Here is a 57,216-nt window from a genome sequence, read left to right on the forward strand (position 1 = left end):
CCTTTAAAAAACGGATCGGGCGGCACGCTGTCTGTATCATCCGTCCGATCCTCAAGCGCGAGCGGCCAGACGAAACATTCCTCTTCGGCCTCTTCCTCCTGTAAAGCGGAAAGAAACTCCTCTGCGATGCCTGCGGGCGCCTCCGTCCAAAAGCGGGGCGCCGCGCCGCGAAGCACCAGCCTGACACATGCCGGGCGGCCCGCCGCGCGCAAGCCGGAGAATGTATCCGATGCGGCTTTCAGAAGTGAAGTCATATGTTCAGCTCCGGAGATATCAAGATCAATTTCCTCCCATAACACATCATGCGCTTCTTTGAATTCCCAAGACATCTCACCGTTTGCCGCCCGGACGAGATAATATCCCTTAGGCCCGGTTTCTTTTAAATGCCGGGCTTGAATATTCCCGGGGTAAATAGCGGCGGGATGCTGGGCGGACAGAACCTGCCGTTTATGAATGTGTCCGAGCGCCCAGTAATCCATGCCGCTTTTTTCAAGGTCTTCTTTCGTAAACGGGCAGTACGGGTCATGCCCTTCCGCTCCTGATAACATGCCGTGGAGCATGCCGATATGATAAGGCGCGCCGGTCATTTTCCGGTAACGGGCCGCCTGATTGACCGTTACGCTTCTTTCCTGATAGCTGCATCCGTATATGCTTGCCGCAAGCTCTCCGTTTTTAAAGAAAGACTTTTCCTCCGGTGTACCCGAGGTGAATATATGTACATTTTCCGGCCATTCAATCGGCGTCCACTTACCGCCCAAATGATCATGGTTGCCGAATATGACGAACACTTGGATACCCGCTTCCTGTAATCTCGTAAACTGTTTTCTCAAAAACAGCTGGGCTTTTAAACTTCTGTTGGCTTCGTCAAACAGATCCCCCGAAAGCAGCACGAAATCTGCCTGCTCCCGGAGTGCCCCGTCCGTCAGACGGCGGACGCTGTGAAATGTGCTTTCTTTAATACGCGCATATACCGGTTCAGGCAGATTCGAAATGCCGTAAAACGGGCTGTCCAGATGCAGGTCAGCGGCATGAATAAACGTCAGATCAGCCATCTCGCCCTCCCCTTTCTGCAGATTGAATTACCCTTATTTTAGCACCGTTTTTATACGAATGCACGTTCTGCAAAATAAAAAAACAGCCCGGCTGTCCCGGGCTGTTTCACTTATTTTTTGGAGATGCGCAGCGCTTGTTTGATCGCTTTGAATCCGCTGGCGTTTCCGTAAATCAAAACGCCGCCTTTGTAAATTTTCGCGCCGACCGCCGCAAAGATCACGATAGTGACCAGTGTCAGGGCGATTCCGGCCGCAGCCTGCCAAAACGGGATATCGAGCATCCCGACGCGTAAAAACATAATCATCGGCGTGAAAAACGGAATGTAAGATGTAACGGTAATAAAACCCGCGTCAGGATTGCCAAGTCCGAACATGGCGATAAAAAAACCTGCCGCGACTAAAAAAACCATCGGCTGAATCGTCTGCTGTACGTCCTCTATCCGGCTGACAACACTGCCGAGAAACGCGGCAAGCGTCGCGTAAAGAAAATAGCCGAGCAAATAGAAAATGACGGCATAGACTATCGTCGAGACAGGAACATCCGTAAAATTGAGAAATGCACTGATCGGCGACGACGCATCATTATGAGGGTTCAGCTTCAGTGAGAGATAACCCGCTGCAATCAGCACCGCAAACTGTGTGATCCCCACGAGCGCGATACCGAACAGTTTGGCAAACATCTGCTGAATCGGCGGCATGCTTGAAATTAAAATTTCCATGACGCGGGACGATTTTTCCGTCGCCACTTCCATCGCAATCATGCTTGCGTACATGATAACTGAGAAGTAGATGACAAACAGCATGATGTATACAAGCCCCATTACCTGACCGAGCTCTTCCTCAGATTTCGCCCCTTTTTCCAGCGCGTCTTTGCTGACTTCCGGCGGAGTGTAGAGGCTGCTGACTTTTTCTGCCGAAATGCCGAGCTTGGCGGTTTCGACAGCGGTTTTTGTCTGGGTTAAAGCCTGCTTGAGCAGTTTATACGCTGATTCATCGGAAATGGTCAGCGCCTTGTATGCTCCTGTTATCGTTCCTTTTTGATCTTGTCTGATGATAAACAGTCCGTCCCATTCACCGTCTTTGACACGCTTTACGGCATCTTTTTCGGACTCCTTCGTCTCCATTGCCTGCAGATCATTGTCTGTATCCGCCGCTTTAAGCTGTTTTGCAAACGCCGGGTACAGCCCGCCCGTTTCATCAATCACCGCGATTTGCTGCTTGCCGTCATCCGATTGAAACACGGAAATAATCGATTGCAGGTTGGTCACCGCTAATACTAATAAAACGGTAATGGCGGTCGAAATAATGAATGACTTTGTCGCGATTTTGTTTTTATATGTATGAAACAGCATAATCCAAAATTTATTCATATACGGCCCCCACCTTTTCTATAAAAATATCATGCAGTGACGGCTCTTCCAATTCGAACTTCCGTATAAAACCTTTCCCTTGCAGCGCCCGGAAAATATCCTGAGAAACCGGTTCATTCGCAACCTGCAGTCTGATTCCGTCATTTGTTTCCTTCCATTTCACGACACCTTCATGCGTTTTTAAAAAGCTGAGGTCATCATCTGAATGAACGGTGACATTTTTTTTGCCGAAAGACCGCTTAATGTCTTTCAGATTGCCTTGAACGACGGGTTTTCCCTTCTGGAGAATGCACAAATTCTCGCAAAGTTCTTCCACATGCTCCATTCGGTGGCTTGAAAAAACGATGGAAACGCCGCTGTTTTTCAAAGAAATAACCGCTTCTTTCAGCAGCTCGACATTCACCGGATCAAGACCGCTGAAAGGTTCATCGAGAATCAGCAGTTCAGGCTTATGCAGGACGGCCGAAATGAACTGGATTTTCTGCTGGTTTCCTTTTGACAGCTCTTCGACTTTCTTATTCTTGTAATCTGTAATGCCGAACCGCTCGAGCCATGTCATGAGCTCTTTTTCCGCCTCTTTTTTGCTCATTCCTTTTAATCTCGCCAGATAGACAAGCTGGTCACTCACCTTCACTTTCGGATACAGCCCCCGCTCTTCCGGGAGATAGCCGATTTTTTCACTGATGGAATAATTGACCGGCTTCCCTTTCCAGGTGATATGCCCGTCAGTCAGGCTTAAAAGACCTAAAATCATCCGAAAGGTCGTCGTTTTTCCCGCGCCGTTTGCGCCGAGCAGCCCGAACATTTCCCTTTCAGGTATTTGCAGGTTCAAATTGTCAACAGCGGTAAAGCTGCCGAATGTTTTCGTTACATTTTCAATTGTAAGCACGAATCCAACTCCTTCCTTGACCCATTATATACTAATAATGGGTAAAAATTAATGGAGGATTTTAAATTCTTTATCAGAATATCATTCTATAAAGGGGGTGACATGATGGGACAATATGTATTGACCGCATTCCATGCGTCGGGAGAAACGATGCTGGATGAACGGATCGAAGCAGATAATGAGGCGGAGGCGAAGGCCGCCGGAGAGGCTTTGTTAAAGGAAAAAAAGCTTGAGAACAGTACTCACCGCTTGGTAAATGAAGCCGGAAAGCTGATTTTATTCCACAGATAACAGAAGCTTTCCGGCTTCTGTATTTTACCGGTTAAATTGCGGCGTCCGTTTTTCTAAAAAGGCGCGGATGCCCTCTTTATGATCATCCGTTTTTCTCATATTTTCCTGGGCCTTTCGTTCAAGAGACAAAACGTCTTTTAACCGGCTGATATGGAGACTTTGATAAATAGCCTTCGTTTCAATCATCGCTGACAGCGGCGCATGCAGCAATCGGTCGATATACGGTTGTGCCCCCTCCGCAGGGCCGCCGCTGAACAGCCCGTCGGCAAGCTTAAGCCGCACCGCTTTTTCAGCCGGCAATTTTTCACCGCTCCAAATCAGTTTTTTCGCTTCGATCTCACCGACGCGTCTCATTAATAAATAGTGGCCTCCACCGTCGGGAACCAATCCGATGCCGATGAAATTCATCGCGAGTCGGGCGTTTTCTTCGGCGAGCACCACATCGGCGCACAGCGCGAAACTCAGCCCGAGCCCCGCCGCGGCTCCGTGGATGGCGGCTATCACAATTTTTTTCATATCATAGAGCGTCAGCGTAATGGATTCAATCATTTTCATGAGCCGTTCATATTCTCCTGAATCATGATCAGACGTCATCATCTGGATATCACCGCCCGCGGAAAATCCCCTGCCTTCCCCCCGCAAGAGGACGATAAGCGCTTCACTGTCGGCTGCCATAACGCATGCATTTTCCAATTCCCGAAGCATTTGTTCATTCAGCGCGTTGTAATTGTCAGGCCGGTTCAGCACAATCTCTGCGATCTTTCCTTTTTCTTCATAACGAATATACTGCATGTTTACTCCCTCCTTGAATCCGCTTACATATTTTGTTCAAATGATATATTCCTTCCCCCGAAGCGAAACTCCTTTATTTTTCAAGGTCAACAGATGCCGAAAAATGCATATCATTTGAAACTGAACATACATTTTTATATAGTGAAATTGATATACAAAACAAAAGGGGGGAAAAACACCGATAATGAAATATGTGATACTCAGCTTATTACTGAGCTTTTTTATGGTGCTGTTCCCCCCTTCGGATGTCGCTCTTCCTTCCCAATTGGTGACAGAAACAGACAGCCATGTACAAATTTCGGTTTACCCGCAGGAAACGGAATCGGCAAAGACGCCGGTTCAAACCAAAACCGCTCCGCAAGGCCTGTCAAAAGGATACGGTGCGTTATCGCGGATGATCTCCCTGTTATCTGTCAAACCTCTTGATCAATTCATTGATTCCACAATGGAAAGGACATGCGTCATTCCGATACAATACCAGTCAAATTACCTCCGGCATCAGACCATTTCTCATTGCCAATCTGTATTTACGGTGTAAAAACAGTATATTCCGGAGGGATTTTTTATGAATATTAAAGAAAACGATCTGCCCGGCATCGGGAAAAAATTCGAAATCGAAACGAGAAATCATGAAAAAATGACGATCATCATTCATGATGACGGCAGGCGGGAAATTTACAGATTTGATGACCGCGACCCTGATGAGCTTCTGGCAAGCATTTCACTTGATGATGCGGAAGCAAGACAGATTGCCGCAATTATCGGCGGGATGGTGTACAAACCGCAGGCGCTTGAATCGATTGAAATGGCGTTCAGCGATCTGATTATCGAATGGTTTAAAGTTGAAAAAGGGGCAAAAGCAGCAGGGCGGACGCTCGGCGAACTGGATGTGCGCCAAAACTATGACGTGACGGTTATCGCCATCATTAAGCATGACCAGAAAAAGTTTTTAAACCCGGGCGCTGATTCGCTCCTTGAAGCAAACGATACACTCGTCCTCTCAGGTGAAAGAAAGCATCTGAAAAAACTGATCCAAGACTTCCTCTCCAGAGACGGAGTGTGATCTGTTTATGGATCATCTCGTATTTGAAGTCGGTACGGCGTTAGTTCTTGTGGCCATTGCGAGTGTCATCGCCAATAAAATTAAATTCTCGATCATCCCCTTCCTGATCATTTTAGGAATGCTTGTCGGGCCGCACGCGCCCCAAGCGGGCATCATTGACCTGACGTTTATCGAAAGCCGGGAAGTGATTGAGTTTTTCGGACGGATGGGCGTCCTGTTCCTCCTCTTTTACCTCGGGCTTGAATTCTCGGTCGGAAAATTAGTCAAATCCGGACGTTCAATCGCCGCCGGAGGAACGATTTATATTCTGATTAATTTCAGTTTAGGGCTGATCTACGGCTTTATCACGGGCTTTTCCTTTTTGGAAGTGCTTGTATTGGCGGGCGTCATCACGATATCATCAAGCGCCATTGTCGCAAAGGTGCTTGTCGACTTAAAGCGCACGGCCAATCCGGAAACGGAGCTGATTCTCGGCATCATTATGTTTGAGGATATCTTTCTGGCGGTTTACTTGTCCGTCGTTTCCGGGCTTGTTCTGGGAGACGCGACGTCTGTCGGGGGCGCGCTGATGTCAATCGTGATCGCTTTCGGATATATGCTGCTGTTTTTCATTGCCGCCCGGAAATTGCCGCCTCTGCTGAACAAGCTGCTTGATATCCGTTCAAACGAGGTATTTGTCATCGTCATTTTCGCCGCGCTCTTTTTCATTGCCGGCTTTTCCGAAACGATTCATGTCGCTGAAGCGATCGGCGCGCTCTTGCTCGGACTCGTATTTTCGGAGACGGCCCATTCTGACAGGATTGAGCATCTTGTCGTGCCGTTCCGTGACTTTTTCGGCGCCATGTTTTTCTTCAGCTTCGGCCTCAGCATTGATCCGTTTTCACTCGGAGATGCGGTATGGCTTGCCCTCGGCGCCGTTCTGCTGACGATTGCCGGAAACTTTATCGCCGGCATGATCGCCGGGCGCCGGGCGGGGCTTTCTCATAAAGCATCGTCCAATATCGGGCTGACCATTGTGTCCCGCGGCGAATTCTCCATTATCGTCGCAAATCTCGGCATCGCCGGCGGCCTGTCCGCTTCACTTAAACCTTTCGCCGCCTTATATGTTTTGATACTGGCCATCTTCGGCCCTTTGCTCACGAAAGAATCGAAGCGGATATATCTCCTGCTGAACAGCGTGTTCAAATGGAAGACGCCTGAAAAGAAGCCGCAGAAATCATAAAAAAAACTGACCTCTTCATAAGAGGTCAGTTTTTTTGAGCGGGAAGAAATTGCTGAAAAGCCGTTTTTTTATTAATGGAGAAATGCTCTTTTCCCAGAATGGTATTGATGATTTTTTGGTTTCTGTAAACAGACAGCTTCAAATTCGTAGCGCCCGTTCCGTGAGCATGATCAAGATTCGTTAATGTGAAAAAGTGATGCCGCCTGTCGTCCTTAAAGACAAGACGGGAATCGGCCGTCACTTTAAACCGTTTCTCATCCTCCCATTCGATATCGGGGGCAATTGCCGTAAACCATTCCGGAATATGAGGTTTAAAGCCGGTCGCCAATATCACTTTTTCTGAATCGGCCGTAAAAGTTTCATCCATCTGCCATTGATGAAAGCTCAGTACGCAGCGCCCGTTTTGCTTTTCAATTTTTTCAAGCTCCGCCATCGGCTGAATATACACGTCAGGCGAACCTCCGCTGATCGATCTGTGATACAGGGCATCGTAAATGGCGGCAAGTGTGTCAGAATCAATGCCGTGGCGCAGTCCGTCCAGCTCAGGGAGTGTGTTCAGCCGTTCTTTAAAAGGCAGGCGGTTAAAATATTCCACATAATCAGGTGTAAACATTTCCTGCCCGAGCTTGGCGGTTTCCAATTCTCGAAATCCGGCGGAGCGTGTCACCCATTGCAGCCGGCTGCGGCGGTATTGTTCATCATGCAATAAGTCAGAAAAGATCTCCGCGGCGCTCTGTCCGGAGCCGACCACTGTAATTGATTCGGCGCCGGCGAGCTCGTCTTTCCGAAACAAATATTCCGTGCTGACCATCGTGTCCTGACGCGCTCCGTCATCAATCTCTGCGGGAATAAGCGGTTCAGACCCCGTCCCCATGACGAAATGCTTCGTCTGATAGACACTGATGCTTCCGTCCTCAATGTTCTTGACGCTGACTTCATAATGTCCGCCGGCATTTTTCACACCGATTACCTCTGAGCCGAAACGGCATGATTTGATTTCTGAAGCCGCCCAGCTTAAATAGTCGTTAAATTCCCGTCTCGGAATATCAAATTCATTAAACGTATAAAACCGGTACAGCCGGTCATGTTCATGGAGAAAGTTTAAAAACGTGTAGCGGCTTTTCGGATCGGCGAGCGTGACCAGGTCTGCCAGAAACGCCACCTGTAAATCCGTTCCTTTAATTAATAGCCCGGGATGCCACGCAAATTCTTTCTTTTTATCGAAAAAAAGAGCGTCTGTTCCGGGTATATCCTCTAACAATGCGGCAAGCCCTAAATTAAACGGCCCGATTCCCGCTCCTATGACATCATACATATTATGCACCTCTTGCGAATAACAGTCTGATGATCTTTTCCCGTTTTTACAGACGGTTAAACATAAAAAAACGGCACGCTGATTCCGTGCCGTTTTTGATATTATAATGCAGATTTGACGAACATCTCATCTAAGTATTTGATTTTCTCTTCTGTATAATGCTCGAATCGGTCATTATATGATTTCGGGTCTTTCGGATTGGCGAAGTGCGTGATTTTTCCGGTTTCCGGATGAATGAATTTGCTTGCCGCGCCGCAGCCGATACCGATAATCGTCTGCACTTCTTCCATAATCATAATGTTGTAGATGCTCTCCTGACCCGGGAAAGAGTAGCCGACATTTTCTAGGTTTCCGAGAATGTTTTTCTGCCGGTACAAGTAGTACGGCGTATAGCCGTGCTCTTTTGTCCAGCGGACGGCGTCATCCATCATGCGGGATACTTCCTGCCTGTCGGCAACTTTATACTTATGCTTGTTTCTCGTCATTTCTGACGCCCGTTTAAAAGAAAGCGTATGAACGGTCAAAGATTCAGGCATCAGCTTTTCCGTTTCTTCAAGACTGTGCCTGAACTCAGCCGTCCCTTCTCCCGGCAGGCCGATGATCAGGTCCATGTTGATATTATTCATGCCGTGTTTGCGGGAAAGATGGTATTTTTCGATGGTTTCTTCAACTGTATGGTGTCTGCCGATGGCCTTTAGCGTTTCGTTTTCATAAGATTGCGGGTTGATGCTGATTCTGTCAATCTTATACTTATTTAAAACGGCCAGCTTTTCCTCCGTAATCGTGTCGGGACGGCCCGCTTCAACGGTAATCTCCCTAATATTCGCGACATCCGGGAAAGAGCGGACCATTTCTTCATATAAAAGATCCATTTCTTCAGCGGTAATGCTTGTCGGCGTGCCGCCGCCGAAATAAATGGTCGTCACTTTGATATCATGCCGCTTCAGCCATTCTCCGATTTTCTGCATTTCATAGTGAAGCCCCCATAAAAAGGAGCCGACTCTTCCCGCCTGTCCTTGAATGGCATAAGCCGGAAACGTGCAGTAGGCGCACTTCGTCGGGCAGAACGGAATGCCGATATAAATGCTGACTTCATCCTTGACCCGGTACAGATCGGGAACCGCAGCGAGCTGGCGGTCGACAATCTCCTGCATCAGATTGATTTTTTCATCATGGATCAGATAATCTTTTTTCAGATCGGCATGCGCCTCTTCTTTTGTCAGGCCGCTCTGCAGCTTTTTATGAAGAAGTTTAGTAGGCCTGATGCCGGTTAAGATTCCCCATTTTTGTATCATGCCCGTATGTGATTGAAGAAGATTTAAGTAGACATATGACAGCGTGTTTTTCACCTGTTTAAATACTTCTTTTTCGCTCCATCCGGCAAGAAGCGGTTTCGTGTGATGTTCCTTTTCGCCGGTTCTTTTGATTTCTCCGGATACCGACACGCTGTCTGCATCTTGAGAAATGGCAAGTGAGATGACGAGATCAGAGGATGCCTCCGTTTCGCCGTACGCAAGAACACACTCTTCAAAAAATAAATTCGCGATGTTTTGCAGCGGACGATGCAGCCTGTCATCCGTTATGCCGTCTATTTTTATTTGCAATGTGATCACCTTATTTTTCAGATTCAAAACTTTCTTTAGTGTACAGAAAGAACAGGCTAAAATCAATCCGCGAAAAAGCCGCAGACCGGCGTTTCGCGTCTGCGGCTCTTGATTACGGCCGTTTCATATGGAACTTATCGAGAAAGCCTTTGCGGTGCTGCATGCGGAAATATTCCTTAATCATATAGGCGACTCCCTGTTCATCATTTGACCTTGTCACCCAGTCCGCTTTTCTTTTTAATTCATTTGAGGCATTCCCCATCGCGACGCCGAGACCGGCCAGCTCGATCATCGGCAGATCATCTTCCTGATGGCCGATCGCTACAACCTCTTCCATTGAAAGCCCGAGATCAGCGGCGACCATCGAAAGTCCGCTTTCTTTTGAAACCCCTTTAGGCACGATGTTCAGTTTTTCTCCGTTGACGCGGATCACATCGACGGCCGGGAATGCTTTCATTATCGTATCCGTTATATCAGCCTGCAGGCCATCTTCAGCGTGCACTTCAATGACGGGCGCTGAAACCGGCTCATCAAGGAGCAGGTCACTTAATGATTCGACAAACTGCACCGGATAAAAAATCGGATCAGACGGATGAATCATCGTTTTCCCGACCAGATTGGAGTTCACTTTCTTCTTGTTTCCGATCGAATATTTTTCGTGAAGAAGCCGGATATTGCATTGATAGCTTTCCAGCACCTGAACGATATTAAACGTGTGATCTTCTGATATTTTCTTTTCAAAAAACGGCTCATCTATTTTTTCAGAAATGTATGCGCCGCTGTGGGTAATCAATTTTGCATTCAGCTTTAATATTTTCGCCACTTTTTGAGCGGAGCGAAAATGGCGGTTTGTGACCAGTGTGACGTAAATCCCTTTTTTCTTGACGTATTCGATGGCATCCTTTGTCGTCTGATGAAGTTTGCCGTTGGAGCGAAGAAGCGCTCCGTCTATATTTAACGCCAGCATTTGTTTTGACACAGAGAAGTCCCCCTCCTTGATGACTGTACTTGTCATTAGGATATGACCCTGTCTCTTTGTTTAGAACAACCTTTTCTCCGCAGCAAAAAAGCCTGCCTCAAGCAGACTTTGAACTGTCGTTTTGTTGGGATACGATCGATTTGCTGCCTTCTCCCCAATGTGCATTTCTATTTACGAAATATATCAGGAACCCCTTATTTGACCGTTGATGCGCTCGTTTCACTTACTCTCTGTTGCTACCCCTTAACATACCAGGCAGTATAGGCGACCGTATCCTTAGATCATCTGTAAGTGTAGGCGCTTTCAGAGTTATTATCTCAATAATATTGTTAAAAAACAAGGGTTTTTTTAACTAAAAAAATCAGGGGAAATATCTGTGCTGAATGTATGATAAAGTTGAAAGAGAACATATATTCGCATATAATAAAAGAAAAAAAGCGGTGACTGTCATGTCTCTATTAAAAGATATTTATAACGAAGAATTTGCAGAAGCACTTCTGAACAGAATCAAATCGGCGTACCCGGCTTTTGAGCGGGACAAGTGCCGGGCGCTGATATTTCAGGAAGATTGGCCCGGACTGACGTTAAAACAGCGGATGCGCCGGATCACAGACTCTTTATATGAAACACTGCCGAAGGATTACATACGGGCGCTTGACGTCTTATATGAGACAGCTCCCCATTTCACAGGGCTCGCCGGGATTATTTTTCCCGATTATGTCCAACAGTACGGAACGGATCACTGGGAAGAATCAATGAAGGCGCTTCAGTTTTTCACTCGTTTTTCCACTTCCGAATTTGCGGTCCGCCCGTATATCAGGCTTGACCGGGAGCGGATGTTCAAAGAGTTCCTTTCCTGGACGGAGCATCCGGACGAACATGTCAGAAGGCTTGCCAGCGAAGGCTCAAGACCGCGACTGCCGTGGGGAAGCTCCATTCCGGCTCTTCTTGAAGATCCTTCTCCGATTCTCCCTGTTCTGGACCGCTTGATGCAGGATGACTCGTTATATGTCAGAAAAAGCGTGGCGAATAACCTGAATGACATCTCCAAAACACATCCGGATGTTCTGGCACAGATCGCAGCCGAGCGGTTCGGAAGCTGTCCGCACACGGATTGGGTTTTGAAGCACGCCTGCAGGACACTGTTAAAAAGAGGAGACAAACAGGCGCTTGCGATTTTCGGGTTTGAAGACGCCTCCCGGATTTCATTGGAACGTTTTACACTGAATCCGGAAACGGCCGCCATCGGAACAAGCATACATTTTTCTTTTCAGATCCGCTCATCCGCCCGGCAAAAAGTCAGGGTTGAATACGCGATTGATTTTGTAAAGAAAAGGGGGCACCGCAGCCGCAAGGTGTTTAAGATGTCGGAGTCCGCCATGGATAACGGAGACGTAAAAGCCTTCAGCAAACATCATTCCCTTAAAGATTTAACCACCCGCAAGCATTATCGGGGAATTCACACTCTGTCTGTCATCATTAACGGAACGGTAAAAAGTTCTCTTGATTTTTCTGTTGAATAAAAAAACCCCTCCATTTCATAGATGGAGGGGTGTGGAGCTTATTGCGGGCTGCCGTAAAGCTCTTCAAGAGGTTTCATAATGATTTTGTTTAACTCGCCGATCAGCATGCTCATGCGCTGTTCCGCTTCCATCAGCTGAGAAATCAATTCATGCTGCTGTACGAGAGCAACGGTTTTTTGTGCCTGCTCTACCTCTTCCTGAGTGATTTCTTCACCTGACATCTGCTTCTGCTGCAGCTGCAGCTGTACATTGCGGAAGTTATCAAACATGCGTTTTGCGGATTCATCTGCGTTTACTTGATCATAAAGCCCTCTCAGACGGCTGTATTCATCACTGTTTCGCAAAGCTTTTTCAAGATCATATGCTGCATCATAAAAATGAACTGCCATAGTAACCGCTCCTTTCTTCCTTTCGGACATACCACTCCACTATAACAGACTGCGGAGCGACTTTCATCATCGGCGTATGTTTTCCTTAGAAAAGAATGACAAACAAAGCCTGAATTGCTCCGATTATCCCGCCGAGCAGACCGCCTAAATACGTTATCATCTTAAATTCTCTCTTGGAAATCGACAGCACCATTTCTTCCAGCCGTTCAACGGGAAACTGATCAACCTGCTCTTTGACCACTTCCTCAAGACGCAGCCGTTTCAGCACATCCTCCAAATGAGCGGCAATACTGCCGAGTGCCGCATCAAGCAGCTTCGGCGCGTACGTCCCCGTAATCTCCCCTTCATAACGGGAGATGATGTCACCGAGCCGGCATTCGAAAAAGGGCGCGGTTTGAAGTGCGGCCAAAGCCCGCTTTTTCATGCTGAACAGCAGATCTTTCGCATTCCACTTTTCATCGGCCTCATAAAGTGTATAAGATTTGAGCTTGCCCCATTCTTGAGAAAGCAGATCAGCCAGAAGCTTTTTCGTTTCCTCATTGCGCAAAAACTTTAACAGCTCAGGCAGCACACGGTCTGCCAATCTTGAATTGCCGAGGAACATCTGCACCATGCCGCCGAGCATCCCCCGGGAATTCAAAAAGTCGTCAATCATATTTCCGAGCCTGTCTTTCCCTTCTTCGCTCTCAAAATAATCAATGCTCCGCTTCAGGATATAATCTGCGGCCAGCGGGATTTTTTCATCCAGCTTTTCCTGCAGCTCATCAGGAAGCCAGTCTTTTATGGCGCGGTGCTCATATTTCCGGTACAGGTCCGAAAGCTTTTCATCGGTAAAACGATCAATCCAGGCATCCGTAATTTCCTGCGGATTCCGGATGCCCGCGGCGGCCAAAGCTTCGTGCACCGTCATCTCGGAAGCGGCCATTTTTTGCGTGAATTGTTCGGCGAAAAGAAGCGCCTGGTTTTTAACGGTATCTGATAAAAGCCGCTTTTTTATTCCTTCCGGGGTTAAAAGATGGTTCGTCACCATGAGCCCCATTTGTTTTGCCAATTCATCCCGTCTTTTCGGGATCAGCCCCGGCGTAAACGGAACCCGTTTTCCGAACAGGTAATACGGCCGGTACGGACGAAATAACATCTGAATGGCAAGATGATTCGTCACCGCGCCGATCGCGGCTCCGATCACAATCATAAATAGAAACGTTCCTGCTATGCCCATTCCTTTTCTTCTGCCTCCATCTTATGTTCTATTTTCTTGATGATATATCTATTCGTATTATAGAGGCTGGCGGGCATGCGGGCAAATGAAGAACCTGAATTGTTGTTTGTGAGGAATAAGGCAAGATGCTGTTTCGTACTCTTTACAGTAGATCATCTTTTATGATGCGCTTAGCATATTTATTGGATGGAAGGGCCGTTCCATCAGCGGCTTTTTGAATAAAGGGGGAGTAATAATATGACAACACTCGGTTTTATGTCTGTATCCCGCCGGCACGAAGAAGATTACGCCGGGGAATTGGCTGAAAGAGCGCCTCAATATAATGTGCGCTTAGCCCGCTTTACACCGTTTGATATATTTCCGGATTCTTTGCGCGTGAAAGCGCTTGTCTATCACCCGCAAAGCAGAAAGTGGAACGAAACGGAAATCGATATTCCCGAATATATTTACGACCGCTGTTTTTACGGAAAATCCGCTGAAGCGCAAAAAGCCAAACCGATCGTCGAATGGCTGAAAAAATATCCGAAAACGGAATTTATCGGGCGGGGGCTTCCTGATAAATGGACGGTCACGGATGCGCTCCAAAAGCATCACCTGATCAGTCCCTATATTCCTGAAACGGCCGAAGTCAGCCGCTATGAACAGGTGCAATCATACTTAGCCAAGGAAAAAGCATGTATACTTAAGCCCGCTTTCGGCGCGGGAGGCAGAGGCATCATCCTGCTTGAAACAGGCAAAAAATCAATTACGGCCACTTACTATATCGGAAAAAACAAACAAACAAAATCATTTTCCAATCACGTGTCTTTTAAGTCTTGGTGCAAAAAAGTGCTGCAGCACCGCTATTTGCTTCAATCCTACTTAAATATCCAGGATAAAGAACGGCATCCGTGCGACATCCGCATTTTCATGCGCAAAACGGAGTCAGGCGTTTGGGAAACGGTCGGAAAAGCGGTCAGAAGGGGTTATCAGAACGGTCTTTTATCTCATTTGCCCGGAGGATCAGAACCGATTAAGTTTGACACATGGTTTGAGGAAATTCCGAGAAAGCAGCAGGCCGTTTTATTGGATGATGTCTTTTCGATCACCCAATCCGTCCCTTATTTCCTTGATGAACGGTTCGGACCGCTGTTTGAGCTGGGGCTCGATATTTGTTATGCCAAAGACGGACGCATCTGGCTTTTGGATGTCAATTCAAAGCCGGGACGGAAAGCTATTTTAAGCGTGGCTCCGGAGGCGAAAGAGGATTTGTATACGGGTCCGCTGAGACGCTTCCGCGAACTTCAGTCACAGGAAAGCAGGAAAGGAGTATTACCGCGTGAATCATAAAGGGATGATTGTCGGCATCGATAAAAAAAGCAAAAATACGCTGTTTCTCCCCTCCTCCATGAAACGGGAAGGGCTTTTATCCGCTGCCTTCGGGACCAAGGTTGTCAAATGCCGTGTAGCCTTTTCTCAATCACTTGAAAAAAGCGCGCTCCTTTCTGAAGATTTGTTTGAGGAGCTGTTGATACCGTATAAAAGCCGGGCTGACTTTCTCATACACGGCCAGACGGTGCACATCGGACCGCTGATCGGCGTTTTCACAGCCGGGTTCACATCATCGCCGTCCCGCCCGTTAAGAGACCGTACAGCCTTCTTTTCCAAGATGCTCTCACTTCATGAACAGGCGAACGGATATTGTTTCGTTTTCGGGGCTCATCAGATCAACTGGGAAGAAGGCACCGTCCAAGCGCTGATTTATAAAGAAAACAGCTGGAAACGGACGGCCGTCCCGCTTCCGAATGTCGTATATGACAGGCTCCCGAGCCGAAAAACGGAAGGAGTTCCGCTTTTACAGCAGACAAAACAGAGGCTGATGAATGACTATCAGATTCCGTGGTTTAATCCGCAATTCTTTAATAAATGGGACATTCATAAGCTTCTGGAAAAAAACAGCCTCACCGCTTCACTTCTGCCAAAATCTGTCCTGCACCCGAATGCAGAAGCGTTAGAGACGTTATGCAACACATTTGACACCGTCTATATCAAACCTGCAGACGGCGCACTCGGAACGGGGATTTACAGGGTGGAAAAAACAGATGCCGGCTTATCTGTCAAACACACGAATGAGGAAAAAACGGTGGTGACGGCAGAGTATTCAGATGCGGCATCCTTCATGAAATCATTTAAAGAAAACAATGACCCGTCCGCATTTTTAATTCAGCAAGGCATTGACCTGATCCGGCTGGATGGACGCCCCGTCGATTTCAGGGTGCACACGAATAAAAACGCCGAGGGGAAATGGACAGTGACGGCCATCGCGGCAAAAATTTCCGGTGAAAACAGCATCACGACGCATCTGGCAACCGGCGGAGAAGTCAGGACGTTAGCTGAATTATACGGCGATCCGCGAGAGAGAGTCGGCATGATGCGGAAACTTTCAAAAGCCGCCTTGGCGGTCAGCCGCGTGTTAAATGAGCACATTGAAGGTTTTATCGGCGAAATCGGTTTTGACCTCGGCGTCGATCATTCAGGGAAAGTTTGGATGTTTGAAGCCAATTCCCGCCCCGGGCGCAGCATTTTTTCCCATCCGAAGCTGAGATCGGTCGATTACCTGACAAAACGGAGAAATTTTGAATACGCGTCCTATTTATCAGAACGGTCCATCACCGCCCCGGAAAAACTTTGGCGGTGAGGCTGTCTTTTTTTGGTTTTACCCGGGACAGGCACAGAATGATGAGCTACAATGAACAAGATCAACATTTCCTACAAGGAGCGTGAACGTCATGATTTCGCACTTCAGCTGGAAACCGTTATTCAAAAAAGAGAAACTGCCCGGATGGCGGATTTCATTTTACTGGCAGGGTACGCATTACGAAGGGATTTACCATAAGTCCGGTGACATTGAATGGGGACACACACATCCGGGAAAAGAAGAGCCGGCTCTCGTAAAAGAGCTGCATGAATTAATGCTTTATCACATATATGACTGAAAGCTAAAAGCTCAGCCGCATCAGGCTGGGCTTTTCTTTTCCCTTCCGCTATTTACCACCCGGTTTTCCGAATGAGATGCCGTTTGATTCACCATAATACGTAGTACAAAGCGGCAAACAGCATTGGGTGAAGCCGAGCTGGCAATGGTTTTCATTCCGAAAATCATCGGCTGGTGCAATTCCAGCAAACCCAACCATACTACTTAATAAAGGAGATCATACAAATGGCAAACAACAACTCTTCAAACCAACTATTAGTACCCGGCGCTGCTCAAGCAATCGACCAAATGAAATACGAAATTGCTTCTGAGTTCGGCGTAAACCTTGGCGGAGAAACAACTTCTCGTGCAAACGGTTCTGTCGGAGGAGAAATCACGAAACGTTTAGTATCTTTCGCACAGCAGAACATGGGCGGCCAAGGCGTACAATAACTCAATAAATGGCTTACAGAAGGCGCGGGATACCGCGTCTTCTTTTATGCCGTCACCCTTTTTTCCTATTTCACATACCCTAGGAAAAAAGGAGGGAAAACATGTCATTCATTGCCTCAGTCAATTGGGAGCTGTTTCAGTTCGTAAGTGTTTCTTTGGTCAATGAATATGTTGCCCACCATTTCCCGTTTATTCACAGGCATTCTTTTCCCCGCTGCTTTGAATGATATAATGAGCGGCGAGGAGGTTTTTTACATGAACATCGCTTTACTCGGAGCAACGGGAAGAGTCGGACAGGCTTTTATAAAAGAAGCGCAGAAACATGGACACATGGAGATCTTCGCTCTTGTCAGATCAGCCGGAACAGTCCTTCCCATTCCTGAAAAACAGATCATAACAGGGAATGCGAGGCGGCGGGAAGATGTAAGCCGATTGATTTCCAAAGCGGACACAGTCGTGAGCTGTCTCGGCACGGACGGTGACGATACCCTTTCAGCCGCTATGACCCATATAATAGACGGCATGAAACGGCATCATGTTCAGCGTCTGATTACGATCGGCACCGCGGGTATCCTTCAATCACGGCTTATGCCTGATCAATACCGTTTTGAATCGGCAGAATCAAAACGAAAATCAACAAGAGCCGCAAAGGAACACGCCCGCGTATACGAGATGCTGCTGGCAGAGGATCTTGACTGGACGATCATCTGCCCTACCTACCTTCCTGACGGAGACGCTGCCGGAGTTTACCGGTTCGAACAGGATCGCCTTCCTGAAGACGGCGCCGAAATCACAGTCGGAGACACTGCGCATTTTCTGTACCGCGAGCTGATCAGCCCGCAGTTTGTCAGAAAACGGGTAGGACTGGCTTACTGAATGAAAAAAGGGCGAATCTCTTTAGATTCACCCTTTCCGATTACACCGCGGACTTCGCCGATCCTTTCTGCAATTCATACATTTGATGGTACTGCCCCTTTTGCGCCATTAATTCGTCATGGCTTCCCTTTTCAATGATGCGGCCCTTTTCCAGCACGAGAATCTGGTCTGCGTGTCTGATCGTGGAAAGCCGATGGGCGATAATAAATGTCGTGCGCCCTTCTTGAACGACTTGCAGCGCTTTTTGAATGACTGCTTCTGTTTCGGTGTCAATGTGCGCCGTCGCCTCATCCAAAATTAAAATGGCCGGATCGAACACAAGCGCTCTTGCAAAAGAAATCAGCTGACGCTGGCCTGAGGACAGTGTGCCGCCTTTTTCAGTGACGGGCTCTCTGATGCCCTTCGGCAAAGATTGCAGAAGACTTGCGGCGCCGACTTGGCGAAGCGCTTCTTCCGCCTGCTCCAAAGAAATACGCTGATCATCGAGGGTCACATTGGAGCCGATCGTTCCAGAGAAAAGATACGGATCTTGAAGCACGATCCCCATATGGGATCTCAGCTCCTGTCTTGACATGCTGTATATGCTTTTATCGTCCAGCAGGATATCCCCTTTTTGGGCATCATAAAAACGGAACAGAAGATTCAGGATGGAGCTTTTGCCGGACCCCGTATGGCCGACGAGGGCGACCGTCTCCCCTTTTTCAGCTGTAAAGCTGATGTGTTTCAGCACCTCTTCTCCCTTTCGATATCCAAAAGAAACATCGCGGAATTCCACTGTCCCTTCCGCCTTTCTGTCTGCGGGAGCGCCTTCTTCTTCCGTTTCCTCCTCCTGTAAAAGCTCGAATACTCTGGCGGCAGAGACACGGGCCAATTCAAGCTTCGAAAATTGGTTGACAATTCCCGTAACCGGCTGGAACAAACGGTTTAAATAATCAACAAATGCATATAAAACACCGATCGAAACAATTCCGGCCGCACTCAGACTCGCGCCTCCGAAATACCAGATCAGCCCGACAAACGCCAGATTGCGCAACACATTGACAAGACTGTGGGACATGAGGGAATTTAAGGACAGCATTTTGTTTTTGTAGCGGAAATGAGCTTCATTCAATTCTTCAAATTCCTTCATCGTTTCCTTCTCGCGGCGGAACGCCTGAATAATCGGCATTCCTTGAATGGACTCGTTCATTTTCGCATTGATGTCACTGTTAATGGAACGGATTTTTTGGTTGAAGACGGATGCGTATTTGCGGTACACAACCGACCAGATCATTAAAATCGGAATAATCAGAAGACAAACGGCGGCCAGCCTGACGTCAAGCATAAACAGCGCCGTAAAAATGCCGAGCATATAAACGCCGCTTGTGATAAATGTCGACAGCACCGTTACATATAAATCCCTGACCGCTTCTGTGTCATTCGTAATACGGGCCACGACTTTTCCGGCAGGCAGATTATCAAAGTAGCGGATCGGCATTTTCTGAATGTGTGAAAATACATCCTGCCTCATGCGCTGTATGATCCGGTTCGCTCCCATCTGCAGCAGATAATGCTGACCGTAATGAAAACATACGGAAAACATGAGCAGTCCCGCGTAAATGGCGGTCAACGTCAGCAATCCTTTTATTTCCGGACGGTAAAATTCAAAAATCTCCTGTCTTGATAACGTAATGGCGGGATATGACCTGCTTTCTTTACCGTTTGATATTGTCAGCCGGCCGTCAGCCACCGAACGGTTTCCGTCAAAACTGACGGGACGGTCAACAAAATAGTAGCCCGCACCGACTTGATAAATGTGCGCCTCTCCGGTTTTATCCGCCTCCGGTTTGAGCCGGTCCTCCCTGACATAATCATGCCCCCGGAACCTGACGGCGCCCGGATCGTCCGCAGAGGCTTTAACCCATGTTTTTTCAATGCCGAGAATGTGGTCGTCAATCATTTTTTTTCCGATAAACGGGCCGGTCAGCTCAGTGCCGACCGCAATAATGAGCAGGACGACCGCCCATATCAGCAGCTTCTTATATTGAAGCGCGTAATTCCATAATCTTCTCCCGGTCTTCATGCGCCCGTCCCCCCTTCTTCAAGAGAGGACAGCTGCTGCCTCTCATATTGTTTTCGATACCAGCCGTTCTGCTCCAATAGCTCCCGGTGCGTGCCTCTTTCAGACACCCGGCCTTCATCCATGACGAGAATGAGATCTGCGTGTTCAACTGCCGAGAGCCGGTGGGTGGTGATAATCGTTGTTTTATGCCGCCGTTTTTTACGGATGCTGTCAATGATGGCGGCTTCCGTTTTCGCGTCTACGGCAGAAAGCGAATCATCTAATATGAGAATGTCAGGATCGGTCAAAAGCGCTCTCGCAATTGAAATGCGCTGCTTTTGTCCGCCCGAGAGCGCTACGCCCTTCTCGCCGACAAGCGTCTCAAGCCCGTCGGAAAGCATGCCGATATCGTTTTCAAAATGCGCATCTTTCAGCGCGCCGCCGATTTCCTCTTCGTTTGCATCCTGCCGTCCGTAAAGCAGATTCTCCTTTACAGTCTTAGAAAATAAAATATGATCCTGCGGCACATAGCCGATCCACCCGCGGAGCTCCTCAAGCGGGATCTCCTGAATCGGAACGCCTGTAAACGTGATTGCTCCCGCCCCGGGCGGATATTCACGCAACAGCTGCTTAATGATCGTCGTCTTTCCGCTTCCCGTCTTCCCGACAATGCCGAGTGTCTGCCCTTTTTCTACGGAAAAAGATACATCGGAAACCGCCGGTCCCGCTCCGCTCGGATACGTGAAAGTCACTTGTTCAAAAACAAGACGCCCGGGCTCCTTGATGCCGGCGGGGCGCTTGGGCCCGATCACGTCAGGCTCATAGGAAAGCGTCTCATTGACACGATCCAAGGAGGCATTGCCGCGCTGCATGATATTGATTAATTCTCCGATCGCAAACATCGGCCAGATCATCATTCCAAGGTACACGTTAAACGATACCAGCTCTCCCAGCGTCAGCCGGTTTTGAAAAACGAGATAAGCGCCGTAGCCGAGACCGATGAGATAGCTGAGGCCGACGAGAAGTTTCACAGTCGGTTCAAAAAGTGAATCGATAAACGCCACCTTCATATTTTTCTCATATACATCCGCCGTCATATCACCGAACCGGCTGACATCATTTTTTTCCTGTACGAAAGCCCGGATGACCCGGACGCCGGCTACCGACTCCAGCACCTTGTCATTTAATGATCCGAAAGCATCCTGCGCTTCCGTAAACCGCTCATGGATCTTTTTTCCGTACAGGCTGACCGCAGCCGCCATTATCGGCAGCGGAATAATCGCGGCAAATGTCAGCTTCCAGCTGATGAGAAGCCCCATTGTCAAAAATATCGTCAGCATATACATCGTCGAATCAACGAGCGTTAAGACCCCGAAGCCCGTCGTCATACTGACGGCCTGCAGGTCATTTGTCCCCCGCGCCATTAAATCGCCCGTTCTGTATTTCTCGTAAAACGGCGGTGACATTTGAAGAAGCCTTCCCATCAGTTTTGATCGGAGAATCTTCTCCATGACATTCGCCCCGCCGAAAAGCTGATACATCCAAAAATAAGACAGTAAATAGACGGCTGCCGTTAATGCGAGAAAAACACATATGTAAAACAGCATCCCGCTTTTCGTAAACACGCCCGCCTTCATATCGTCTATCGCGTTACCGAGAAGTTTAGGCGGAAACATCTCAATGACATTCACAATTAATAACAGAACAATCGCTGTCGTATAGCGCAGCCAATAGGCTTTAAAAAACCACGCGAGCTTTTTTAATACAGTAAACAAATACCGTCATCCCCTTTCATCAATCAGCCGCCCTCAAGCTTTTCCGGATTGTTTTTCATTGTTTTCGCTAATGCCGCCACATGCATCACACCTGTCTTTCTTTCATTTTTTTGTATAAAAAAAGACATGAAGCCTCAGCTCCATGCCTCTTATTATTATAAATAAGGTACAGACCCGCCGTTTATACGCGACTGCCCCGTTTTTAAGCAAATGTTCAGAAAACGGAAGCTGTATGGGAGTCACGCCGGTATTCAGCTGAAGATGAGTTGACAAGCTTTAGTTTTGACATGATCCATACCTCCTTTTTCCCTATATTGTTCCTTCATCATATAAACAAATCCTTTTTCTGTCAATGCAGGTTTTACATTTCTGCTGCACGGGTATTGTAAAACAAACCTTTTTTACTGAAAGGATGAGGCTGATGTTTCACGCAGACCGGTTGATAGCAGCTTTTGACGGAAGTGATGATAGTAAAAAAGCGCTTCAAAAAGCCATAGACCTTTCAAAAACGTTTCACGCAGATTTAACGGTCGTACATTCCCACAATGCAAAAGATACCCAGACGATTGTTGATCCCCCGAGGCCGGGAGCCGGGGCAACGTATATCGGCGGCGGGATTGCAAGCGTTCCTGACCCGCTCCAGGCGGAAAGAATCTCCCCTGATCCGATGATTTATGAAGACCGTACGGAAGAAATCGTTGCGGAAGCGAGAATGCTGATGAACGACAGCCAGATTGACGGGGATATCGACATTTTAGAAGGTGATCCCGCTGATGCCATTATCGAGCATGCCGACCGTATATCGGCGGATTTGATCGTCATGGGGAGCCGGGACCAGAACAGGCTGAAAAAACTTTTATTCGGAAGCGTCAGTGAAAAACTGTCATCGAAATCCGATATTCCCGTGCTGATCGTAAAATAATTCTTTCTGTAAAGCAGCTTAATCAAAAGCTGCTTTTTTTTACAGCTCCCGGCTGTTTTTTCTTTTTTTCGGCATCACAAAAAAACTCGCCATGATCAAAAAATCGATGCACAATACGACAGACCAGCCCTTTAACAGTCCGCTGAGCGCTTCGGTGCGGGAAGCGTCCTGAATGAGAAATACCGTTCCGGCTAAAAGAACGCCGCCGATGACAAATGCTAATACATGTCTTCCCCATCCTTTTGCATAATGTTTGGCATAATCCAGTCCGTACCGCTTGACCGGTTTTGCCCCTTCCTTTACCACATAATAGCGGAACCGCTCATCCGCCCATTGAATCATGCTTTTTCCGAAGGCGACAGACACTCCGATATAAACGGCCGCCACTGCATGCGCCATAGTCGCCGCCGCCCCTCTGTATAAATCAGCTGCGGCCGCCAGAAACAGTACAGCATCCAATATAGGAATGAGAGCGAAAAAAAACATTCCGAGCTTTTGCCGCCTGAATATATAGCGCGCCGCCAATCCGAAGATGACAGCCGCCCAAAAAGCAGCCTCACAAATGACAATCAACCAAGCAATCGCGTTCAATCCGGTTCCCCCTTATCGTTTTCTAAAATGCATTGTATCACTGCTTTTTATTTAATACAACTGTATTACAAAATTGCAAGAAAAAATATTTCCTGTTACACTGGAACCATGCCTAAAATAATCGATCATGAAAAAAGAAGAAAACAAATAGCCGAAGCCACTTGGCGGACGATTTTGGAGCGGGGAATGGAAGGAGCGACAGTGAGAAACATCGCCCAAGAAGCGGGTCTTTCTTTAGGCGCGCTGAGGCACTATTTCACCACCCAGGATGAGCTTTTAGGGTATGCGATGACACTCGTAAAAGAAAAAGCGGCCGCCAGAATTAACGAAGTTGCCATGAAAGATCTGCCGCCGAAAGAAAAAGCGGTGCGTCTGATGCTTGAAATTATCCCGACAGATGAAGAAACGATGGCTGAAATGGAGGTATGGTTCGCTTTCACAGCTTATGCCAGACATAAGGGAGAAGAGTTTCAACCCCAGCAGGACGGGATCTTGGCATATATCCGCGGCCTGATTGACTGGCTGGATGAAAATAAGCTTCTGAAACCAAATCTTGATAAAGAAACCGAAGCGGAGAAAATGTACGCTATCGCCGACGGATTGGCGCTGCATGCCATGCTTGAACCTGATCGTCTTTCAAAAGAGAAGATCTCCCGTGTGCTCGTTCAGCATATCGAATCTCTTTTTATCTGACTGAAGCAAAAAGGCCGGATGTGTTCCGGCCTTTTTTTCAGCTTATGACTGAACGCCGAGCTCCTGCTGAATGTGCGACTGAAATGCCTCCTGAATCGTTTTGGCTACAGGTCCCGGCGCGCCGCTTCCGACCGGTTTTCCGTCAAGGGTTACGATCGGGATTAATTCAGACGTCGTTGACGAGATGAAAATTTCATCCGCATCTCTGAGTTCGTCTTCGGTAAGAGCCTTCTCCCGCACCTCAATCCCGTTTTCTTTCATCAGCTCTAACAGTTTCATCCGCGTAATGCCGTTTAAAATCAGCTCATTTGCAGGATGCGTCCGGACGGTGCCGTTTATGACGGCGTATACATTGGATGAGGTTCCTTCCGTGACCGCCCCGTCCCTTATCAGCACCGCTTCATAAGCGCCTGCTTCATAGGCTTTTTGTTTTACCATCACATTATACAGTAAATTCAGACTCTTAATGTCACACCTCAGCCAGCGTTTGTCTTCCGCCGTGATGGCCTGCGCTCCGGCTTTTTGTTCATTTTCCGGTTTTTTCACTGAAAAGGTGTATGCCGTCGTCTGCGGCTCCAAACCTTCGTCATACTGGTGCTTCCGCGGCGCCTTCCCTCTCGTCGTCTGTATATAGACCCCGCCGTCAATGAGTTTGTTTTCCTGTACGAGCTTTTGCAGATCCCATTCTATGTCCTCTGCGGAGAACGGCAGGGTGATGCCGATTTCTGCGGCGCTTCTGAAAAGACGGACGATATGCTCACGCAGACCGAATAAGGCGCCGTTATACACTCTGATGACCTCATACACACCGTCACCGAATTGATATCCGCGGTCCTCAATATCAACTGCCGCTTCTTCACGATCAATCAACTGGCCGTTTACTAATGTCTTCATGTAAACCCTCCTAATCGTTATCTGCCGTGATGTGCATTCTCAGCTGTTATTGTCAACTATTCTATCATACTGAACGAGCCGGCTGCGGAGTTTATTTTTTTCTTAAAATCTTATTATTCGACATCTTTTCTATGTCTTTTCCAGTTTTGTTCCTGTATACTTGATTCGACATACATATGCTGTTAACTTATGGCACTTCGCAAGCCTCCGCTGTTATCGGCATTATGCAGAAACTTATGCTACTGGAGAGATTGTTATGCGCAACACAAAAGAAGGTGCTTCCCCTTCTCTGTTTTCATTAGCTTTTAAACTTACGAGTTTAGCAGTTTTGTGCGGACTGCTTCTGGTAATCGTCATAATGGGATATTCCGCTTCCGCCGCAAAAAACAAACAGGTCACCGTGACCGCAAACGGGCAGCTTCGGGATGAAGCAGAAAGCCTGCGGCTGAAAAATGATTCTCCCGACGTCTTAATGAAACATTTGCAGAAAGAGCGTGACCCAGGGAAAAAAACGGTATATTTAACCTTCGACGACGGGCCGTCTCCATATACTGAACAGCTGTTGAATGTATTGAAGGCAAATGGCGCAAAGGCCACTTTTTTTATGCTTGAACCGCGGATGAAAGCCTATAAGCATTCCGTGCAAAGAGCGAAGCAGGAAGGAATCGCGCTCGGCCTGCACGGCGTGACGCACGATAATCACCTGTTTTATCAAACACCGACATCGCCGCTGAACGAAATGCAGCAGGGACGCGATACGCTCGAGGCAATCACTGGAGTAAAAACGGATCTTGTCCGCACGCCTTACGGCAGTAAACCGTCATTGACGGATGCCCAGATTAAGAATCTCGAAAAAGGCGGATTCGTGTACTGGGACTGGACGATAGACAGTGAAGACTGGAAGTACAAAAACGCACGGTACGTGCCGGAAGTATTGAATCAGCTCGCATATTTGGAAAGCGTTCATACGAGCAGGCCGCATGTCATTTTAATGCATGATCTGCCTGCGACGGTGCACGCTTTACCGAGCCTGATTCAAAAACTGAAAGCCCAGGGCTACTCCTTTGAAGTTCTGACGGATCAAATGATTCCCGTCCATGAATAAAAAAAGCCGGATCTGTATATGATCCGGCTTTTTTTATGTCGAAGCGCTGATCCGTTTTGCAAATTCACCGATCTTCTCATGGATGACAAGATCAAATAAATGGTCGCAATATGTCGGCTCAAGGTTAATGATCACCTGCTTCAAACCGGGAATCCGGCCCGCATCCTCAGGGACAAACCTTGCCGGCGCCACTTCAAGCGAAGTGCCGATCACAAGAAGAAGATCGGCTTTATCAAGCTTTTCATAAAGGGTTTCAAAATGCTGAACGAGATCGCCGAACAGCACGACATCCGTTTTTAATACGGTGCCGCATACCGCATGATCACCGATTTCGGCCGTACATTCCGGCACTTCGTCCTTCAGCAGATGAGAAAGCCCGTAGCGCGCTCCGCAGCGGGGGCATGCGGCGGTCTGAATTGAACCGTGAAGCTCATAGACACTACTGCTTCCCGCTTTCTTATGCAGCCCGTCAATATTCTGCGTGAAAATGTCTACCTGCTTTCCCCGCTTTTCAAGATCCGCCAAATACGTATGGCCGGCATTCGGCTCATAGCTTCCGCTCATTTTCATCTGAAAGAGCTGTTTGAATTTAGGCCAGAATTCACGCGGACGGCGTTCAAAGTATTCCCTGCTCATCGCTTCCATTCTGGAGGTGTCTTCGGTCCATATACCGCCCGCCGAACGAAAATCGGGAATGCCGGATTCCGTGCTCATTCCCGCTCCCGTCAGCACCAGGATACGTTCAGCCTGATTGATCAATGTTATAAACGCTTCCACTCTTCCACCGCCTTTTCTTTTTATCATATCATGAAAAAAGAACGGCGCCTGTTATGCCCGTTCTTTTTCTCCGGAATGATCCTTCACATGAACCGGATCATCGTGGCTCTTCTGTTTTACGAATACATTCTGGCCCGGATAGGCGAACTCCACGCCTTCCTCAGCAAAAATATCAATAATCCGGCGGTTGATATCCTGCCGCACGTCCAGGCTTTCCGCCCAGACGATGGTCTTTGTGTAAAAGTTGAAAAACAGATTGTAATAGCTGTCCGCAAACACGTCAAAGTTAACCATAATCGTATCATCATGCACGCCTTCATGTTCACGAAGCATTTCTCTGAGCCTTGTGATACACCGCTCTAAACGATCAATCGGCGTCGCATAAGAAACACGAACGGAAAACGTGACCTGGCGCTTCGTCATCCTCGTCCAGTTTGTGATGGCTTCCATGGACAGCGTTGAATTGGGTACGGTAACAAGCGCCCCCTGCGCCGTCCGGAACCTTGTGCTTCGGAATGTGATATCTTCAACGCCCCCCGTCACAGATGACGTCTCGACCCAGTCGCCGATCGTAAACGGCTTTTCCGTAATGATGATAATGCCGCCGAAAAAATTGCTGATCGTATCTTTAGCCGCAAGCGCGAAGGCCAAGCCGCCAAGTCCGAGTCCGGCCACGAACCCGTTTACATCATAATTGAATTCCTGCGCGATCACACTGACGCTGAGCGCGAGAATGACAAAGCGCAGCACCTTGGATAAAAACGGCGCCAAAATGTCATCCATATCCAGCTCAAAGCGCTGATTGACTTTATGAAATAAAAACGAAGACGCCGATGTCAGGTTGCAAAGCCCCCAGGCGATCAGCGCTATGATCAAAGAGCGGTACATTTTTTTGACAATATCCATCTGTCCGTCTAAAAACGGCGAATACTCAATCGCCAAAAACAGACCCAGCGCCACGAAAAACCATCTGGCCGGCTTGTCAAACGCTACGGCAATCTGTTTGAATATGTCGGTTTTCGGCTTGTTCGCCAATTTGTAAATGAGCTGAAAAAAGTATTTGACAAACAGTTTTCTCAAAACGAGAAAAGCCGCTAAAATTCCGATGCTGATACTGATCTGCAAAATATGGTCAAGAGTAAAAAAGCTCTGAAATTGTGTCATCATGGCATATGCTCCTTTGTCTTGTCGAAAATCTATTATACTAAAACATTCGGACATCAGCCTGTTTTAATGTCTTTAGGCAGCCTGAAAAACCCCGGCATCAGAGCACAGCCGGGGTTTTCACACATTCGTTCATCTTTCAGCCAGATACAACAGGGTCAGGCACTATTTCTTCTTTGATTGTGTCTGTTTCAGGAGAGTCGCTTTTTGGATTTCAGCATCGGTTTCGGCCTTAATTCTTTCTTCCACTTTCAATCTCCCTTTTCCCATGATCTCGCCTCCTTTTTGCCATTATAAAACATCACTGCGGATTGTAAACCGAAAAAAGCACTATCTTTATTCCAAAAAAATACTGTTTTGCACATTCACCAGTTTGAATCGCTGTGCATATACGAATCTGATATAATAACAGAAATGCCCATGAGGGGAGCTGACAAGCTTGTATACCATCGCTCATCGCGGCGCATCCGGTTACGCGCCCGAAAATACATTTGCGGCATTTGATATCGCTGCCGAAATGAACGCTGATTTCATTGAGCTTGACGTCCAGCTCACAAAAGACGGCCAGATTGTCGTCATCCATGATGACAAAGTCGACCGGACGACGGACGGCTCCGGTTTTGTAAAAGATTTTACGCTGAAGAAGCTGCAGTCTCTGGACGCCGGCAGCTGGTATGGGGCTGAGTTTAAAGGGGAGCGGATTCCCCTGCTCGAAGAGGTTCTGAAGCGTTATCATTCTGAAATCGGTTTTTTAATTGAACTGAAAGGGCACATTTCTCAAGTCGGTCTTGAAAAAGCAGTCGGCCAGCTGTTAAGCAGGTTTACCTTTTCCATCCACCCTATCGTTCAATCATTCAGTCTCAAATCGATTCAGACCTTTCACGACATGTATCCGTCCGTTCCGACTGCAATTATCGCAAGACCCAGCTTCGGGATGTTTTCCAAAAGCCAGCTGGCCGCTTACAAATCAGCCGCAAATTATGTCAATATTAAATATACCCGCCTGAATCGGTTCTTGATTTCCACCGCTCACAAACACGGCCTGAAAGTATTTGCCTGGACGGTCAGAAATCACAAGACGGCCGAAAAGCTGCAAATGATGGCAGTTGACGGCATTGTAACTGATTTTCCGGATATTATTTCTAAGGATGGCTGATATGAAACAATACATCGCAATTTTTATCGGAGGCGCGCTTGGCGCATTGCTCCGCTTTGAAATGAGCGCGCACATTCACAGCGGATCTTTCCCGGGTGCCACTTTCCTCGAAAACGCGGCGGGAAGCCTTTTACTCGGTCTTATTACGGGTTATTTCATCATTCGGGCTAAACGCCCTCTTTTTACCGCCTTTTTAGGAACCGGTTTTTGCGGAGGTTTCACGACGATGTCAACCTTCGCAAAAGAAACCGTTTTTCTGCTGCAATCGTCTCCCGCAGCGGCTTTTTGTTATGCTGCCGCGACTTTATTCGCTGGTCTTGCCCTTGCATACGCCGGCATTTTTTGGGGACGGCGGATTGCCCTTCACGCAGCGGGAAGGGGGCATGATACGCCATGACGATTGTCCTGATGCTTATCGCGGCGGGTATCGGAGCGGTATTACGGTCTCTGCTGGGTAAAACAATTTCAGAAAGAACAAAAGGTTTTCCGATTCCGCTTGGAATGGCTGCGGTCAACCTGCTCGGCTCCTTCGGCCTCGGCATATTCACCGGATTGGGTCTGGATAATCCTTCTGCCGGCATCATCATCGCGACGGGCTTTTTCGGTGCGTTTACGACCTTTTCCACATTCAGTATTGAAGCCGTGCAGCTGATGATGAACAACCGCATAAAGGAAAGTCTGCTCTACATCGCTGTTTCAGCAGCCGGAAGCCTTTTGGCGTTCTGGTGCGGCTTTGTTATGATAACCATTTAAAAAAACCTTGAGCTTATTTTTCGCTCAAGGTTGCGTTATGAAGCATGACCGTTTCAGGCACGGGCAGCGGGCGGTTTATTGTCCCCTGACCGCCCGGGCGGCCCTGTTCTTCTTTGAGTTCAAGCTGTTTAATAAACCGGCCGTCCATTTCTAATATGAGGGCAGTGTATCCCCCGATTTGTATCGACTCACCCGCACAAATGTCAATATTCCGTTTCAGCACAAGACCGCCGATCGTATCGACTTCCTCTTCAATCTCTGCGCCGAGAAGATGATTCACCTGATCGATCCGAACCTTTCCGTCCAGCACATAATGGCGTTCGGACAGCTTTTGAATCTGCGGCTGTTCGTCCTCATCAAATTCGTCTCTGATATCGCCGACGATTTCTTCAAGTATGTCTTCGGTCGTCACAAGACCGGACGTTCCGCCGTATTCATCAGACAATATCGCCAAATGAATCCGTTCTCTCTGCATTTTTATCAGCAGGTCGTGTATCGGGATCGTCTCGATGACTTCAATCACCGGGCGGACGTAAGACATGATGGATACTTCCGCTTTTTCATCTTCTGTCATAAACAGCAGATCTGAAAAGAGATGCTTCGTATTGATCATGCCGATGACACTGTCTTTGTCCCCGTCCGTTACGGGCCAGCGCGTATATTTGTCTTTCAGCATCATATCAAGCATTTCCGGCACGTCCATATCAGTGGAAACAGCCGCGATTTCTTTTCTCGGGATCATGATTTCCTTGGCGATCCGATTATCAAAATCAAAAATTTTATTCACAAATGTATATTCAGACGGATTGATTTCTCCGTTTTTTAAACTTTCTGACAGCAGGATCCGCAGCTCTTCTTCAGAGTGGGAGCCTTCATGCTCAGATGCCGGCTTTAATCCGGCCAAACCGGTCAGAATTCTCGCGGAGCCGTTCAGCACCCAAATAAACGGGAACATGAACACGTAAAATAACCGAAGCGGTCCGGCAATCCATAACGTCAGCTTTTCCGCTTTTTGAATCGCAACCGTTTTAGGCGCAAGCTCACCGACGACGACATGTAAAAACGTAATCAGCCCGTACGCCGCAGCAAAAGCAATCACATGCTCGGCTGAATCCGGCAGCCCCATGCCCTGAAACACAGGATGAAGCATCCGCTCAAATGCAGGCTCTCCCAGTACGCCGAGCCCGATGGATGTGAGTGTAATGCCAAGCTGCGAGGCGGATAAATACTCATCAAGATCCGTAATGATACGCTTTGCGAGCACCGCCCGTCTGTTCCCTTCTGAGATGAGCTGATCGATTCTGGATCTCCTCACTCTGACGATCGCAAATTCACTCGCCACGAAAAACGCCGTTAACGCAATGAGCACACCGATTAAAATCAAACTGTCAATATCGTCCATTTCACCTTATCCCGAATTGAAGGATAAGGACGTCACCTCCTGATTTCATCGTTTTTTCTTAAGCGAGAGGAACGAAATGGGTGATTGACTACACAGAGGGCCCCATCCTGCCACCTCCTAAGTCAAAGCATGATTGTCATTTGTATAGTTTATTGTATCACAACTCCATTCTTTCATCATTTTCAGATTTTTCATCATATAAAAACAGCCTTCAAAAAGAAGGCTGCCGTTATCTGCTTCGGAAATGATTTTCTAAACAAAGCGCCGTATTAATCCCCCCGAATCCCATGCTTAAGCTTAACGCATGGTGTACGGTATGGGCGCTCGGCCCGTCGGTCACCCACTGAAATGAATCGTCAATCGGCTCCGTTAAGTTTCGGATCGGATGAAGCTTGTTTTCCCGCATTTGCAAGAGAACAGCAATGATTTCCACCGTTCCGGCCGCACTCAGACCGTGTCCGGTAATCGATTTTGTCGCATTAATCCGCGCGTGCGACAGGCCGCTTTCAGAAAGCGCCCGGCATTCAGTCTTATCTCCGATCGGCGAACCAGTGCCGTGCGGGTTGATGTAATCAATCTCTTTCGCTGAAAGACCGGCCCGCTCCAGCGCCTGGCGGATCACCGTCATTTCGCCCTCTGCTGAAGGATTCGGGTTGCGGTTGGCATCGGAAGCCATCCCCCAGCCCTTTAAGCCGGCCCACGATCGTGCGCCCCTCTCTTCGGCAGATTCAGCGCGTTCCAGCACAATCGCCCCGCACGCCTCTCCGAATATAAACCCGTCCGTATGCCGGTCAAACGGGCGGCAGGCGGCTTCAGGCCGTTCAGCGTATGTATCAGTGCCCATCGCTCCCAAAGAACGGAGAGCGTGACACTCCATGTACGACAGATCGGCCAGCGCCCCGATCACGATGCACCGGTCAAACAGGCCTCCTATGATTCCTTGAGCAGCCTGGATAACCGCTGCCTGGCCGCTTGCCGACGCGCCGCCGACCGTAAAGGCCGGCCCTTTTATCCCGAATTGCTCCGTGCAAAGCCCCGACAAATCACTATCCATAAAAGAAAGCCCGTATGTCGGATTTACAAATTGCGGCGTTTCACCGTTTTTCTCAAAGGCCTGCAGCAATTCGCGCTGCGTCATATTCGACCCGCCGATGATCAGACCGGTGCGGCTGTGATCAGCGCCGTCTAATTGAGCGTCATGCCACGCTTCATATAAAGCGATAAGCGCCGTCTTTCCTGATAATGCGGCCCTTCGGTACAAGCGCTTCGACAGCGCGTCCGGCGGCGTTAATTCGCTAAGCTCCGCGCCGATAAACGAACTGCCTTTCTGCCGGCCGGGGCGTTTCATCACATCAAAGGCGTGCCGCCCCTCCATGAGCGCAGCGAGAAACGCCTCCTTGCCTTGTCCGACCGCGGTTAAGACTCCGATTCCTGTAATGCTGATGTCTGACGTGCCATTATTTCTCCTCGACATGTGTCCGTTCTCCCATCTTTATGTATTGGAAGCTATGAAGAAAAATCTTGATACAGTGCTTTGAAAATATCGCGCGACTGTCTGATCTGTTCCGAAGGCACGCTGAAAGATAATCGGAAATAGCCGCTTTTTCCAAATCCGCTGCCAGGTACGATCAATAGTTTGTATTTCTGTGCGGCATGCATGCAGAACGCCACTTCGTCTTCAATCGGTGATTTCGGAAAGACGAAAAAGCCTCCTTTCGGCATTTCAAATTCGAAGCCGGCTTCTGTGAGGATGTCCACCATAAGGTCTCTCCGCTTTCTGTAAGGTTCAGCGTCAATCGAAAGATCATCCATTTTCGCCACGGCGCGCTGCATCATGACCGGAGCGTTCACAAAGCCGAGCGTCCGGTTGCAGAAAACGAATGCATCCGTCAGAAGATCGCCCTCAGGCATTTGGGCGTCCGCCGCGATATACCCGAGCCTTTCCCCCGCAATGCCGAGATCTTTACTGAACGAACTGACTAAAATCACGCGGTGATACGCCTGAAACGGATTCGCCTGCTCTTCTCCGTAGATCAGCTGGCTGTACGGTTCATCAAATAAAATAAATATGCTTTGGCCGTTCCGCTCTTCGGCTTCTTTTAATAAGGCGCCCAATTCGTTAAGGTTTTTCTGGCTGAGCACAGTCCCCGTCGGATTATGCGGCGTATTAACGATCAGTCCTTTCGTACGGGGGGTGATCGCACCTTTAACCGCTTCAATATCAATCTCAAATGAGTCAGTCAGCGGGCAGATGACGGGTCTGCCGCGGTAATTTTCAACATACGCTTTATATTCCGCAAAATAAGGCGAAAGAAGGATGACTTCTTCCTCCGGGTTTAAAATGCTCTTCAGCGCGACATTCAGCGCCCCGCCGGCTCCGACCGTCATAACTGTATGCCTGGCGGAAATTTCTGTCTGAAACCGCTCTGACAAAAAGCGGGCAACCTTTTCTCTCGCCTCCGGAAGCCCTTGGTTTTGTATGTATCCGTGCCGTCCTGTTTCAGCCGCTTCGCATAGCGCCTTTTTAAATGTTTCAGGCGGCTCCGCAACCGGATTTCCTATCGAAAAGTCAAACACCTTATCGGCGCCGAACTCTTTTTTCAGCCGAGCGCCTTCATCAAATAGTTTGCGTATCCATGAACCTTTCTCCAGATTCTGTGTCACTTCCCTTGATAAACCGGCCACTGTCATCTGTCCCTTCTGTCTTTTTCTGCCGTTTCTATTTACAATGATTATGAAAGATTTACATGGCGCAGTCAACGCTTTTTCAGACAGCCTGCCGCCCCGTTTCAGGAGAAAGACGGAAAACAATAAACTTGTGCAAACTCCCCTTCATATATTAAACTATTCTCATAACTATAACGTGATGGTTGGGGAGGGATTTAGATGGGGCTGAGACTTATCGCATCAGTGAATTAGCAGAGCTTGCCGGTGTAACGAAACGCACGGTGGATTACTACACAAACCTCGGGCTTTTAAAGCCTGACAGGTCTTGTTCGAACTATCGTTACTACGATACACTTGCACTTAATCGGTTAAAGTTTATAGTCGCTTGTAAAAAGCAGCGATTGGCCCTGTCTGATATAAAAGATCGACTGGAGAACCAGTTTCCCTCTTCAGCCCTGCCTGACGATGTTGGAAATCTGGCATCGGAAATTGATCACATGAATCAAAACATCTCCGGGATCTTGAATCGGTTTGAAAAGCTTGAACCAGAGGAGCGCGCCCAGCTGAAAAAAAGGCTGGCTCCTGAAAAGCTTGCAGTGCTTCAATCATTTATGCTGCTGTTAAGTTAAACCATTATCTTACTAACAGGAGGTGTTACCTTCATCTTCCCAAAAGAAGTGAAGGTTCTAATTGGACATTGTGAATTTGATTTTAGTCGCGGTTTTAATCGCGCTGACGGCATTTTTCGTAGCATCTGAGTTTGCGATAATCAGAATCAGAGGCTCACGGGTTGACCAGCTTATAGCAGAAGGAAATAAAGCCGCAATCGGTGTCAAAAAAGTGACCACGCATTTAGATGAGTATTTATCGGCGTGCCAGCTCGGCATAACATTGACTTCCATCGGTCTTGGTGTCTTAGGCGAATCAACGATTGAACGCTTGCTTCATCCGCTTTTCACAAAGATAAACGTACCAAGCTCATTATCGCATATTATTTCATTTATTCTCGCCTACGCGATCATTACATTCTTACACGTGGTCGTGGGAGAATTGGCGCCGAAAACAGTCGCCATCCAGAAAGCGGAAGCCGTTTCAATGCTGTTTTCGAAACCGCTCATTTGGTTTTACCGCATCATGTTCCCGTTTATCTGGCTTCTGAACAACTCCGCCCGTCTTTTAACGAAGATGTTCGGTCTGGAGACGGTGTCTGAAAATGAGCTTGCCCACTCTGAAGAAGAGCTGCGCATCATTTTATCGGAAAGCTATAAAAGCGGTGAAATCAACCAGTCTGAATTTAAATATGTGAACAAAATCTTTGAATTTGACGACAGACTTGCAAAAGAAATCATGATTCCGCGTACGGAAATCGTCAGTCTGCCGCATGATATTAAAATTTCTGAAATGATGGATATCATTCAGATTGAAAAATATACCCGGTACCCTGTCGAAGAGGGTGACAAAGATAATATTATCGGCGTTATTAACATTAAAGAAGTGCTGACCGCCTGCATCAGCGGCGAAGTATCAGTCGACTCGCCGATTACGGATTTTGTCAATCCGATCATCCATGTGATTGAGTCGGCACCGATTCATGATCTGCTTGTAAAAATGCAGAAGGAACGGGTTCATATGGCGATTCTGTCGGATGAATACGGCGGAACCGCGGGGCTTGTCACCGTTGAAGACATTATTGAAGAAATCGTCGGAGAAATCCGTGATGAATTTGATATCGATGAAATCAATGAAATCCGCAAACTCGGCGACGGCCATTACATGCTTGACGGCAAGGTCCTGATTGATCAAGTGAACGAACTCCTCGGCATCCATTTAGAAAATGACGAGGTCGACACCATCGGCGGCTGGTTCCTTACCCAGAAATACGACGTCGAACAATACGACTCGATTATCGAAGAAGGCTGCGAATTTATCATTAATGAAATTGACGGCCACCACGTCGCATATATCGAAGTGAAAAAACTGGCGTTTGATGAACTGCTGGAAACCGCCGAACAAAAAGAAGCATAACAAAAAAGCTTGCGCGTCTGATACAGACGGCAAGCTTTTTTTCATTTACAGTTGTTCAAGTTTTTTCTCAAGCTCTTTAATTCTGGCATTCAGCTCTTCTGTCATGGCCGCAAGCCTCTCCTTCGGCGCAAGATCGGAAAAGTCCTCCAAAAAAATCGGCTCGCCGATGATAAGCCGCATTTTTCCCTTTTTAAACAGCGCTTTTCCCGTAGACGGCCCTTTATATGCGGCCGGAACGAGCGGCGCTTTCCCCATTTGGGCGATGGTCACGGCCCCTCTTTTCAGCGGGACGTCTTCAGAAGTTCTCGTGCCGCTCGGAAAAATCCCGACAATCTTCCCTTCCTTCAGTAGCTTAATCGGCGTTTTAATGCTGCTCGGACCCGGATTTTCACGATCAACCGGAAACGCGTGAATCTTCTTTAAAAAACTTCCGATCCACTTTTTCTGAAACAGCTCTTTTTTCGCCATATAATGAATCTGATGGGGCAATATCCCGACACCGAGCGTGAGGACGTCCACCCAGCCCGCATGCGTGCACGCGATAACGAATCCTTTATCAGACGGAAGATTCTCTTTATTGTATACTTTGACTCCTCCGCGCAGAGAAAGAATGAATTTGATGGCATTTGCACAAAACTTATACATAACGCACTTCCTTTGTTGTAATGATCAAAAGTGTTCTCTCTCTATTATAACAATATTTTTTATTACCTGGTACTAATAAATATATTTTTCCTCCGCCGATCTCTATCTTTTATGACGGATTTTGGGTACTATAGAGAAATGGTGTTTGATGAGGTGAAAATGAATTTAAGCCGTTTGCATGGAACGTGCAACTTTAAACCTTTCTTATGCGTGTATAACATAGAGGGGAGAAAAGGCAGTGACGATCGATGAAATTTACCAAATGTATATGAATGATGTTTACCGGTTCCTGCTCTCCATGACAAAAGACAAGCATCTCGCTGAAGATTTGCTGCAGGAAACCTTTATGAGGGCATACATACACATTCACTCCTACGACCACAGCAAAGTAAAGCCATGGCTTTTTCAAGTGGCGAGAAATGCGTTTATAGATTATGTCAGAAAACATAAAAAGGAAGTGACCATTTCCGATGACTTAATTGGGAGCCTTTTTCAGACGGCTGTTCAAAGCCCGGCTCATCAGATTGAAATCAAGGAAGTGCTGACAGGGTATATGTCCGAACTTCCCGACAATTATCGGGAGGCCTTAACACTGTATTATTTAAAAGAACTGAATTACAAAGAAGCATCCCATATTATGAATATTTCAGAGGCTAATTTTAAAAGTGTTTTATTTCGTGCCAGACAGCGGCTGAAAGCACTTTATAATAGAGGTGTTAATGATGAATGAAGAATTTAAAAAGCGTTTTTACCAATACAAAAATGGAGAAATGAGCGACCGGGAAATGGCCGCCTTTGAAGAAGAGCTGGAAAAGCTGGAAGTCTATCAGGAGTTGATTGAAAGCGAAATGCAGGACGACCGGGAATGGGACGTCGGCATCAGCCCGGAAAAACAGAAGGCCATTTTGTCATACGGAAAACGCAAATCGTATTTGCGGATTTCAGTTCTCGCCGTCATCTCCACTTTGATGATTTTGCCGCTTTGCACTTTGGGAAGCTACCTCTATTACGGTCTGGGAGGAAAGGAAAGCACCGGCAATCAATTAATGGAAACCGCGGCCGTGACGGTCGCGACCACCATGCCGAACGTCCTCGTCGATACCTCCGGACTGAAAAGCCAGGTGAAGCTGTTTGGAATGAATACAGAGTTTCCGCTGCAAAAGCAGATCGGCACAAAAACGAAATCCGTCGGCGGAGAACGGATTGAAATGTTTTTAGATAAGGTCAAATCGCCTGCCGTTAACTACTATGATCTAGACGCGGCACAGTCAAAACATTATTTCGCCCATCCTTCCGGCTTAAAGGAACGCACGATTGACAAAGCCGGACAGACATTAAAAAAATTGCCTGAAGGAAGCGTGGCGGAGGTCTATCTTTCTTATGACCGGGCCTACCCTTCTTCCCAAGTATATTCAACTTTTAAAAAATACGATGTGAAGTTTTTATGGAACGCGGTCGAAACGGAGAAAAATCTGAAAGACAGTCCTTATGCCGAGCCGTTAGGATTTCCCGGGAAAGATTCCAAGATGGTGTCCTCTTTCGAAACGCAAGGACAGACAGACCGTGAACAATTTATCAATGCCCTTGAATTTATGTCCCGCCATAAAAAATGGGCTCATGCAATATCGAAACGCAAAGACATGAATCTTGGCAGCCGAATCGACTATGTTGAACATCACGGAATGAACGTATACGGCTCTGTCGTGACGGGGCCGACAAAAGAAATCGAACGTCTGCTGAAAAACAAAACAGTAAAAGCAGCAAACATCGGTGAGGTGGAATTATGGAATTGGTAAGAATTTTTAAAGAGCATAATGTTTTCGGCTGGATATCAGTCGGTACCGCGATTTTGTCGCTGCTGCTTTTGAACGTGGCAATCATCAGCAATGTGACTTTCTATTCTTATCAGATGCTGCCGTTTGCGATGGCCGCCGTGCCGTTCGGCATCATTGAGCTGTTTATTAAAAAAGGACGGACGGGCCCGGGACTGCTCGGTGTCATCCTCAACCTTTTCGTCATTGTCTGTGTATATACGATCGTTGCCGTTGATACGAATCTGCAATTCGGTTTTTAAACATAAAAACAGGCCCTTTTACGGGGGCCTGTTTTTTTAAAATGGAAGAACGCCGATTAAATGCAGCAATACGACGATGATAGCCAGCGGCACGAGATATTTCAGAAGGAAATACCACACCTGAAAGAAACGATAGCCGATGGCGGAACCGCTTTTCATCTCGGCGAACAGCTCCCGCTTCGGTATTTTCAGCGGGATGAAGATTGATATTAATAAAGCGCCGAGCGGAATCAGCACATTGCTCACTGTGAAATCCGCTAGATCAAAAAACGTTTTTCCGAACAAATGAACATCACCGAGCACACCGTATGATAAACACGACGGAATTCCGACTAAGAAAATGAGCAGACCGCTTGTCCACGACAGCTTCTTCCTTTTCGTTTCATCACCTTTCCCGACAGTCGCTACGATAATTTCCACCATCGAAAAGGCCGAAGTCAGCGCGGCAAAGAAAAAGACCGCCAGAAAGCTGATAAAAAACAGCGAGCCGAACGGCAGCCGGTCAAACACAGCCGGCAGTACGGTAAACAGCAGTGTAGGCCCTTCATCCGGTTTAAATCCGAACGAAAAAACCGCCGGAAAAATGGCCAGTCCCGCAAACAGCGTGACGAGCACATTCATCACAACAATGGAACCCGCCGATCCCGGAAGGTTTTGGGTTTTCGGCAGATACGAACTGTATGTCACCATGACCGAAACGCCGAGCGTTAATGTAAAGAACGCCTGTCCTAAAGCATATAGGATGGATTCCGGCGTCAAATCTTCAAAGTGCGGAACCAATAAAAATCTAATCCCCTCAACGGCATGATCGAGCGTGACTGATCGCAGCACAAGCAATAGAAACAGCACGAATAAAACCGGCATCAGCACCGCACTGACACGTTCAATCCCTTTCTGCACGCCTTTTGCGACGACCGCCACGGTCAAGATCATAAATACAAGCTGCGCGGCGAGAGTCTGGATCGGATTTTCAATGACCGTCCCGAACACCGTTCCGTACTGCTCCTGAGTGAGCCCGGATAAAGAACCCGTAACAGCTTTTAACACATAAAGCAAAATCCACCCGCCGACAACACTGTAAAAAGACAAAACTAAAAAACAGGCCGCCACACCCACATAACCCGTGAGGTGCCATACCGACTTCGGCGCGGCTTGTTTGTAGGCATCAATCGCATTTGTCTGGCTCCGTCTTCCGAAAATAAATTCACCGAGCAAAAGCGGATAGCCTAAAAGCACGGTAAAGAGGACGAATACAAGAAAAAAAGCGCCTCCTCCGTTCGTACCCGCTACGTAAGGGAACTTCCAAATGGCTCCCAGGCCGATCGCCGAACCGGCAGCGGCCATAATAAATCCTATTTTTGAGGCCCATTGAACCCTTTTTTGGTCAGACACGACTTTCCACTTCCCTTCCGCCCTATATTATCCCTTATTCACTGCGATAACTTAAGCCCATTTCAATATGTTTCATTATTCCGAAAAATAAAAAGGAGCGGCGGGTGCCGCTCCTTACAAATCCCCGTTTAATTTCGAATGCTTTCTCGAATATAAGAAATAAATCACCAGACCGATGATCAGCCAGATAAAGAAACGGAATATGGTGGTGGCGCCAAGGTTAATAATTAAAAATACGCAGAACAGAATGGATAATATCGGAATAAAGGGAACCCCCGGACATTTAAAAGCTCTTGGCAGATCAGGCTGTTTCTTTCTCAATACGATAACCGCTACTGAAATCAGGACAAATGCGGCAAGCGTGCCGATGTTCACCAGCTTCGCCAGCTCATCAAGCGGGACGAGTGAGCCGAGTAATGCCGACAGGATGCCGAACACCCATGTCACCACGTGCGGCGTTTTATGCTTCGGATGGACTTTTGAAAGCGCCCCCGGCACCAAACCGTCACGAGACATGGCAAACATCACCCTCGTCTGGCCGTACAGCATGACGAGCATCACCGTTGTCATTCCCAACACTGCACCGATATCAATAATCCCGGCCACCCAATTCTGTCCGGCCATCTGCAGGACGAGAGACACGGGATGGTCAACGCCTTCAAAGCGGGCAAACGGAACGACGCCCGTCATAATCGCCGATACGGTCACATACAGCACAGTGCAGACGATTAATGAAAAGATAATTCCTTTCGGCAGATCCTTCGCCGGATTTTTCGTTTCTTCAGCGGCAGAAGAGACGGCGTCAAAACCGATAAAAGAGAAGAAAACGAGCGCCGCGGCACTGAAAACACCGCCGAACCCCATCGGTATAAACGGCTGCCAGTTGTGAGGTTTGACATATACGGCCGCAACGGCGATAAACAATAGAACAACCAGAACCTTCAAAATGACCATAATATTATTGACCCGCTTCGATTCCTTAATGCCTAAGTAGAGGAGGAATGTAATCGCAAGCACGATAACAAATGCGGGGAGATTAAAGAATGTGACCGTGCCTTTAATAGATCCCGGCGCGGCCGTTAATGCGGTCGGAAGATGAATGCCGAAGCCCGCCAAGAATGATTGAAAATAGCCGGACCAGCCGACCGAAACCGCGCTGACGGCGAGCATATATTCTAAGATTAAATCCCATCCGATGATAAATGCGAGAAGTTCACCCAGTGTCGCATAAGTAAACGTGTAGACGGAACCGGAAACCGGGACGCTTGAAGCAAATTCGGCATATGATAAAGCCGCAAATAAACACGCAAGAGCGGCGATGACAAATGAAACGGTCAGCCCCGGTCCCGCCGTGACAGCGCCTGTTCCGGTTAATACAAAAATTCCCGTTCCGATGATGGCCCCTATCCCCAGAAGGGTCAAATCAAAGGCCCCTAACTCTCTTTTCAGCGACTTTTCCCCGCCCGTTGCGGCAAGCAGGTCCTGAATGCTTTTCTTTCTGAATATGCTCCCCTTCATCTGCTTCACTCCTTGTAAATCAATATATGTTAGAATATTCAGATAACAATAGCAATAATGACTAAATTCTTATTTTTCGCATGAAATGTTTCAGCACATCATTCCTTTCTCCTACATCATATTATAGCGAAAAATATAAAAATGAAAATAACTTTTTGAAAATTCTATATATTATTTCAGTTTTCATAAAACAGAACTCAGCGGATTCTCTGCTGTGAAATATTAACATTGGTGATTCGGCTGGAGACTTCCATTTTTTAAAAATCGTATTCATATGTAATCAAATAAAAATCCCGCACTTTTTAAAAGCGCGGGATAAGACTTGCGTATTATGTTGAAATAAACCTGCCGCCATTTACGTGAATGGTCTGCCCAGTCATATAGGAAGATTCGTCTGAAGCCAGAAGCACGTAAGCTCCGGCGTGTTCCACAGGCTGTCCCGGTCTTCCCATCGGAGTGTCCAGACCGTGCTTTTCCACCTTTTCTTCAGTAAACGTTGCCGGAATCAGGGCGGTCCAGATCGGCCCGGGTGCCACCGCATTTACTCTGATCCCCTGATCGGCCAATGACATCGCCATTGAACGCGTAAAGGAAACGATGCCGCCTTTCGTGCACGAATAGTCGATCAATGATGTGTCTCCCTGATAAGCGGTAATCGACGTTGTATTAATGATGGCGCTCCCTCTTTTGAGATGAGGCAGCACAGCTTTAGTCATATGAAACATAGAAAACATGTTTGTACGGAATGTCTTCTCCAGCTGTTCAGCCGTAATATCAAGAATCCCGTTTTGCGGATGCTGCTCAGCCGCATTATTAACGAGAATTTCTATTTTTCCGTAGTGATCTAAGACTTGCCGGACCGCCTTCTGACAATGCGCCTCATCACCGACGTCTCCCGGAATTAACAGGCATTCGGCCTGGTATTCTTCCGCACGCTTTTTCGTTCTCTCGGCATCGGCATGTTCGTCTAGGTACAGGATGGCAAGATCCGCCCCTTCCTTCGCGTAAGCGATCGCAGCCGCTGCGCCGATGCCGCTGTCTCCGCCCGTAATAACGGCGACTTTTCCTTTTAATCTGCCCGACCCTTTTACATCCGGGTCCTCCAAGAGCGGCTTCGGCTCCATGTCTGACTCCATTCCGGGCTGGCGGTTTTGCACCTGCGGCTTTTGTCCTTCCGTCTGTCTGTCTATCGGATTCATATTCTCACACTCCTGCAATTGGTATTACTGAGACGATACCACGCAGTGCGGGGAGTTAAACGGACAAATATGCCGGTAATTAAAGCTGCTGAGCCGTTTCGGGAAAAGCGCCGGTGTATTTCGCAGACGGTCTGTAAATCATGTTGTCAGCGGACTGTTCAAGCACATGTGCGCACCAGCCTGCCATTCTGCTTGCTGAAAAGGTCGGCGTAAATAAATCATTGTCGACATCAATGGCCTGCATCACAGCCGCTGCGTAAAACTCCACATTCGTATACAGCTTCCGTCCGGGCTTATATTGCTCTAACAAGCGGATGGCTTCCTTCTCCACATAAAGCGCCAAGTCAAGCGACGGATCATTTCCCGCCACTTCTTCAGCCTTTATGCGCAGCGCTTCCGCCCGCGGGTCTTTTGTTTTGTACACCCTGTGCCCGAAGCCCATCAGGCGTTCTCCCCTCATAAGCTTCGCTGTCAAATACGCTTCTGCATTTTCTTTTTCCCCGATGTCTTCAAGCATTTTCGTGACGCCTGAAGGCGCGCCTCCGTGCAGCGGCCCTTTCATCGTACCCAGTGCGGCAGTGACGGCAGACACTAAGTCCGATTCAGTCGAAACCGTGACTCTCGCTGAAAAAGTCGATGCATTCATCCCGTGTTCCATCGCCAGAATCATATACGTCTCAAGCGCTTTCTTTTGGGCTGCGGACGGCTGCCTGCCTGTCAGCATATACAAATAGTTTTCAACGTGTCCGTATCGCGCCTCAGGTGACAGCGCTTCCTGCCCTTGTTTACGGCGATATCTGTACGCAATAATCGTCGGTGTGACGGCAATCAGTTTAATCGCTTCTTCCGGCTTGGGCGGATATGTAAATGAATCTGTGCCCAAACCCGAAACAGCCGTTCTCAGCACCGCCATGTCGTCCATTTCATCCGGAAGCGTTTCCAGTAAGCCGATCAAATGTTTCGGAAGCCCGCGCTCGGCTGCAAGTTCTTCCTGAAACGCAAGCAATTGCCGCTCATCAGGAAGCGCCCCGTTCAAAATGAGATACGCCGCTTCTTCAAAACTGAATTGCAATGCGATATCCTTCGCGTCATAGCCGCGATATATTAAATGCCCCTTTTCTCCGTCAATGTGGCTGATCGCCGTTTCTGCACAAGTAATCCCTTTCAATCCACGATAAATCAATTTCATTCCCCCTTATCCTCTTTCTGTTATTATAGTAAATATAATATTTAAAAAATAATGAATATTTTTAAGGGAATTAATTAAAACTTTTAATCAGAGGAGTGCATCTATGGATTTTAAATGGCTTCACACCTTCGTCACCGCGGCAAAATACGAGAATTTCAGAAAAACGGCGGAAACGCTTTTTTTATCTCAGCCGACCGTCACCGTTCATATAAAATTATTAGAGAAAGAAATCAGCTGCAAGCTGTTTCAGCGGAGCGGCCGGAAAATACAATTGACGGAAGAAGGAAAAGCATACGTGCCGTTTGCCATGAGACTTTTGGAAGACTATGAAAACAGCATGGCGGAGCTGCACAGGGTGCGCCAGGGCTACTCGCACACGCTGACACTCGCTGTTTCGCCGCTTATCGCCGACACCGTTCTCCCGTCTGTCATGAAGCGTTATACAGAGGACAATAAAGAAACCGAAATGACGGTCACCATTTTCGAATCGGAAGAAATCGCCTCTCAAATCAGAAACGGCTCAGCCGATATCGGACTGAGCTGTTTAAAGGTGCAATCATCTTCCCTCACTTGCCGCCCCCTGTACAATGACCCCGTTGTCCTCGTCGCGCCACCCGGCCGAAAACCCGGGACAGGGAAGGCGGATGAAGTGAAAGACCTGTTCGGACAATATCTGCTTTTGACCCATAACCATCCTGACTATTGGGATGATTTGCTCCGCCAGGTCAGAATACAGTTCCCTTTCGTCAGAACAATGAAGGTGACACAGACGCATATTACGAAACGATTTATTAAAGAGGGGCTGGGCGTCTCATTTCTGCCGCTGTCAGCGGTACGGTCCGAACTCGCCGCAGGCAGCATGATTGAAATTCCGTGCGAATTCGCCCAGATGCCGAGCGCGGGCGCGTACGCCATCGCCCTCTATGAAAATGAAAAAAAGAAAACCTTTTTAGATTTTTTATCACATTTTCATTTTTAGGTGAAACAAATGGAGCTCTGCCCCGTCTAAATAAAAAACCCGTTCGGATGAACGGGTTCTCTCACTGCTAGAATCTTTTCGCGCCCAGGTAGCGCGGCTTCCAGTAGCTGTTATTCAGATCACTTGTTGTGACGCCGTCAGAACCGGCATGGATGAACTTGTTGTTTCCGATGTACACACCCATGTGTGAAGGGCCGGCCTGATATGTTGTAAAGAAGACGAAGTCTCCTCTTGACGGGCTGGACACGCTCTTCATTGAGCTCCAGTATCCCGCAGTGCTTGTTCTGCCGACACTCGTCTGTTTGTTTAACAGGTACCAGATAAATCCGCTGCAGTCAAAGCCGGAAGTCGTTGTTCCGCCCCATACATACGGCGTGCCGATTAAAGATTGCGCATCAGAAATCAGCTTGTTTACATTCAGGCTCGTCTGTGCAATATTATGGCTGGATGAAGGCTTCTTTGATGACGAAGATCCTGAAGACGCTGAACCGGAAGTTGATCCTTTTACTTTAAGCACTTGCCCGATGCGGATCAGGTCCGTTTTTAAACCGTTTAAACTTTTTAATTGGTTTACCGTCATTTTATATTTATTCGCAATTTTCCAAAGGCTGTCGCCTTTTACGACTTTATATGTAGACGATGATGACTTGCTGCCCGAATTTGAACCTGAAGATGATTTACCGTTGATCGAAAGCGTCTGACCGATGTAAATGATATCCGATTTTAATTTGTTCTCAGATTTAATGGAATTAATTGACGTTCCATACCGATTTGAAAGTCCCCATAATGTATCGCCTTTTTTTACCTTAATCGTTTGCGCAGATGCCGCGCCCGCAAACAAAGTCGTCCCCAAAACCACTGCCGTTGTTGCTGTAACAAGTTGCTTTTTCATATTTTCCTCCCTGAATGATTCTATCTATTTTATGTGTCTCTTTTTTAATGTTTTTATCTGTTTCCTATTATAAGGTTCAATTTCCACTAGAAATAGACTTGACTTCCCGTGACAAATTTCTTACTAATTCGTTTTTGAAAAAAGTTTTTAAGGGTATTAAATATTTCAATTTGATTTCAAACGTGACGAAAAACGAGTCAATTTGTCATGTTTTTTTCCTGTGATCCTCGTATTTTGGAAAAACAAAGAAGTTTACTTTCCAAATAACTCCTTGTTAAAAAAATCCTCGTCTTTTTCAAAAAAGTGAATGGTTTTCACCCTTTCTTGAAAACATAAGTTACACCGGAATTTACATTTCTAACAATGTTTCACCTGAAATTTACAGGAGAAACAGGCGCTCTTTACAAACACCCCCTACCATTAGACATGCAGACACGATTAAAGGAGGACGAGTGAGAATGAGTCTATTTAAACAGGTTCGATCAAAACTTCTGCCGGCGGCAGCCGTATCCGTGCTGACAGCCGGTCTGATTGCGGGCGCGGGGTTTCAGCACTCTGAACAGGCTGCGGCAAAAAAACAGCCTGACAAAAACGAGATCAGAAACGTCATCTTCATGGTCGGCGACGGAATGGGCGCTCCCTATATGAACGCCTACCGTTCGGTCATTAACAAAGGAAAGCCTTCGGATGGTATGAAACTGACGGCATTCGACCCCAATCTCGCCGGTATGATGATGACTTATCCTGACGATCCTGATTCCAATATTACCGATTCCGCGGCGGCTGGCACGGCAATGGCTACGGGCGTGAAAACGTATAACGCGGCGATCGGAGTCGATAAAAAAGGAAAGCGGGTCAAATCCGTCCTCGAAGAAGCGAAACAAAGAGGGAAATCCACCGGACTTGTCGCAACTTCGGAGATTGCCCACGCCACCCCTGCGGCATTCGGAGCCCATAACAAATCCCGAAAGAATATGGATGACATCGCAAGCAGCTACTTTGATGACCGCATCAACGGAAAACAAAAAGTCGATGTGCTCCTCGGAGGCGGCAAATCAAACTTTATCCGTAAAGACCGCAATGTAACAAAGGATTTCAAAAAAGCGGGATACAGCTATGTGACATCAAAACAGGAGCTGAAAAAAGATCGTAACAAGAAGATTCTCGGCCTGTTTGCCGATGGCGGACTCGATAAAGCAATCGATCGGTCAAACGCCGTCCCTTCATTAGAAGACATGACAACGGCGGCGATCGACAGGCTGAACAAGAATAAAAAAGGGTTCTTCTTAATGGTCGAAGGCAGCCAAATAGACTGGGCGGGACATGACAATGATATAGTCGGCGCAATGAGTGAAATGAAGGATTTTGAAAAAGCATATAAAGCAGCGATCGCATTTGCCAAAAAGGACAAACATACGCTTGTCGTTGCCACGGCTGATCATACCACCGGCGGATTGACGATCGGCGCAAATGACGATAAAAACTGGCATGTTGAACCGATTCTTGCCGCCAAGAAAACCCCGGCATTTATGGCTGACCAAATCAAAGCGGGCAAATCCGTATCTTCCGTGCTTGCGCGTTATACAGACCTGAAATGGTCAAAAGCTGAAATTAAACAGATCGAAACGGCCGCAAAACAGGATGCTGACAAGAGCGTCTACAAATCGATCATTAAGCTTTTTAATGCGAAAACCAACAGCGGCTGGACAACCGGCGATCATACGGGCGAAGAAGTTCCCGTTTACGCATACGGTCCGGGAAGAGAGTCATTTACGGGGCTTTTAAACAACACGGACCAGGCCAAAAAGATTTTTCACATCCTGAAACACGGAAAATAAAAAAGGATGCGGGGGTTTCCCCGCATCCTTTCTTCTTTTACAGATATCTCCGGTGCACTCCTTTGCCGTCATACGAGAACATCACTTCTCTGTCTTCAAGAACAGATTCGATGTGCACGCTCCTGCCCCACAGCTGGTACAGATACGGCAGCACTTTCTCCAAGTATTTCAGATCAAGCTCAATTCCCTCATACCAATGTTTAATATAAAGCTCATTATTCTTCAGGTAATCCCCGTCATTGACGGTCAGATAAGGAAATCCCCCGTTGACCCGCATGTTCACGAGCTGGTCGCGCACGGCCTTCCATTCTTTGTCGATCACTTTATAGTCCCTGCCCTGCTTTTGGAATAAATACAAATCCTCACGCATGACGAGATCTTTCGTCAAATAATTGCGGATAAATGAGATATCCGATTCAATTTCCCTGACCTCAAACATTTTCTCGCGGCCGGAACCGGGCTTTACCCCTGTTTTTTTCATTTCATCTGTCGGGTTGTCATAACGCTCTTCGATGTCTTCAAAAATTTTCAGCCCTAAATAATACGGGTTGATTCCCGTTTTTGACGGCTGAACGACGCCTGCGTTCAGCTTCGCAAATTCGATGGCTTCATCTGAAGTCAGGTCAAGCTCGCGGATAATCCGCTGATGCCAATAGGATGCCCAGCCTTCGTTCATGATTTTCGTTTCCAGCTGAGGCCAGAAATACAGCATTTCTTCTCTCATCATGGTTAAAATGTCACGCTGCCACGGTTCAAGCTCCCGCGAATGTTCTTCGATAAACAGCAGAATATCTTTTTCCGGCCGGGGCGGAAACGGTTTTTTCCCTTTTTTCTTTTTCACCTGCTTCGGCTTATCCATTCCCCATAAATCATCGTAAGGCGATGGCGCGGTTTCTTCTTCGTCCTCCTCTTCGTCATCGACGCTCCACAGCAGCTTCGGCCTGACAAGCGACGGATCGATATGCTCCTGAATCGCCAGAATGGCATCTAAAAAGGACTCCACCTCTTTTATCCCATGAATTCTTTCATAATGCTTAATCCGCTCCGCCGCAGCCGCCATACTCTCAACCATGTCCCGGTTCGTATTTTGAAAGCGGCAGTTATTTTTGAAAAAATCACAATGGGCAAGAACATGAGCTACAATTAATTTATTTTGGATCAGCGAATTGCTGTCCAGCAAAAAAGCGTAGCAAGGGTTGGAATTAATGACAAGTTCATAAATTTTGCTCAAACCGAGATCATAATGGAGTTTCATCTTATGAAATTGTTTGCCGAAACTCCAGTGGCTGAATCTCGTCGGCATGCCGTACGCGCCGAATGTATAAATAATTTCAGCCGGGCAAATTTCATATCTCATCGGGTAGAAATCAAGGCCGAAACCCTTCGCAATGTCGGTTATTTCCTCAATTGCCCGCTGTAAACCTTTTGTCTCCTCCGCGTTCAAGCGAATCCCCCCTACTTGGACTTATTTATAATGTATGACCCCTCCTCTCAAAAGATGAAATAACAGGCCGGTTTCCGACTGAAAACTTTCGGCACATCCGCCCCGTTTGCTTTATATGTAAGTGGGTAAAACACACACCATACCCCAAAAAGAAAAGGAGCGATTCTACTTGAATACAGCAGACATGCTTACGACGTATCTCAACAAACTCCCGAATCTGATCATTGCACTGCTCGTCCTGCTTATCGGCTGGGGCATTGCCAAAATCATTGAAAAAGCCGTATACAAAGGCCTGCAAAAAACAAAAATCGACGACAGGCTCTTCGCCGAAAAAAAGCCGGCGCGCTATTCCTCAGAAAAAGTCATCAGTAAAGTCATTTATTTTATCGCATTAATCATCGTTTTTATTCTATTCTTTAACATTCTGCATCTGACAACCGTGGCTTCGCCTTTTGTCAGCATGCTGTCGGCGATAACGGCGGCTGTGCCGAGCGTCTTAAAAGCCGGCTTGATTCTGCTCGTGGGCTGGGCGGCCGCTTCGCTTTTCAGCTATCTCGTCAAAAAAGCGGGCATGAAACTCGCTGAAAACGCCCGGCTCAGAAAATGGACAATGGTGTCTGAAGAAGCGGAGATGAGCAGATCCGTTACGGCCGCTTCACGAATCGTTTTTTACTTCGTCTTGCTCTTGTTCCTGCCCGGCGTCTTGTCCGCTCTCCAAATCAGCGGAGTATCAGGGCCGTTTACAAATATGATCCAAAGCGTTTTGTCCTTTATACCGAAATTATTCGCCGCGGCGCTGATTGTTTTAATCGGCTGGCTTGTTGCCCGTCTCGTCCGTGATATCGTCACAAACTTTCTGGCGAGTATCGGCACGGAAAGGCTCGCCGCACGTATGGGGCTTTCAATTTATCTGAAGGATACGAGCCTGTCGGCAATCATCGGAACGATTGTCTACGTGCTGATTTTCATTCCGGTGATCATCTCTGCGCTTGACCGGCTTGATGTGGCGGGTATTTCTGAACCGGCGTCAGCCATGCTGCACACGGTCTTCACAATGCTACCTAATATCATCATCGGTATTGTGCTGATCATCGCCGGCATCTGGGTCGGAAAATGGGTCAACAGCATTGTATCCGGGCTCCTGCACCGGGCCGGTTTCGACTCTCTTCTCGGTAAAATGGGCTTTGAACAGGCGGGCACCCCGAAGCTGACGCTTTCTCAGACGGTCGGCATGATTGTTCAGATCATCATCGTCCTGCTCTTTACGGCAGAGGCGCTGCAGCTTGTTCATCTCGAATTTCTCGTCGTTATCGCAACCGGTATTATCGCTTACCTGCCTAATGTTCTGGCCGCTGTATTTATTCTCGGAATCGGACTTTTGGCCGGACAGCTCGTCAGCAGGCTGCTTGCCGGCATGCTGAGCGGAAAGGAATTCAGATTCCTGGCCCCGCTTGCCAAATATACCATTATCACTCTCTCAATCTTTATGGCGCTGGATCAGCTCGGTGTCGCCGACACGATCGTAAATGCCGCGTTTATTCTGATTCTGGGCGGTTTCGCGCTTGCCTTCGGACTTTCATTCGGGCTTGGCGGAAAAGAATTTGCCTCCCGTTATCTCGCAAAATTGGATCGCAAAATTGAAAAACATCAATCGGCTGACGATCGTAAGCCGCCGATGTCTTAACGAAAAAAACGTGTGCTCAGAAGGAGCGCACGTTTTTTTTTAAAAGTTAAGGGAGCAAATTCCTTTTTTTTCATTTTAGATTCATATATGATAGACTGTAACAGAAGCAAAATCTCTTTTTTCGAGGTCATTCTATGAAATTAACGAACTATACCGATTACTCTTTACGCGTTTTGATTTTTTTGGCTTCCAGACATTCCGACGAACTTTCCAACATAAAAGAAATCGCAGATACTTATTCCATCTCTAAAAACCACCTCATGAAAGTCATTTACCGTCTCGGCCAGCTCGGGTATGTCGAAACGATCCGGGGCCGGGGAGGCGGAATTCGATTAGGAATGACACCGGAAGACATAAACATTGGAGAAGTCGTTCGAAATACAGAAGACGACTTTAACATCGTAGAATGCTTTGACTCCAAAAAAAATCTCTGTATCATATCTCCCGCCTGCAACTTAAAGAACCTTCTGAATGAAGCCCTGCAAGCTTACCTGGCCGTTTTAGACAAATATACGTTAAGGGATCTGGTCAAAAACAAAGAGGAGATTATGAGACTGCTCAGAAGCTGAAGGAATGTCCGCATTCCTTCTTTTTTTTATGCCGGCATAAGAAAAAAGGACTATTTCTATTAATATGATAAACGATTGCAGACAAGTGCCGATATAAAGATTATCATTACTGATATCCTCACCTTGCGGCTGCAACGAATGGGGATAGAAAAATTATCGCAGGAAAAGGGAGATTCACTATGAAAAAAAAGGTAGCGGTCGGTTTGACTGCATCTGCGATCGTCGGGTCTGCGTTAGCTGTAACACCGGCAGAAGCACAAACGATTAAGGTTAAAAGCGGAGATTCATTATGGAAGCTTGCCCAAAACTACAATACAAGCGTGGATGCCATTACATCAGCGAATCATCTAAAATCCACCGTTATTTCTATCGGGCAGACGCTCACCATCCCTAACGGCAAATCAGATTCCGGCAGCAAAAAGCCATCTTCAAAGAACAGCGGCACGACTAAAAGCGTTTATACAGTGAAAAACGGCGATTCGCTGTGGCTGATCGCATCTGATTTTAAAATGTCCGTACAGGAACTGAAAAAATTGAACGGTCTGACAAGCGACTTAATCCGCGCCGGACAGAAGCTGCAAGTGACGGGGAAAGTTTCCTCAAGCACCGATCAGAAAAAAACCGCGCCGGGCAGCAGCTCAAACAGCAGCAAAAATCAGTCATCATCTTCCGGGACCTATAAAGTAAAACTCGGCGATTCCCTATGGAAGATCGCAAACAGCGTCAATATGACCATTGCGGAACTCAAAGTATTAAACAACTTAAAAACGGATACGATCTACGTAAACCAAGTCCTGAAAACAAAAGGAACGTCTTCTTCGGGAAACACGCCGTCAAAAGACAATTCAAACCAAAATAAAAACCAGACGCAAACGTCCTCCTATACAGTAAAAAGCGGAGACTCACTCTGGAAAATCGCAAACGCATACAATATGACGGTTCAGCAAATCAGAAGCATCAACAAACTGACGTCAGACATGCTGCGGGTCGGACAAGTGCTGAAGCTGACCAAAACGTCTTCTTCCGGCTCTTCGTCTTCACCGTCAGCTCCGAACCAGTCCGGAAATACAGGGAAAACCACTACATATACCGTGAAAAGCGGGGATTCTTTATGGGTGATCGCCCAAAAGTTCAATGTAACCGCCCAGCAGATCCGCGAGAAAAACAATCTGAAAACAGACGTTCTACAAATCGGACAGAAGCTGACGATTACCGGGCAGCAGACAAACACGACACCGAATCAGTCCGGCGGCACAGGTTCAACAAGCGCGAAGATTAATGTAATGATCGATGCCGCAAAAGCTCAGCTGGGCGTACCGTATGTATGGGGCGGGACGACGCCGAGAGGCTTTGACTGCAGCGGTTTCATTTATTACGTTCTCAATAAGGTCACTTCTGTATCCAGACTTTCAGCCGCAGGCTACTGGAATACGATGACATCAGTCAGCCAGCCGGCGGTCGGTGACTTTGTCTTTTTCTCAACTTATAAAGCCGGACCTTCCCACGTCGGTATTTATCTCGGGAACGGCCAGTTTATTAATGCCAACGATTCGGGTGTCGTTATTTCCAGCATGAACAATTCCTATTGGAAACAGCGCTACCTCGGCGCAAAACGTTTCTTCTGATATCTGATAAGCTGTACGGCCGCATAAGGCTGTGCAGCTTTTTTACAGTCTGAAAATATTGATGCTGATCACGTGTTTTGTTACGGGATGGAAATACACTTCAGCACGGGATGAAAACGTTTCTTTTGCGGTTTGCACCGTTACGCGAAACACGTCTTTCGTCTGTTCCCGGTTCACTTTTGTACGGCCCATGTACGAATAATCGGTAAGCTCGGCCCCCTTGTATTCACGTTCAAGCTGGTTCCATGCGAGCTGTTCCCATTTTTCAACTGACGGATCGAGGTGTTCTGTATGCCCTTTTTCAGCGATAGAGGCAATGAGAATGCCGCAAAACAAGAGGGCAAGCGCAAATGGAAGGGATTTCATCTTTATGTTCTCCTGAGTCGTTTTTTGTCAATCTTAGCGTGTCCAAAGAAGAGACGGATATGCGGTTTTATTTTATGTCTCCCTCATATTGCTATGCCGCAATGATAAGGACACCAAGTTTTCCCCCGTTGCATCCGGGCTTCGGCGGCATAAACTAACGGAGAACTTCTCATTGAAAGGAGAAGCGTAAGATGGATCATGCCGATTATGATAAAGCCTTGTATTACACACACCGGTCTCAATGGGACAATTTATTAATTTTGATGGTTCGTACAAAAGATGATTTATTATCAAAGCGTATTGAGCACTTTCTGCACGCGTATCATTTCGAATACGATCATGCGGTGCTTGAAAAAGAGCTGTATTCCCTACTCGGGTATATTGATCATGCGACAGAACTCGCTTATGAAGATCAATTAGCCATGCTGACATAAAACAATCCCGGCGTCAGACGCCGGGATTTCTTGTGTTTGTGAACATATTCAGCTCTTCGATCATGTCTTTCAGGCTGACCGCCATATCCTCAGATACGGTCCGGCGCTCCATGTCGATGTGAATCGGGTCTAAGACCAGCTGTTTCGGGATGACATTTGCATAGACGCCCCGCATGACCGTCCGCATATTCGCCAGCGCGTTCATGCCTCCTTTTCCTCCGCCCGCCGCGGCAATGATGGCCACCGGTTTGTATGCCCAGTGATCGCTGCTTAAAAAATCGATGGCGTTTTTTAAAGCGCCGCTCATGCCGCTGTGATACTCGGGAGATAATAAGACGACGGCCGCCGACTTTTTCACCTGCCGCCTTAACTTTTGCACTGAAGACAGCTCGTTCTGTTCTTCTTCACCGTTATAAAGCGGCAGTTCACTTTCGCTCAAATCAATAAAATCGGTATGAAACCGATCTCTGATATAAGAAGCGGCAATTCTAGTCCGCCCGTTTTTTCTCGGTGTGCCGCTGATCACTAATATGCTCATGATTTTACCGCCTTTCCAAAAACATTATATTTTACCGCATACAATGCCGCCTGCGTCCGGTCGGAAAGATTCAGCTTTGACAGCAGGTTGGACACGTGGGTCTTCACTGTTTTTTCTGAAATAAACAGGGCCGCCGCAATTTCCTTATTGCTTTTTCCTTTGGCTATTTCTTGAAGAACATCTTTTTCACGGGGGGTCAGCTGATAATATTTTTCCTTATCCTGATCATCCTGAACCATATGGGTCAGCACGTGAGGCACAATATCCGCCGACAGCCGGTAACGTCCGGAATACACTTCCCGGAGCGTTTTCACTAAATCATCGGGCTGAGCGTCTTTCAGCTGATACGCTTTTGCGCCGGCTTTAAGGGCGGGAATGACGTGCTCCTGATCAGAATAGCTCGTCAAAACGACGATACTGATGTCCGGAAATCGTTCAGCCGCGATTTTTGCCGCTTCTATGCCGTCCATATCAGGCATTGATAAATCCATCAGAATGATGTCCGGCTCCGTCTTTTCAGCTTGCTGAAGCGCTTCAGCACCGGTGGACGCCTCACCGACAACTTCAATGTCTTCCTGAGTGGCGAAGAAATAGCGCAGTCCTTTGCGGACAACATGATGATCATCAGCAATCACAATTTTCATCAATCAGACCTCCTGTCCCGAAACGGAAGCCGAACGGAGACAATCGTTCCGGCGCCAAGCTCGGATTGCAGTGTAAAGCGGCCTCCGATCGCTTCAGCCCGCGCTTTCATGCCGGCCACGCCGAGCGATGGGAGCACAGCATGCGCATCAGCGCTGAAGCCCGCTCCACGGTCGCTAATGTGAAGCTCAGCGCAACCCGGCTTTTTAACGGCGGAAATGATAACCCGGTCCGTTCCCGCATGCTTTTTACAGTTATTCAAGGCTTCCTGGGCGATCCGCCAAAGCGCGTGTTCCTGTTCATCCGTAAGCTCCAGCTCATCCTCCGTTTCACAAACGGCTTCCAGGCCGATAAGAGCGGCATAGCTTTTGATAGACGCATACAGCCCTTTCGTTAAACTTTCCGGCTTCAGCTGCCAAATGAGCGCCCTCATTTCTGTTAGCGCATCCTGAGACAGCTCTTGAATAAACGTAATCATCTGCCGGAGCCGATCATCATCTGTAAAGCTCTTTGCGGCTTTTGCCGTTAAGCTGACAGAAAACAGCATCTGATTGACGGAATCATGCAGCTCTTGCGCAAGTCTGCTTCTTTCCATCAACAGGGCGTTCTGCTGCTCAAATTCGGCCAATTTCATCCGCTGAATCGCCGTTCCGATTTGAAATGCAACCGCTTCAAGCAGATGCAGTTCTTCTTCGTTGAAAAATGTCTTTTCACTTGCGGCGACGTTTAATAAACCGAACTTCCGGCCGCCGTCCTCAAGCGGTACGGTCGCATGATGGGTAATGCCCTCCGTATCGCGGCAGTTCGTCGTCTGTTCCGCAAATTCAATCCGTTTACAATTCATTATGTTTACGGCCTTTGTCAATCCGCCATTGCTGAATTTGGTCAGACAATAGCATTCTCCGCTGCACATGAGTGCATTTTCCCGCTGACCGAGAGCCGGCGGTAAATAAGCGGATGCGGCGAGCGTATAAGACCCGTCCGGCTCAATCAGAAAAATCCACCCTGTCTGCAGTCCGGTCAGGCTGAGCAGTTCGCGGAGCACTTTATCAAGCGCTTCCTTTAAATCGTGGTTTTGGTTTAAGGTTTCCGCAATCGCTTTTAACGTTTTTAACGTTTCTACCGTCGTTTTCGTCAATTTCCCTCACTCCGGCCAATCAGAATTATCCATATTATATCAATTCTTTTCTGTATATTCCTTTGTTTTCAGCATGAATTTTCCTCATACTTTCGGATGAGGCGTATAAAAAAACCGCCGGATGTCGCTTCCGGCGGTTTGTTGTTTATTTCGTTTTTTCCACTATGTCATCCACCGTTTTCATGACGGCTTCAGATAATGCGGCAAGACGCTGTTCGCTGTCTTGTAAAGAAGTTCCCTTCACGGCGAAATAGAACTTCACTTTCGGCTCCGTTCCTGATGGACGAAGGCAGAACCAAGAGCCGTCTTCAAGGAAATATTTCAGGACATTTGACTTCGGCAGATCAATATCTTCTTCATGATGATCGGCAAATACAGTCCGTTTTCCCGTTGAATAGTCTTCAGCCTGCGTGATTTGTTTTCCGGCCATCTGCTTCGGCGGATCGTTTCGGAATGAAGTCAGGATAGCGGAAATCTGCTCTGCTCCCTGTTTTCCTTTTAACGTCAATGACTTCAAGCCTTCACGGTAATATCCGTATTCTTTAAAAATGGACAGCAGCGCGTCATAAAGCGACATGCCCTGCTTTTTATAAAAGGCGCATACCTCGACGGCTAACAGCGCAGCCTGGATCGCGTCTTTGTCACGCGCGAAATCGCCGATTAAGTAGCCGTAGCTTTCTTCATACCCGAACTGGAACGTGTATTGGCCTGATTTTTCATATTCTTTGATCTTTTCACCGATAAATTTGAAGCCTGTCAGCGTGTCAACCGTATCTAATCCGAACGATGAAGCGACGGCGCGGCCCAATTCGCTCGTGACAATCGTTTTCATGACGACACCGTTTTCAGGAAGGGTGCCCTGTTTTTTCTTCTCGGAAAGCAGGTAATGCAATAAAAGCGCGCCTGTCTGGTTTCCCGTCAGCACTGTGTACTTGCCTTCGCTGTTTTTTACGGCAATGCCGAGACGGTCGGCATCCGGGTCCGTAGCGACGAGAATATCGGCATTTTGTTCTTCTCCGAGCTTAATGGCATATTCGAATGCCGCGTGCTCTTCCGGATTCGGCGATTTGACGGTTGAAAAATCCGGGTCCGGCA

The 57,216-nt window shown here is 47.5% G+C and carries 59 protein-coding genes (2 of these 59 only partly in view); 28 read left to right on the forward strand and 31 right to left on the reverse strand.

The genetic code is table 11. The annotated features are described in order from the left end of the window. From OWN49_RS04265 to OWN49_RS04275, 3 genes are all read right to left on the reverse strand, one after another. Positions 1–1,052 carry the 5' portion of a metallophosphoesterase family protein gene (locus tag OWN49_RS04265; protein WP_077722010.1) on the reverse strand. It extends 172 nt beyond the left edge of the window, so the window shows 1,052 of its 1,224 coding nt (coding positions 1–1,052); the start codon lies at positions 1,050–1,052; its stop codon lies beyond the left edge, outside the window. A gap of 110 nt (positions 1,053–1,162) precedes the next feature. Further along, entirely contained in the window at positions 1,163–2,422 is a 1,260-nt protein-coding gene (locus OWN49_RS04270) for an ABC transporter permease (protein ID WP_077722009.1), read from the reverse strand. Next, a complete protein-coding gene (locus OWN49_RS04275; RefSeq protein WP_003155257.1) occupies positions 2,415–3,311 on the reverse strand; it encodes an ABC transporter ATP-binding protein in 897 nt (298 codons plus the stop codon). Before OWN49_RS04275 ends, OWN49_RS04270 begins: the two co-directional genes overlap by 8 nt. Positions 3,312–3,416: 105 nt before the next feature. Here OWN49_RS04275 and OWN49_RS04280 point away from each other — a divergent pair, with 105 nt between their 5' ends. After that, entirely contained in the window at positions 3,417–3,602 is a 186-nt protein-coding gene (locus OWN49_RS04280; protein WP_071392043.1) for a YhzD family protein, read from the forward strand. A gap of 24 nt (positions 3,603–3,626) precedes the next feature. Here the strand turns inward: OWN49_RS04280 and OWN49_RS04285 are convergent, their stop codons facing one another. Next, positions 3,627–4,394, reverse strand: a complete 768-nt coding sequence (locus OWN49_RS04285) for an enoyl-CoA hydratase (protein ID WP_077722008.1) — start codon at positions 4,392–4,394, stop codon at positions 3,627–3,629. 184 nt (positions 4,395–4,578) lie between these two features. Here OWN49_RS04285 and OWN49_RS04290 point away from each other — a divergent pair, with 184 nt between their 5' ends. Genes OWN49_RS04290 through OWN49_RS04300 form a run of 3 tightly spaced genes read left to right on the forward strand, consistent with a single transcriptional unit; the run spans position 4,579 to position 6,679 of the window. Next, positions 4,579–4,932 carry a hypothetical protein gene (locus tag OWN49_RS04290; protein ID WP_176283225.1) on the forward strand — a complete coding sequence of 118 codons (354 nt, stop codon included), beginning with the start codon at positions 4,579–4,581 and terminating at the stop codon, positions 4,930–4,932. Between the two features lie 27 nt (positions 4,933–4,959). Then, on the forward strand, positions 4,960–5,457 hold the full coding sequence (locus OWN49_RS04295; protein WP_003155265.1) for a cation:proton antiporter regulatory subunit: 498 nt from the start codon (positions 4,960–4,962) through the stop codon (positions 5,455–5,457). Between the two features lie 7 nt (positions 5,458–5,464). After that, the gene (locus tag OWN49_RS04300) at positions 5,465–6,679 is read left to right on the forward strand and encodes a cation:proton antiporter (RefSeq protein ID WP_003155266.1); all 1,215 of its coding nucleotides are present in this window, start codon (positions 5,465–5,467) and stop codon (positions 6,677–6,679) included. A 25-nt stretch (positions 6,680–6,704) separates the two neighbouring features. Here the strand turns inward: OWN49_RS04300 and OWN49_RS04305 are convergent, their stop codons facing one another. From OWN49_RS04305 to OWN49_RS04315, 3 genes are all read right to left on the reverse strand, one after another. Beyond that, positions 6,705–7,994 carry a lysine N(6)-hydroxylase/L-ornithine N(5)-oxygenase family protein gene (locus tag OWN49_RS04305; protein WP_003155267.1) on the reverse strand — a complete coding sequence of 430 codons (1,290 nt, stop codon included), beginning with the start codon at positions 7,992–7,994 and terminating at the stop codon, positions 6,705–6,707. 101 nt (positions 7,995–8,095) lie between these two features. Continuing rightward, entirely contained in the window at positions 8,096–9,598 is a 1,503-nt protein-coding gene (locus OWN49_RS04310) for a coproporphyrinogen III oxidase (RefSeq protein ID WP_176283224.1), read from the reverse strand. Positions 9,599–9,710: 112 nt separating this feature from the next. Then, on the reverse strand, positions 9,711–10,577 hold the full coding sequence (locus tag OWN49_RS04315; RefSeq protein WP_003155269.1) for a Cof-type HAD-IIB family hydrolase: 867 nt from the start codon (positions 10,575–10,577) through the stop codon (positions 9,711–9,713). Between the two features lie 383 nt (positions 10,578–10,960). Here OWN49_RS04315 and OWN49_RS04320 point away from each other — a divergent pair, with 383 nt between their 5' ends. Next, complete coding sequence (locus tag OWN49_RS04320) at positions 10,961–12,100, forward strand: DNA alkylation repair protein (RefSeq protein ID WP_176283223.1); 1,140 nt, start codon at positions 10,961–10,963, stop codon at positions 12,098–12,100. 38 nt (positions 12,101–12,138) lie between these two features. Here the strand turns inward: OWN49_RS04320 and OWN49_RS04325 are convergent, their stop codons facing one another. Together OWN49_RS04325 and OWN49_RS04330 are read right to left on the reverse strand one after the other, a co-directional pair. Continuing rightward, positions 12,139–12,489 (reverse strand): YlbF family regulator, encoded by a 351-nt coding sequence (locus tag OWN49_RS04325; protein ID WP_007409239.1) that lies wholly within the window; start codon positions 12,487–12,489, stop codon positions 12,139–12,141. 85 nt (positions 12,490–12,574) lie between these two features. After that, positions 12,575–13,708, reverse strand: a complete 1,134-nt coding sequence (locus OWN49_RS04330) for a DUF445 domain-containing protein (RefSeq protein WP_176283222.1) — start codon at positions 13,706–13,708, stop codon at positions 12,575–12,577. 237 nt (positions 13,709–13,945) lie between these two features. Between OWN49_RS04330 and OWN49_RS04335 the strand changes: the two genes are divergently transcribed. The 6 genes from OWN49_RS04335 to OWN49_RS04360 all read left to right on the forward strand — a co-directional run bounded on the left by OWN49_RS04335 (position 13,946) and on the right by OWN49_RS04360 (position 17,990). Further along, the gene (locus OWN49_RS04335; RefSeq protein WP_033574471.1) at positions 13,946–15,037 is read left to right on the forward strand and encodes a YheC/YheD family endospore coat-associated protein; all 1,092 of its coding nucleotides are present in this window, start codon (positions 13,946–13,948) and stop codon (positions 15,035–15,037) included. Next, a complete protein-coding gene (locus OWN49_RS04340) occupies positions 15,027–16,385 on the forward strand; it encodes a YheC/YheD family endospore coat-associated protein (protein ID WP_053573527.1) in 1,359 nt (452 codons plus the stop codon). The genes OWN49_RS04335 and OWN49_RS04340 overlap by 11 nt, the downstream gene beginning before the upstream one ends. A gap of 82 nt (positions 16,386–16,467) precedes the next feature. Continuing rightward, positions 16,468–16,683, forward strand: coding sequence for a YheE family protein (locus OWN49_RS04345; RefSeq protein WP_012117190.1), 216 nt, complete (start codon positions 16,468–16,470; stop codon positions 16,681–16,683). Between the two features lie 224 nt (positions 16,684–16,907). Further along, on the forward strand, positions 16,908–17,114 hold the full coding sequence (locus tag OWN49_RS04350; RefSeq protein WP_003155280.1) for an alpha/beta-type small acid-soluble spore protein: 207 nt from the start codon (positions 16,908–16,910) through the stop codon (positions 17,112–17,114). A 101-nt stretch (positions 17,115–17,215) separates the two neighbouring features. Continuing rightward, complete coding sequence (locus OWN49_RS04355) at positions 17,216–17,341, forward strand: hypothetical protein (protein ID WP_003155283.1); 126 nt, start codon at positions 17,216–17,218, stop codon at positions 17,339–17,341. Positions 17,342–17,369: 28 nt separating this feature from the next. Beyond that, complete coding sequence (locus OWN49_RS04360) at positions 17,370–17,990, forward strand: NAD(P)-dependent oxidoreductase (RefSeq protein ID WP_003155285.1); 621 nt, start codon at positions 17,370–17,372, stop codon at positions 17,988–17,990. A gap of 40 nt (positions 17,991–18,030) precedes the next feature. Here the strand turns inward: OWN49_RS04360 and OWN49_RS04365 are convergent, their stop codons facing one another. Both OWN49_RS04365 and OWN49_RS04370 read right to left on the reverse strand, forming a co-directional pair. Beyond that, positions 18,031–20,052, reverse strand: a complete 2,022-nt coding sequence (locus tag OWN49_RS04365; RefSeq protein ID WP_176283221.1) for an ABC transporter ATP-binding protein — start codon at positions 20,050–20,052, stop codon at positions 18,031–18,033. Continuing rightward, positions 20,049–21,806, reverse strand: coding sequence for an ABC transporter ATP-binding protein (locus OWN49_RS04370; RefSeq protein WP_176283220.1), 1,758 nt, complete (start codon positions 21,804–21,806; stop codon positions 20,049–20,051). The genes OWN49_RS04365 and OWN49_RS04370 overlap by 4 nt, the downstream gene beginning before the upstream one ends. Before the next feature lie 421 nt (positions 21,807–22,227). On the opposite strand from OWN49_RS04370, the gene OWN49_RS04375 reads away from it, so the two are divergent. Next, positions 22,228–22,728, forward strand: coding sequence for a universal stress protein (locus tag OWN49_RS04375; RefSeq protein ID WP_003155289.1), 501 nt, complete (start codon positions 22,228–22,230; stop codon positions 22,726–22,728). A gap of 39 nt (positions 22,729–22,767) precedes the next feature. On the opposite strand, the gene OWN49_RS04380 is transcribed toward OWN49_RS04375, so the two are convergent. Continuing rightward, positions 22,768–23,319, reverse strand: a complete 552-nt coding sequence (locus OWN49_RS04380; protein ID WP_060657740.1) for a hypothetical protein — start codon at positions 23,317–23,319, stop codon at positions 22,768–22,770. A 108-nt stretch (positions 23,320–23,427) separates the two neighbouring features. On the opposite strand from OWN49_RS04380, the gene OWN49_RS04385 reads away from it, so the two are divergent. Then, positions 23,428–24,012 (forward strand): TetR/AcrR family transcriptional regulator, encoded by a 585-nt coding sequence (locus OWN49_RS04385; RefSeq protein ID WP_015388489.1) that lies wholly within the window; start codon positions 23,428–23,430, stop codon positions 24,010–24,012. Between the two features lie 42 nt (positions 24,013–24,054). Here the strand turns inward: OWN49_RS04385 and dat are convergent, their stop codons facing one another. Further along, on the reverse strand, positions 24,055–24,906 hold the full coding sequence (gene dat / locus OWN49_RS04390; protein WP_077722003.1) for a D-amino-acid transaminase: 852 nt from the start codon (positions 24,904–24,906) through the stop codon (positions 24,055–24,057). Between the two features lie 256 nt (positions 24,907–25,162). Here dat and OWN49_RS04395 point away from each other — a divergent pair, with 256 nt between their 5' ends. Beyond that, entirely contained in the window at positions 25,163–26,011 is an 849-nt protein-coding gene (locus OWN49_RS04395) for a polysaccharide deacetylase family protein (RefSeq protein WP_077722002.1), read from the forward strand. Positions 26,012–26,044: 33 nt separating this feature from the next. Here OWN49_RS04395 and OWN49_RS04400 read toward each other — a convergent pair whose 3' ends face one another. From OWN49_RS04400 to OWN49_RS04410, 3 genes are all read right to left on the reverse strand, one after another. Continuing rightward, on the reverse strand, positions 26,045–26,815 hold the full coding sequence (locus OWN49_RS04400) for an NAD-dependent protein deacylase (protein ID WP_217904172.1): 771 nt from the start codon (positions 26,813–26,815) through the stop codon (positions 26,045–26,047). A 24-nt stretch (positions 26,816–26,839) separates the two neighbouring features. After that, complete coding sequence (locus OWN49_RS04405) at positions 26,840–27,955, reverse strand: mechanosensitive ion channel family protein (protein ID WP_003155296.1); 1,116 nt, start codon at positions 27,953–27,955, stop codon at positions 26,840–26,842. A 162-nt stretch (positions 27,956–28,117) separates the two neighbouring features. Continuing rightward, complete coding sequence (locus tag OWN49_RS04410) at positions 28,118–28,222, reverse strand: YhdX family protein (protein WP_003155299.1); 105 nt, start codon at positions 28,220–28,222, stop codon at positions 28,118–28,120. A gap of 169 nt (positions 28,223–28,391) precedes the next feature. Here OWN49_RS04410 and OWN49_RS04415 point away from each other — a divergent pair, with 169 nt between their 5' ends. Genes OWN49_RS04415 through crcB form a run of 3 tightly spaced genes read left to right on the forward strand, consistent with a single transcriptional unit; the run spans position 28,392 to position 29,861 of the window. Then, positions 28,392–29,108, forward strand: a complete 717-nt coding sequence (locus tag OWN49_RS04415) for a glycerophosphodiester phosphodiesterase (protein WP_077722000.1) — start codon at positions 28,392–28,394, stop codon at positions 29,106–29,108. 1 nt (position 29,109) lies between these two features. Beyond that, a complete protein-coding gene (locus tag OWN49_RS04420; protein ID WP_077721999.1) occupies positions 29,110–29,505 on the forward strand; it encodes a fluoride efflux transporter FluC in 396 nt (131 codons plus the stop codon). Further along, on the forward strand, positions 29,502–29,861 hold the full coding sequence (gene crcB / locus OWN49_RS04425; protein ID WP_077721998.1) for a fluoride efflux transporter CrcB: 360 nt from the start codon (positions 29,502–29,504) through the stop codon (positions 29,859–29,861). Before OWN49_RS04420 ends, crcB begins: the two co-directional genes overlap by 4 nt. 13 nt (positions 29,862–29,874) lie before the next feature. Here crcB and OWN49_RS04430 read toward each other — a convergent pair whose 3' ends face one another. The 3 genes from OWN49_RS04430 to OWN49_RS04440 form a co-directional block, all read right to left on the reverse strand. Then, complete coding sequence (locus tag OWN49_RS04430; RefSeq protein ID WP_003155303.1) at positions 29,875–31,263, reverse strand: hemolysin family protein; 1,389 nt, start codon at positions 31,261–31,263, stop codon at positions 29,875–29,877. 229 nt (positions 31,264–31,492) lie between these two features. Then, positions 31,493–32,737, reverse strand: coding sequence for a beta-ketoacyl synthase N-terminal-like domain-containing protein (locus OWN49_RS04435; RefSeq protein WP_070081567.1), 1,245 nt, complete (start codon positions 32,735–32,737; stop codon positions 31,493–31,495). Between the two features lie 32 nt (positions 32,738–32,769). After that, positions 32,770–33,954 carry a pyridoxal phosphate-dependent aminotransferase gene (locus OWN49_RS04440; protein ID WP_015417125.1) on the reverse strand — a complete coding sequence of 395 codons (1,185 nt, stop codon included), beginning with the start codon at positions 33,952–33,954 and terminating at the stop codon, positions 32,770–32,772. 179 nt (positions 33,955–34,133) lie between these two features. Between OWN49_RS04440 and OWN49_RS04445 the strand changes: the two genes are divergently transcribed. Then, positions 34,134–34,559 (forward strand): MerR family transcriptional regulator, encoded by a 426-nt coding sequence (locus OWN49_RS04445; RefSeq protein ID WP_014304704.1) that lies wholly within the window; start codon positions 34,134–34,136, stop codon positions 34,557–34,559. A 61-nt stretch (positions 34,560–34,620) separates the two neighbouring features. Continuing rightward, positions 34,621–35,955 carry a hemolysin family protein gene (locus OWN49_RS04450; RefSeq protein ID WP_017417354.1) on the forward strand — a complete coding sequence of 445 codons (1,335 nt, stop codon included), beginning with the start codon at positions 34,621–34,623 and terminating at the stop codon, positions 35,953–35,955. A gap of 45 nt (positions 35,956–36,000) precedes the next feature. Here OWN49_RS04450 and OWN49_RS04455 read toward each other — a convergent pair whose 3' ends face one another. Then, positions 36,001–36,600: a lysophospholipid acyltransferase family protein gene (locus OWN49_RS04455; RefSeq protein ID WP_003155309.1), complete on the reverse strand. Its 600-nt coding sequence runs from the start codon at positions 36,598–36,600 to the stop codon at positions 36,001–36,003. A gap of 238 nt (positions 36,601–36,838) precedes the next feature. Between OWN49_RS04455 and sigM the strand changes: the two genes are divergently transcribed. Genes sigM through OWN49_RS04470 form a run of 3 tightly spaced genes read left to right on the forward strand, consistent with a single transcriptional unit; the run spans position 36,839 to position 38,674 of the window. Beyond that, positions 36,839–37,330, forward strand: a complete 492-nt coding sequence (gene sigM / locus OWN49_RS04460; protein ID WP_003155312.1) for an RNA polymerase sigma factor SigM — start codon at positions 36,839–36,841, stop codon at positions 37,328–37,330. After that, positions 37,320–38,396 carry an anti-sigma factor gene (locus OWN49_RS04465; protein WP_109955173.1) on the forward strand — a complete coding sequence of 359 codons (1,077 nt, stop codon included), beginning with the start codon at positions 37,320–37,322 and terminating at the stop codon, positions 38,394–38,396. Before sigM ends, OWN49_RS04465 begins: the two co-directional genes overlap by 11 nt. Continuing rightward, positions 38,384–38,674 (forward strand): anti-sigma-M factor, encoded by a 291-nt coding sequence (locus OWN49_RS04470; protein ID WP_003155315.1) that lies wholly within the window; start codon positions 38,384–38,386, stop codon positions 38,672–38,674. The genes OWN49_RS04465 and OWN49_RS04470 overlap by 13 nt, the downstream gene beginning before the upstream one ends. 36 nt (positions 38,675–38,710) lie before the next feature. Here OWN49_RS04470 and OWN49_RS04475 read toward each other — a convergent pair whose 3' ends face one another. The 4 genes from OWN49_RS04475 to OWN49_RS04490 all read right to left on the reverse strand — a co-directional run bounded on the left by OWN49_RS04475 (position 38,711) and on the right by OWN49_RS04490 (position 43,966). Next, a complete protein-coding gene (locus OWN49_RS04475) occupies positions 38,711–40,066 on the reverse strand; it encodes a sodium-dependent transporter (RefSeq protein ID WP_070081565.1) in 1,356 nt (451 codons plus the stop codon). A gap of 114 nt (positions 40,067–40,180) precedes the next feature. Next, on the reverse strand, positions 40,181–41,584 hold the full coding sequence (locus OWN49_RS04480) for an amino acid permease (RefSeq protein WP_014304702.1): 1,404 nt from the start codon (positions 41,582–41,584) through the stop codon (positions 40,181–40,183). Between the two features lie 329 nt (positions 41,585–41,913). Next, positions 41,914–42,783, reverse strand: a complete 870-nt coding sequence (locus tag OWN49_RS04485; RefSeq protein WP_176283219.1) for an SDR family oxidoreductase — start codon at positions 42,781–42,783, stop codon at positions 41,914–41,916. Between the two features lie 79 nt (positions 42,784–42,862). Continuing rightward, entirely contained in the window at positions 42,863–43,966 is a 1,104-nt protein-coding gene (locus tag OWN49_RS04490; protein ID WP_024085068.1) for a citrate synthase/methylcitrate synthase, read from the reverse strand. A gap of 109 nt (positions 43,967–44,075) precedes the next feature. On the opposite strand from OWN49_RS04490, the gene OWN49_RS04495 reads away from it, so the two are divergent. Further along, positions 44,076–44,951: a LysR family transcriptional regulator gene (locus OWN49_RS04495; RefSeq protein WP_015239479.1), complete on the forward strand. Its 876-nt coding sequence runs from the start codon at positions 44,076–44,078 to the stop codon at positions 44,949–44,951. Positions 44,952–45,018: 67 nt separating this feature from the next. Here OWN49_RS04495 and OWN49_RS04500 read toward each other — a convergent pair whose 3' ends face one another. Next, a complete protein-coding gene (locus OWN49_RS04500) occupies positions 45,019–45,843 on the reverse strand; it encodes a C40 family peptidase (protein WP_024085067.1) in 825 nt (274 codons plus the stop codon). A gap of 458 nt (positions 45,844–46,301) precedes the next feature. Between OWN49_RS04500 and OWN49_RS04505 the strand changes: the two genes are divergently transcribed. Continuing rightward, positions 46,302–47,681 (forward strand): alkaline phosphatase, encoded by a 1,380-nt coding sequence (locus OWN49_RS04505; RefSeq protein ID WP_077721994.1) that lies wholly within the window; start codon positions 46,302–46,304, stop codon positions 47,679–47,681. A 37-nt stretch (positions 47,682–47,718) separates the two neighbouring features. Here OWN49_RS04505 and OWN49_RS04510 read toward each other — a convergent pair whose 3' ends face one another. Beyond that, a complete protein-coding gene (locus tag OWN49_RS04510; protein ID WP_043866955.1) occupies positions 47,719–49,125 on the reverse strand; it encodes a SpoVR family protein in 1,407 nt (468 codons plus the stop codon). Positions 49,126–49,294: 169 nt separating this feature from the next. Between OWN49_RS04510 and OWN49_RS04515 the strand changes: the two genes are divergently transcribed. The 3 genes from OWN49_RS04515 (at position 49,295) to OWN49_RS04525 (ending at position 53,003) form a co-directional block, all read left to right on the forward strand. Continuing rightward, complete coding sequence (locus OWN49_RS04515) at positions 49,295–50,809, forward strand: mechanosensitive ion channel (RefSeq protein WP_176283218.1); 1,515 nt, start codon at positions 49,295–49,297, stop codon at positions 50,807–50,809. Between the two features lie 134 nt (positions 50,810–50,943). Continuing rightward, the gene (gene nsrR, locus OWN49_RS04520) at positions 50,944–51,378 is read left to right on the forward strand and encodes a nitric oxide-sensing transcriptional repressor NsrR (RefSeq protein WP_007610306.1); all 435 of its coding nucleotides are present in this window, start codon (positions 50,944–50,946) and stop codon (positions 51,376–51,378) included. A 179-nt stretch (positions 51,379–51,557) separates the two neighbouring features. Further along, a complete protein-coding gene (locus tag OWN49_RS04525; protein WP_077721993.1) occupies positions 51,558–53,003 on the forward strand; it encodes a C40 family peptidase in 1,446 nt (481 codons plus the stop codon). Positions 53,004–53,045: 42 nt separating this feature from the next. Here the strand turns inward: OWN49_RS04525 and OWN49_RS04530 are convergent, their stop codons facing one another. Next, positions 53,046–53,369, reverse strand: coding sequence for a DUF3889 domain-containing protein (locus OWN49_RS04530; protein WP_003155332.1), 324 nt, complete (start codon positions 53,367–53,369; stop codon positions 53,046–53,048). A gap of 191 nt (positions 53,370–53,560) precedes the next feature. On the opposite strand from OWN49_RS04530, the gene OWN49_RS04535 reads away from it, so the two are divergent. Next, positions 53,561–53,803: a YhdB family protein gene (locus OWN49_RS04535; RefSeq protein ID WP_003155335.1), complete on the forward strand. Its 243-nt coding sequence runs from the start codon at positions 53,561–53,563 to the stop codon at positions 53,801–53,803. A gap of 13 nt (positions 53,804–53,816) precedes the next feature. On the opposite strand, the gene OWN49_RS04540 is transcribed toward OWN49_RS04535, so the two are convergent. The 4 genes from OWN49_RS04540 to OWN49_RS04555 all read right to left on the reverse strand — a co-directional run. Next, a complete protein-coding gene (locus OWN49_RS04540; RefSeq protein WP_128574732.1) occupies positions 53,817–54,341 on the reverse strand; it encodes an NADPH-dependent FMN reductase in 525 nt (174 codons plus the stop codon). Next, positions 54,338–54,985, reverse strand: coding sequence for a response regulator (locus OWN49_RS04545; RefSeq protein ID WP_176283217.1), 648 nt, complete (start codon positions 54,983–54,985; stop codon positions 54,338–54,340). Before OWN49_RS04545 ends, OWN49_RS04540 begins: the two co-directional genes overlap by 4 nt. After that, positions 54,985–56,121, reverse strand: coding sequence for a GAF domain-containing sensor histidine kinase (locus OWN49_RS04550; RefSeq protein ID WP_077721991.1), 1,137 nt, complete (start codon positions 56,119–56,121; stop codon positions 54,985–54,987). Before OWN49_RS04550 ends, OWN49_RS04545 begins: the two co-directional genes overlap by 1 nt. 145 nt (positions 56,122–56,266) lie before the next feature. Then, a protein-coding gene (locus OWN49_RS04555; protein WP_071392057.1) for a phospho-sugar mutase crosses the window boundary here: on the reverse strand, positions 56,267–57,216 show its 3' portion. It continues 793 nt past the right edge of the window; only the last 950 of its 1,743 coding nucleotides appear in the window; its start codon lies off the right edge, out of view; the stop codon is at positions 56,267–56,269.

It is taken from the genome of Bacillus sp. NEAU-242-2 (assembly GCF_027853835.1).
Lineage (GTDB): Bacteria > Bacillota > Bacilli > Bacillales > Bacillaceae > Bacillus > Bacillus velezensis.

Excerpts from the sequence above, each read along its gene's own strand:
- OWN49_RS04325 (WP_007409239.1), bottom strand. The coding sequence starts at position 12,489 with ATGGCAGTTCATTTTTATGATGCAGCATATGATCTTGAAAAAGCTTTG.
- OWN49_RS04360 (WP_003155285.1), top strand. The coding sequence starts at position 17,370 with ATGAACATCGCTTTACTCGGAGCAACGGGAAGAGTCGGACAGGCTTTT.
- OWN49_RS04335 (WP_033574471.1), top strand. The coding sequence starts at position 13,946 with ATGACAACACTCGGTTTTATGTCTGTATCCCGCCGGCACGAAGAAGAT.
- OWN49_RS04435 (WP_070081567.1), bottom strand. The coding sequence starts at position 32,737 with ATGTCGAGGAGAAATAATGGCACGTCAGACATCAGCATTACAGGAATC.
- OWN49_RS04395 (WP_077722002.1), top strand. The coding sequence starts at position 25,163 with ATGCGCAACACAAAAGAAGGTGCTTCCCCTTCTCTGTTTTCATTAGCT.
- OWN49_RS04365 (WP_176283221.1), bottom strand. The coding sequence starts at position 20,052 with ATGAAGACCGGGAGAAGATTATGGAATTACGCGCTTCAATATAAGAAG.
- OWN49_RS04355 (WP_003155283.1), top strand. The coding sequence starts at position 17,216 with ATGTCATTCATTGCCTCAGTCAATTGGGAGCTGTTTCAGTTCGTAAGT.
- OWN49_RS04545 (WP_176283217.1), bottom strand. The coding sequence starts at position 54,985 with ATGAAAATTGTGATTGCTGATGATCATCATGTTGTCCGCAAAGGACTG.
- OWN49_RS04540 (WP_128574732.1), bottom strand. The coding sequence starts at position 54,341 with ATGAGCATATTAGTGATCAGCGGCACACCGAGAAAAAACGGGCGGACT.
- OWN49_RS04295 (WP_003155265.1), top strand. The coding sequence starts at position 4,960 with ATGAATATTAAAGAAAACGATCTGCCCGGCATCGGGAAAAAATTCGAA.
- OWN49_RS04285 (WP_077722008.1), bottom strand. The coding sequence starts at position 4,394 with ATGCAGTATATTCGTTATGAAGAAAAAGGAAAGATCGCAGAGATTGTG.
- OWN49_RS04280 (WP_071392043.1), top strand. The coding sequence starts at position 3,417 with ATGGGACAATATGTATTGACCGCATTCCATGCGTCGGGAGAAACGATG.
- OWN49_RS04465 (WP_109955173.1), top strand. The coding sequence starts at position 37,320 with ATGATGAATGAAGAATTTAAAAAGCGTTTTTACCAATACAAAAATGGA.
- OWN49_RS04385 (WP_015388489.1), top strand. The coding sequence starts at position 23,428 with ATGCCTAAAATAATCGATCATGAAAAAAGAAGAAAACAAATAGCCGAA.
- OWN49_RS04300 (WP_003155266.1), top strand. The coding sequence starts at position 5,465 with ATGGATCATCTCGTATTTGAAGTCGGTACGGCGTTAGTTCTTGTGGCC.
- OWN49_RS04535 (WP_003155335.1), top strand. The coding sequence starts at position 53,561 with ATGGATCATGCCGATTATGATAAAGCCTTGTATTACACACACCGGTCT.
- OWN49_RS04330 (WP_176283222.1), bottom strand. The coding sequence starts at position 13,708 with ATGGGCATAGCAGGAACGTTTCTATTTATGATTGTGATCGGAGCCGCG.
- OWN49_RS04480 (WP_014304702.1), bottom strand. The coding sequence starts at position 41,584 with ATGAAGGGGAGCATATTCAGAAAGAAAAGCATTCAGGACCTGCTTGCC.
- OWN49_RS04320 (WP_176283223.1), top strand. The coding sequence starts at position 10,961 with ATGTATGATAAAGTTGAAAGAGAACATATATTCGCATATAATAAAAGA.
- OWN49_RS04420 (WP_077721999.1), top strand. The coding sequence starts at position 29,110 with ATGAAACAATACATCGCAATTTTTATCGGAGGCGCGCTTGGCGCATTG.
- OWN49_RS04525 (WP_077721993.1), top strand. The coding sequence starts at position 51,558 with ATGAAAAAAAAGGTAGCGGTCGGTTTGACTGCATCTGCGATCGTCGGG.
- OWN49_RS04470 (WP_003155315.1), top strand. The coding sequence starts at position 38,384 with ATGGAATTGGTAAGAATTTTTAAAGAGCATAATGTTTTCGGCTGGATA.
- OWN49_RS04430 (WP_003155303.1), bottom strand. The coding sequence starts at position 31,263 with ATGGACGATATTGACAGTTTGATTTTAATCGGTGTGCTCATTGCGTTA.
- OWN49_RS04500 (WP_024085067.1), bottom strand. The coding sequence starts at position 45,843 with ATGAAAAAGCAACTTGTTACAGCAACAACGGCAGTGGTTTTGGGGACG.
- OWN49_RS04375 (WP_003155289.1), top strand. The coding sequence starts at position 22,228 with ATGTTTCACGCAGACCGGTTGATAGCAGCTTTTGACGGAAGTGATGAT.
- crcB (WP_077721998.1), top strand. The coding sequence starts at position 29,502 with ATGACGATTGTCCTGATGCTTATCGCGGCGGGTATCGGAGCGGTATTA.
- OWN49_RS04350 (WP_003155280.1), top strand. The coding sequence starts at position 16,908 with ATGGCAAACAACAACTCTTCAAACCAACTATTAGTACCCGGCGCTGCT.
- OWN49_RS04530 (WP_003155332.1), bottom strand. The coding sequence starts at position 53,369 with ATGAAATCCCTTCCATTTGCGCTTGCCCTCTTGTTTTGCGGCATTCTC.
- OWN49_RS04400 (WP_217904172.1), bottom strand. The coding sequence starts at position 26,815 with ATGATAAAAAGAAAAGGCGGTGGAAGAGTGGAAGCGTTTATAACATTG.
- OWN49_RS04270 (WP_077722009.1), bottom strand. The coding sequence starts at position 2,422 with ATGAATAAATTTTGGATTATGCTGTTTCATACATATAAAAACAAAATC.
- OWN49_RS04495 (WP_015239479.1), top strand. The coding sequence starts at position 44,076 with ATGGATTTTAAATGGCTTCACACCTTCGTCACCGCGGCAAAATACGAG.
- OWN49_RS04505 (WP_077721994.1), top strand. The coding sequence starts at position 46,302 with ATGAGTCTATTTAAACAGGTTCGATCAAAACTTCTGCCGGCGGCAGCC.
- OWN49_RS04405 (WP_003155296.1), bottom strand. The coding sequence starts at position 27,955 with ATGATGACACAATTTCAGAGCTTTTTTACTCTTGACCATATTTTGCAG.
- OWN49_RS04485 (WP_176283219.1), bottom strand. The coding sequence starts at position 42,783 with ATGAATCCGATAGACAGACAGACGGAAGGACAAAAGCCGCAGGTGCAA.
- dat (WP_077722003.1), bottom strand. The coding sequence starts at position 24,906 with ATGAAGACATTAGTAAACGGCCAGTTGATTGATCGTGAAGAAGCGGCA.
- OWN49_RS04410 (WP_003155299.1), bottom strand. The coding sequence starts at position 28,222 with ATGGGAAAAGGGAGATTGAAAGTGGAAGAAAGAATTAAGGCCGAAACC.
- OWN49_RS04290 (WP_176283225.1), top strand. The coding sequence starts at position 4,579 with ATGAAATATGTGATACTCAGCTTATTACTGAGCTTTTTTATGGTGCTG.
- OWN49_RS04305 (WP_003155267.1), bottom strand. The coding sequence starts at position 7,994 with ATGTATGATGTCATAGGAGCGGGAATCGGGCCGTTTAATTTAGGGCTT.
- OWN49_RS04455 (WP_003155309.1), bottom strand. The coding sequence starts at position 36,600 with ATGTATAAGTTTTGTGCAAATGCCATCAAATTCATTCTTTCTCTGCGC.
- nsrR (WP_007610306.1), top strand. The coding sequence starts at position 50,944 with ATGAAATTAACGAACTATACCGATTACTCTTTACGCGTTTTGATTTTT.
- OWN49_RS04440 (WP_015417125.1), bottom strand. The coding sequence starts at position 33,954 with ATGACAGTGGCCGGTTTATCAAGGGAAGTGACACAGAATCTGGAGAAA.